The organism is Franconibacter sp. IITDAS19 (assembly GCF_023079515.1).
In the GTDB taxonomy this organism is placed as follows: domain Bacteria; phylum Pseudomonadota; class Gammaproteobacteria; order Enterobacterales; family Enterobacteriaceae; genus Franconibacter; species Franconibacter pulveris.
Window position 1 is genome coordinate 114,681 of record NZ_JALJCP010000005.1, and the last position, 57,671, is coordinate 172,351.

48 protein-coding genes, 1 tRNA gene, 2 other RNA genes and 1 riboswitch (2 of these 52 cut by a window edge) are annotated in these 57,671 nt (G+C 57.9%); of the genes, 25 read left to right on the top strand and 26 right to left on the bottom strand.

The window, feature by feature from the left end:
• Positions 1-951: the 5' end (the start) of an alpha-amylase gene (locus MT962_RS14970; RefSeq protein ID WP_247365974.1), read on the bottom strand. It extends 1,083 nt beyond the left edge of the window; only the first 951 of its 2,034 coding nucleotides appear in the window; the start codon lies at positions 949-951; its stop codon lies off the left edge, out of view.
• Positions 952-1,266: 315 nt separating this feature from the next.
• Between MT962_RS14970 and MT962_RS14975 the strand changes: the two genes are divergently transcribed.
• On the top strand, positions 1,267-2,091 hold the full coding sequence (locus tag MT962_RS14975) for a protein bax (protein WP_071997669.1): 825 nt from the start codon (positions 1,267-1,269) through the stop codon (positions 2,089-2,091).
• A gap of 45 nt (positions 2,092-2,136) precedes the next feature.
• Here the strand turns inward: MT962_RS14975 and xylR are convergent, their stop codons facing one another.
• The 4 genes from xylR to xylF all read right to left on the bottom strand — a co-directional run bounded on the left by xylR (position 2,137) and on the right by xylF (position 7,171).
• On the bottom strand, positions 2,137-3,315 hold the full coding sequence (gene xylR, locus MT962_RS14980; protein ID WP_024557800.1) for a D-xylose utilization transcriptional activator XylR: 1,179 nt from the start codon (positions 3,313-3,315) through the stop codon (positions 2,137-2,139).
• 98 nt (positions 3,316-3,413) lie between these two features.
• A complete protein-coding gene (gene xylH / locus MT962_RS14985; protein ID WP_247365977.1) occupies positions 3,414-4,595 on the bottom strand; it encodes a xylose ABC transporter permease XylH in 1,182 nt (393 codons plus the stop codon).
• Entirely contained in the window at positions 4,573-6,114 is a 1,542-nt protein-coding gene (locus tag MT962_RS14990) for a xylose ABC transporter ATP-binding protein (RefSeq protein WP_048888738.1), read from the bottom strand. Before MT962_RS14990 ends, xylH begins: the two co-directional genes overlap by 23 nt.
• Before the next feature lie 64 nt (positions 6,115-6,178).
• The gene (gene xylF / locus MT962_RS14995; protein WP_024557803.1) at positions 6,179-7,171 is read right to left on the bottom strand and encodes a D-xylose ABC transporter substrate-binding protein; all 993 of its coding nucleotides are present in this window, start codon (positions 7,169-7,171) and stop codon (positions 6,179-6,181) included.
• Between the two features lie 381 nt (positions 7,172-7,552).
• Between xylF and xylA the strand changes: the two genes are divergently transcribed.
• The 4 genes from xylA (at position 7,553) to MT962_RS15015 (ending at position 12,018) form a co-directional block, all read left to right on the top strand.
• Positions 7,553-8,875 carry a xylose isomerase gene (gene xylA, locus MT962_RS15000; RefSeq protein WP_024557804.1) on the top strand — a complete coding sequence of 441 codons (1,323 nt, stop codon included), beginning with the start codon at positions 7,553-7,555 and terminating at the stop codon, positions 8,873-8,875.
• Between the two features lie 46 nt (positions 8,876-8,921).
• The gene (gene xylB, locus MT962_RS15005; RefSeq protein ID WP_024560017.1) at positions 8,922-10,376 is read left to right on the top strand and encodes a xylulokinase; all 1,455 of its coding nucleotides are present in this window, start codon (positions 8,922-8,924) and stop codon (positions 10,374-10,376) included.
• Positions 10,377-10,561: 185 nt separating this feature from the next.
• Positions 10,562-11,104, top strand: a complete 543-nt coding sequence (locus MT962_RS15010; RefSeq protein ID WP_024557806.1) for an isochorismatase family protein — start codon at positions 10,562-10,564, stop codon at positions 11,102-11,104.
• Complete coding sequence (locus MT962_RS15015; protein WP_024557807.1) at positions 11,101-12,018, top strand: helix-turn-helix domain-containing protein; 918 nt, start codon at positions 11,101-11,103, stop codon at positions 12,016-12,018. The genes MT962_RS15010 and MT962_RS15015 overlap by 4 nt, the downstream gene beginning before the upstream one ends.
• Here the strand turns inward: MT962_RS15015 and MT962_RS15020 are convergent.
• On the bottom strand, positions 12,011-13,006 hold the full coding sequence (locus MT962_RS15020; protein WP_247365979.1) for an acyltransferase: 996 nt from the start codon (positions 13,004-13,006) through the stop codon (positions 12,011-12,013). The genes MT962_RS15015 and MT962_RS15020 overlap by 8 nt on opposite strands.
• Before the next feature lie 234 nt (positions 13,007-13,240).
• Here MT962_RS15020 and MT962_RS15025 point away from each other — a divergent pair, with 234 nt between their 5' ends.
• The 4 genes from MT962_RS15025 to MT962_RS15040 all read left to right on the top strand — a co-directional run bounded on the left by MT962_RS15025 (position 13,241) and on the right by MT962_RS15040 (position 17,353).
• A complete protein-coding gene (locus tag MT962_RS15025) occupies positions 13,241-13,495 on the top strand; it encodes a YsaB family lipoprotein (protein WP_229701863.1) in 255 nt (84 codons plus the stop codon).
• 118 nt (positions 13,496-13,613) lie between these two features.
• A complete protein-coding gene (gene glyQ, locus MT962_RS15030; protein ID WP_024554918.1) occupies positions 13,614-14,525 on the top strand; it encodes a glycine--tRNA ligase subunit alpha in 912 nt (303 codons plus the stop codon).
• A gap of 9 nt (positions 14,526-14,534) precedes the next feature.
• Positions 14,535-16,604, top strand: coding sequence for a glycine--tRNA ligase subunit beta (gene glyS / locus MT962_RS15035; RefSeq protein ID WP_188724086.1), 2,070 nt, complete (start codon positions 14,535-14,537; stop codon positions 16,602-16,604).
• A 47-nt stretch (positions 16,605-16,651) separates the two neighbouring features.
• Positions 16,652-17,353: a hypothetical protein gene (locus MT962_RS15040; RefSeq protein ID WP_024557811.1), complete on the top strand. Its 702-nt coding sequence runs from the start codon at positions 16,652-16,654 to the stop codon at positions 17,351-17,353.
• Between the two features lie 76 nt (positions 17,354-17,429).
• Here MT962_RS15040 and MT962_RS15045 read toward each other — a convergent pair whose 3' ends face one another.
• From MT962_RS15045 to MT962_RS15080, 8 genes are all read right to left on the bottom strand, one after another.
• Positions 17,430-17,720 carry an HTH-type transcriptional regulator gene (locus MT962_RS15045; protein ID WP_024560012.1) on the bottom strand — a complete coding sequence of 97 codons (291 nt, stop codon included), beginning with the start codon at positions 17,718-17,720 and terminating at the stop codon, positions 17,430-17,432.
• A 250-nt stretch (positions 17,721-17,970) separates the two neighbouring features.
• Positions 17,971-19,344, bottom strand: a complete 1,374-nt coding sequence (locus MT962_RS15050; protein ID WP_024560011.1) for an MFS transporter — start codon at positions 19,342-19,344, stop codon at positions 17,971-17,973.
• A gap of 333 nt (positions 19,345-19,677) precedes the next feature.
• Positions 19,678-23,241: an urea carboxylase gene (gene uca, locus MT962_RS15055; RefSeq protein WP_247365981.1), complete on the bottom strand. Its 3,564-nt coding sequence runs from the start codon at positions 23,239-23,241 to the stop codon at positions 19,678-19,680.
• Between the two features lie 75 nt (positions 23,242-23,316).
• Complete coding sequence (locus tag MT962_RS15060; protein WP_024560009.1) at positions 23,317-23,952, bottom strand: urea amidolyase associated protein UAAP2; 636 nt, start codon at positions 23,950-23,952, stop codon at positions 23,317-23,319.
• Between the two features lie 2 nt (positions 23,953-23,954).
• On the bottom strand, positions 23,955-24,665 hold the full coding sequence (locus tag MT962_RS15065) for an urea amidolyase associated protein UAAP1 (RefSeq protein WP_247365983.1): 711 nt from the start codon (positions 24,663-24,665) through the stop codon (positions 23,955-23,957).
• A gap of 14 nt (positions 24,666-24,679) precedes the next feature.
• Positions 24,680-25,495: an ABC transporter ATP-binding protein gene (locus MT962_RS15070; protein WP_024557817.1), complete on the bottom strand. Its 816-nt coding sequence runs from the start codon at positions 25,493-25,495 to the stop codon at positions 24,680-24,682.
• 10 nt (positions 25,496-25,505) lie between these two features.
• Complete coding sequence (locus tag MT962_RS15075; protein WP_024557818.1) at positions 25,506-26,318, bottom strand: ABC transporter permease subunit; 813 nt, start codon at positions 26,316-26,318, stop codon at positions 25,506-25,508.
• Between the two features lie 15 nt (positions 26,319-26,333).
• Positions 26,334-27,389, bottom strand: coding sequence for a putative urea ABC transporter substrate-binding protein (locus MT962_RS15080; protein WP_048888744.1), 1,056 nt, complete (start codon positions 27,387-27,389; stop codon positions 26,334-26,336).
• Positions 27,390-27,448: 59 nt separating this feature from the next.
• Positions 27,449-27,543, bottom strand: a riboswitch (guanidine-I (ykkC/yxkD leader).
• Between the two features lie 515 nt (positions 27,544-28,058).
• On the opposite strand from MT962_RS15080, the gene MT962_RS15090 reads away from it, so the two are divergent.
• Together MT962_RS15090 and MT962_RS15095 are read left to right on the top strand one after the other, a co-directional pair.
• A complete protein-coding gene (locus tag MT962_RS15090) occupies positions 28,059-28,178 on the top strand; it encodes a Hok/Gef family protein (RefSeq protein ID WP_247366045.1) in 120 nt (39 codons plus the stop codon).
• A gap of 255 nt (positions 28,179-28,433) precedes the next feature.
• Entirely contained in the window at positions 28,434-29,144 is a 711-nt protein-coding gene (locus MT962_RS15095) for a DUF3053 domain-containing protein (protein ID WP_024557821.1), read from the top strand.
• 28 nt (positions 29,145-29,172) lie between these two features.
• Here the strand turns inward: MT962_RS15095 and ghrB are convergent, their stop codons facing one another.
• The 5 genes from ghrB to MT962_RS15120 form a co-directional block, all read right to left on the bottom strand.
• The gene (gene ghrB, locus MT962_RS15100) at positions 29,173-30,147 is read right to left on the bottom strand and encodes a glyoxylate/hydroxypyruvate reductase GhrB (RefSeq protein WP_247365985.1); all 975 of its coding nucleotides are present in this window, start codon (positions 30,145-30,147) and stop codon (positions 29,173-29,175) included.
• Positions 30,148-30,214: 67 nt separating this feature from the next.
• On the bottom strand, positions 30,215-31,495 hold the full coding sequence (locus MT962_RS15105) for an MFS transporter (protein ID WP_024560927.1): 1,281 nt from the start codon (positions 31,493-31,495) through the stop codon (positions 30,215-30,217).
• 303 nt (positions 31,496-31,798) lie between these two features.
• Complete coding sequence (locus MT962_RS15110; RefSeq protein ID WP_024557824.1) at positions 31,799-32,737, bottom strand: sugar kinase; 939 nt, start codon at positions 32,735-32,737, stop codon at positions 31,799-31,801.
• Positions 32,738-32,742: 5 nt separating this feature from the next.
• Complete coding sequence (locus MT962_RS15115; protein WP_048888746.1) at positions 32,743-33,492, bottom strand: sugar phosphate isomerase/epimerase; 750 nt, start codon at positions 33,490-33,492, stop codon at positions 32,743-32,745.
• Between the two features lie 112 nt (positions 33,493-33,604).
• Positions 33,605-34,624 carry a LacI family DNA-binding transcriptional regulator gene (locus tag MT962_RS15120; protein WP_024557826.1) on the bottom strand — a complete coding sequence of 340 codons (1,020 nt, stop codon included), beginning with the start codon at positions 34,622-34,624 and terminating at the stop codon, positions 33,605-33,607.
• A gap of 218 nt (positions 34,625-34,842) precedes the next feature.
• Here MT962_RS15120 and zinT point away from each other — a divergent pair, with 218 nt between their 5' ends.
• A complete protein-coding gene (gene zinT / locus MT962_RS15125; RefSeq protein WP_024560931.1) occupies positions 34,843-35,481 on the top strand; it encodes a metal-binding protein ZinT in 639 nt (212 codons plus the stop codon).
• 66 nt (positions 35,482-35,547) lie between these two features.
• Here the strand turns inward: zinT and MT962_RS15130 are convergent, their stop codons facing one another.
• Complete coding sequence (locus MT962_RS15130) at positions 35,548-36,210, bottom strand: OmpA family lipoprotein (protein WP_024557828.1); 663 nt, start codon at positions 36,208-36,210, stop codon at positions 35,548-35,550.
• A 179-nt stretch (positions 36,211-36,389) separates the two neighbouring features.
• Between MT962_RS15130 and MT962_RS15135 the strand changes: the two genes are divergently transcribed.
• The gene (locus MT962_RS15135; RefSeq protein WP_247365986.1) at positions 36,390-38,723 is read left to right on the top strand and encodes a molybdopterin guanine dinucleotide-containing S/N-oxide reductase; all 2,334 of its coding nucleotides are present in this window, start codon (positions 36,390-36,392) and stop codon (positions 38,721-38,723) included.
• Here the strand turns inward: MT962_RS15135 and MT962_RS15140 are convergent.
• Positions 38,686-39,132, bottom strand: coding sequence for an N-acetyltransferase (locus MT962_RS15140; RefSeq protein ID WP_024560933.1), 447 nt, complete (start codon positions 39,130-39,132; stop codon positions 38,686-38,688). The genes MT962_RS15135 and MT962_RS15140 overlap by 38 nt on opposite strands.
• The gene (gene tag / locus MT962_RS15145; RefSeq protein ID WP_024557831.1) at positions 39,129-39,692 is read right to left on the bottom strand and encodes a DNA-3-methyladenine glycosylase I; all 564 of its coding nucleotides are present in this window, start codon (positions 39,690-39,692) and stop codon (positions 39,129-39,131) included. Before tag ends, MT962_RS15140 begins: the two co-directional genes overlap by 4 nt.
• Before the next feature lie 153 nt (positions 39,693-39,845).
• Here tag and MT962_RS15150 point away from each other — a divergent pair, with 153 nt between their 5' ends.
• The 12 genes from MT962_RS15150 to dppF all read left to right on the top strand — a co-directional run bounded on the left by MT962_RS15150 (position 39,846) and on the right by dppF (position 51,788).
• Complete coding sequence (locus tag MT962_RS15150) at positions 39,846-40,556, top strand: autotransporter domain-containing protein (RefSeq protein ID WP_048888749.1); 711 nt, start codon at positions 39,846-39,848, stop codon at positions 40,554-40,556.
• 496 nt (positions 40,557-41,052) lie between these two features.
• The gene (locus MT962_RS15155; RefSeq protein WP_048888750.1) at positions 41,053-42,255 is read left to right on the top strand and encodes an MFS transporter; all 1,203 of its coding nucleotides are present in this window, start codon (positions 41,053-41,055) and stop codon (positions 42,253-42,255) included.
• Positions 42,256-42,373: 118 nt separating this feature from the next.
• The gene (locus tag MT962_RS15160) at positions 42,374-42,802 is read left to right on the top strand and encodes an organic hydroperoxide resistance protein (RefSeq protein WP_024557834.1); all 429 of its coding nucleotides are present in this window, start codon (positions 42,374-42,376) and stop codon (positions 42,800-42,802) included.
• A gap of 221 nt (positions 42,803-43,023) precedes the next feature.
• A complete protein-coding gene (eptB, locus tag MT962_RS15165; protein ID WP_024557835.1) occupies positions 43,024-44,703 on the top strand; it encodes a kdo(2)-lipid A phosphoethanolamine 7''-transferase in 1,680 nt (559 codons plus the stop codon).
• 91 nt (positions 44,704-44,794) lie between these two features.
• Positions 44,795-44,871: transfer RNA gene (locus MT962_RS15170), tRNA-Pro, on the top strand.
• A gap of 34 nt (positions 44,872-44,905) precedes the next feature.
• Positions 44,906-45,037, top strand: a non-coding RNA gene (locus MT962_RS15175) — RtT sRNA.
• 32 nt (positions 45,038-45,069) lie between these two features.
• Positions 45,070-45,203: non-coding RNA, RtT sRNA (locus tag MT962_RS15180), on the top strand.
• Between the two features lie 836 nt (positions 45,204-46,039).
• On the top strand, positions 46,040-47,647 hold the full coding sequence (dppA, locus tag MT962_RS15185; protein WP_024557836.1) for a dipeptide ABC transporter periplasmic-binding protein DppA: 1,608 nt from the start codon (positions 46,040-46,042) through the stop codon (positions 47,645-47,647).
• Between the two features lie 205 nt (positions 47,648-47,852).
• Entirely contained in the window at positions 47,853-48,872 is a 1,020-nt protein-coding gene (gene dppB / locus MT962_RS15190; protein ID WP_024557837.1) for a dipeptide ABC transporter permease DppB, read from the top strand.
• Positions 48,873-48,881: 9 nt separating this feature from the next.
• Entirely contained in the window at positions 48,882-49,784 is a 903-nt protein-coding gene (gene dppC, locus MT962_RS15195; protein WP_024557838.1) for a dipeptide ABC transporter permease DppC, read from the top strand.
• Between the two features lie 11 nt (positions 49,785-49,795).
• A complete protein-coding gene (gene dppD / locus MT962_RS15200; protein WP_247365987.1) occupies positions 49,796-50,791 on the top strand; it encodes a dipeptide ABC transporter ATP-binding protein in 996 nt (331 codons plus the stop codon).
• Positions 50,778-51,788 carry a dipeptide ABC transporter ATP-binding subunit DppF gene (gene dppF / locus MT962_RS15205; protein ID WP_024557840.1) on the top strand — a complete coding sequence of 337 codons (1,011 nt, stop codon included), beginning with the start codon at positions 50,778-50,780 and terminating at the stop codon, positions 51,786-51,788. The genes dppD and dppF overlap by 14 nt, the downstream gene beginning before the upstream one ends.
• Before the next feature lie 68 nt (positions 51,789-51,856).
• Here the strand turns inward: dppF and pgaD are convergent, their stop codons facing one another.
• The 4 genes in view from pgaD to pgaA are tightly spaced (at most 9 nt apart) and all read right to left on the bottom strand, a layout consistent with a single transcriptional unit that may run on beyond the window.
• Positions 51,857-52,378, bottom strand: a complete 522-nt coding sequence (pgaD, locus tag MT962_RS15210; RefSeq protein WP_024557841.1) for a poly-beta-1,6-N-acetyl-D-glucosamine biosynthesis protein PgaD — start codon at positions 52,376-52,378, stop codon at positions 51,857-51,859.
• Between the two features lie 2 nt (positions 52,379-52,380).
• On the bottom strand, positions 52,381-53,709 hold the full coding sequence (gene pgaC, locus MT962_RS15215) for a poly-beta-1,6-N-acetyl-D-glucosamine synthase (protein ID WP_024560498.1): 1,329 nt from the start codon (positions 53,707-53,709) through the stop codon (positions 52,381-52,383).
• Positions 53,706-55,721 (bottom strand): poly-beta-1,6-N-acetyl-D-glucosamine N-deacetylase PgaB, encoded by a 2,016-nt coding sequence (pgaB, locus tag MT962_RS15220; RefSeq protein WP_024560497.1) that lies wholly within the window; start codon positions 55,719-55,721, stop codon positions 53,706-53,708. Before pgaB ends, pgaC begins: the two co-directional genes overlap by 4 nt.
• Positions 55,722-55,730: 9 nt before the next feature.
• Positions 55,731-57,671, bottom strand: the 3' portion of a protein-coding gene (gene pgaA / locus MT962_RS15225; RefSeq protein ID WP_024560496.1) for a poly-beta-1,6 N-acetyl-D-glucosamine export porin PgaA. It continues 531 nt past the right edge of the window; the window shows 1,941 of its 2,472 coding nt (coding positions 532-2,472); its start codon lies beyond the right edge, outside the window — the gene reads right to left on this strand; it ends in the stop codon at positions 55,731-55,733.

Sequence of the window (57,671 nt, forward strand, 5' to 3'; positions counted from 1 at the left end):
GCCAGTATGGTTCATCACAATATCGAACAGAACGCGGATGCCGCGCTTATGCGCTTCATCCACCAGCTTTCGCAGGTCTTCTTCGCTGCCCATGTTGGCGTCAAGTTTCGTCCAGTCCTGCACGTAATAGCCGTGGTAAGCGTAATGCGGGAAGTCGCCTTTGGTGCCGCCGCCCACCCAGCCGTGGATTTGCTCAAGCGGCGAGCTTATCCATAAGACATTTACGCCGAGCTGCTGCAGGTAATCAAGTTTGCCGGCAAGGCCCTGCAGGTCGCCGCCGTGGAAAGTGCCAATCTCCTCCAGCCCGTCTTTGTGACGACCGTAGCTGTTGTCATTCGCCGGATTGCCGTTGACGAAGCGGTCGGTCAGCACAAAGTAGACCGTGGCGTTTTGCCAGCTAAAAGAGGCTTTGCCAGCCGCTTGCGCGGGTTCGAGCAGCAGCAGGCCGTCGCTGTTAGCAGCGGGGGTCAGGGTGATGGCGCCATTCGTTACCGTGGCGGTCTGGCCGCTGTAAAAATCACGCACTTCGCTGCCTTCAGGGAAAACGCTGTTTACCTGCACCGTTAACGGCTTGCCGTCCCATTTCGGGCACTGGCGCGCAACTTCCTGCGTCGTGTCGTCCGCTTCCTGCTGCACGCTTAACATTAGCGTGGGCGTGCCGGAGCGGGTATCAATCTGCACGCGGTAATTGCCGTCGCGAAACAGGCGCCACTGCGGCGGCGCGCCATCGCAGGGTTTTAGCGAAAGCATCTGGTTGAGCCTGATGGCGTCTGCCGGCTGCCAGCACGCCTGGTCAAATGTCAGGGTGAGAGGAAGCGTACCTTTTGCGAGCGTGGCGTCGCTGACAAATATCCCGGCGGGCTGTTCGTGAAATTCAGGCAGTCCTGGCGCAGACCAGTTGGCCCAGACAAGGCCTGGCATAGCCAGCAGGGCGAGGAGCGAATGTTTCATTAAGCGGCGTCCTGTGCGGTTTTTCTCCATTTTCGCCTGGCTGCCATGAAAGTAACTCATCCTTTATTCGTAGTGAAAGGGGAGGACGATACGGGCTGAGTTTTGAGGTCATTCATTGGTATTATCACGTAAAAAATTGACGACTTTTATTTTTAATAATCAAAGAGATGTAAAAATCATACGTGACAGTTTTTAGGATTTGGACTATTTCTTTTGATGCTATCGACCGGTATTTTTGATACGATTTCAAATTCGTTTCTTAAATATTTGTGAAAAATAAGGTGTTGGAATGCTTATATCCGACCAGGAGAGCTGATGATATCGACTCGATTACACCGATTCGGGGCCGCGATATTCATGTTGATCACCCTTGGCTTATCGGGTGAGGTGCTGGCAAAAGAGCACACAACTAAGAAGACTCATACAGCCCACGTAACAGCAATAAAAGACGGTAAAAATCTGGCGAGCAGTAAAAAAGAGTATTCTCGCAATAGTGAAAGCGGTTCACTTCCTGACTTGCGAAAATACCCTTCCGGGACACCAAGGAAAAAGGCGTTTCTCCGGACAGTAATGCCCTATATTACCAGTCAAAACGCGGCAATTACGGCAGACCGTAACTGGCTTATTTCTAAGCAGTATGAGGGCCGTTGGTCGCCGAGTGAACGCGCGCGCCTGAAAGATATCACGAAGCGCTACAAGATTAGCTGGAGCGGCAATACTAAACGCATTCCGTGGAATACGCTGCTTGAGCGCGTGGATATTATTCCAACCAGCATGGTTGCGACCATGGCGGCGGCGGAAAGCGGCTGGGGCACCTCTAAGCTTGCGCGCAGTAACAATAATCTGTTCGGCATGAAGTGTGCGAAACGCCACTGTAATAATGAGCCGGGCAAGGTGAAAGGTTATTCGCACTTTACTTCGGTAAAAGAATCCGTGAATGCTTATGTGGTAAATCTGAATACGCACCCGGCTTACAACTCCTTCCGTAAATCACGCGCCCAGTTGCGCAAAGCGGATCAGGAAATTACCGCGAGCAATATGATTCATAAGCTCAAAGGCTATTCGACGAAAGGTAAGAGCTATAACAATTACCTGTTTGCCATGTACCAGGATAATGCCCGGTTGCTTTCAGCAAACTAAGCGGACAGATAAAACGCCTTCCAGCCGGAAGGCGTTTTTTATTGCTTAAATCAGCACTTCGCTATACCTGTCCCGATAATCTTTCGGGGTCGACTCGTAAGCCTTTTTAAACACCGAGTAAAAATATTGCAGCGAAGGGTAGCCGCACATTTGTGAGATTTCGTTAATAGTTAACGAGGTAGAAATAAGCAGGCTGCGCGCTTTATCCAGCTTTTCTGCATGAATAACCGCATGAATGGTTTCGCCCACCTCTTCTTTAAAGCGCTTTTCCAGATTAGAGCGGGAAATGCCTACGGCATCCAACACCTGTTCAACCTTGATGCCTTTGCAGGCGTGATTGCGAATGTAATGCATCGCCTGGATAACTGCCGGGTCATGCAGTGAACGGTAATCCGTGGAACGCCGTTCTACTACGCGTACGGGCGGCACCAGCACGCGCTGTAACGGCATCGACTCATTATCGAGCAGGCGATGCAGTAACTTAGCTGCCTGATACCCCATCTGTCGCGTGCCCTGCGCCACTGAAGAGAGCGCCACGCGCGACAAATAGCGCGTCAGCTCTTCGTTATCAATGCCGATAACGCACAGCTTTTCCGGCACGGGAATGTGCAAATGTTCGCAAACCTGTAGAAGGTGACGCGCCCGCGCGTCCGTCACGGCGATAATGCCGGTCTGGGGCGGCAGCGTTTGCAGCCAGTCCGCCAGCCGGTTTTGTGCGTGTTGCCAGTTTTCCGGCGCGGTCTCCAGCCCCTGATAGATGACGCCCCGGTATTTCTCCCGCGCCACCAGTTGGCTGAAAGCATGTTCGCGCTCCGCCGCCCAGCGTTTGCCGCTGGAAGCAGGCAGACCATAAAAGGCGAAGCGATTGACACCTTTTTCTTTAAGGTGCAGGAAGGCGCTCTCTACCAGCGCCTGGTTATCGGTAGCGATGTAATGTACCGCCGGATAGTGCTCAGGCAAATGATAAGATCCGCCGACGCCGACAATCGGCACGTCAACGTCGGCCAGCAGCGTCTCTATCTCCCGGTCATCAAAATCAGCGATGACGCCATCGCCTAACCACTCTTTGATATTGTCGATACGGGCGCGGAAATCCTCTTCAATAAAAATATCCCACTCCGATTGTGAAGCCTGTAAATATTCACCCACGCCTTCAACGACCTGCCGGTCATATGCTTTATTCGCGTTAAATAACAACGTAATGCGGTGACGCTTCTCAAACATAGTGTTGATTTCCAGGCCCATAACCTGTGTCTGAATACCATATTCCGGCGGCGAGCGGCGAACCCCGCACTGACATTGTGATCTGCCGCCGGGTTTGTTCAGGCGCGACGCTTGGTTGCCGAATCCATCCAGACAGCGAGCAGCAGAATGGCGCCTTTAACGATGTACTGCCAGAAGGTGGGCACATCCATCATGCTCATGCCGTTATCCAACGAAGCCATAATAAATGCACCCATCACCGCGCCGGCCACGCTGCCGATACCGCCTGCCAGGCTGGTGCCGCCAATCACGCAAGCGGCGATGGCATCCAGTTCCGCAATATTCCCGGCCGAAGGCGAGCCTGCGCCCAGGCGGGAGCTGAGAATTAACCCTGCGATAGCGACCATTAAGCCATTGATGGCAAAGACGGCAAGCTTGGTGCGCTCCACGTTAATACCGGAGAGGCGCGCCGCTTCCAGGTTGCCGCCAATAGCGTAAATGCGCCGGCCAAATGCGGTACGCGTCGCCATAAACAGGCCGCCCAGCAGCAGAAAGGCCAGGATTAGCACCGGGGTTGGCACGCCGCGATAATCATTCAGCAGCCAGATAGCGCCCAGTACAACGATAGCGGTAATAGCCTGGCGTCCCACTACGCCGCCTGAGGCGGGTGCGCTGAGACCCAGCGCCTGACGACGCATACGTCCCCGCCACTGCCAGATAATAAACGCGCCTAAACCCAGCGCGCCTACCGCGAAACCGACGCCATCCGGCAGGTAGCTTTGCCCGATTTGCGACATCGCTGCGCTGGTGGGCGAGACAGTAGTACCGTTAGTGATGCCTATCAGCACGCCGCGAAACGCCAGCATGCCGGCGAGCGTGACGATAAACGAAGGGACTTTGCGGTAGGCGACCCACCAGCCGTTCCAGGCGCCAAGCAGCAGCCCCAGCAACAGAGTGGCGACCACCGTCAGCGGCAGCGGCCAGCCCAGCCAGACGTCAAAAATCGCCGCCGCGCCGCCAAGCAGGCCCATCATCGAGCCCACAGAGAGGTCGATTTCGGCCGAGATAATCACAAATACCATCCCTACCGCCAGAATGCCGGTAATGGCGGTCTGGCGCAGCAGGTTCGAAACGTTACGGGCGCTCAGATAAGCGCCGTCGGTCATAAAGGTGAAAAAGAGCATGATGGCGACGATGGCGGCAATCATGACAAAAACTTGTAAATTCAGCGCGCGCAAATTGCCGAGCGGCGTCGCCAGCGGCGCGGCCAGTTTCATTTCAGACGGGTTGCTTTTCGACATGGCTGTCGCTCCTCAGTGCGGCTTCCATCACCTGCTCCTGGGTCAGGTTATGGTTGATAAGATTGGCTTTCAGGCGGCCTTCATGCATCACCAGTACGCGGTCGCTGAGGCCCAGCACTTCCGGCAGTTCGGAGGAGATAACGATGACCGCGATCCCCTGTTGCACCAGTTGGTTAATTAGTTTGTAGATCTCATATTTGGCTCCGATATCGATGCCGCGGGTGGGTTCATCCAGAATCAGCACCCGGGGGTTAAGCAGCAGGCAGCGTGCAAGAATCGCTTTTTGCTGGTTGCCGCCGCTTAAGCGGCCGATAGCGAGCATGGGCGAGGCCGTTTTCACCTTCAGCCGCTGTAGCGACTGTAAGATGCACTGCTGCTCGGCCGCGTCGTCCAGCGCGCTCAGCGCGCCGGAAAAGTTATCCAGCGCCGCCAGCGTAATGTTCTGTCCGACCGCCATTACCGGCACGATGCCGTCTCTCTTGCGATCTTCCGGCACCATGGCGATGCCGTGCGCGATGGCCTGTTTGCAGTTGGTTATCGTCACTGGTTTGCCATCGATAAAGATTTTGCCTTCATGACGGCCGGGCCAGACGCCGAACAGGCACTGCACCGCTTCTGTTCGTCCGGCGCCTACCAGGCCTGCGATGCCAAGAATTTCACCGCGGCGCAGTGAAAAAGAGACATTATTCACCCGCTTGATGTGCCGGTTAACCGGATGCCAGGCGGTCAGGTTTTCCACGCGCAGAATCTCTTCGCCTGCGGTGTGCGGCTCGTTAGGGTAGAGCGCTGTCAGCTCCCGGCCGACCATCATGGTGATGATATCCTCCTCGCGCATCTGTTCGGCTTCCCGGGTACCGATGTGCTGCCCGTCGCGGATAACGCAGATGGTGTCGGAGATCGCCTTTACCTCGTTCAGCTTGTGGGAGATATAAATACAGGCGATGCCGTGGTTTTGCAGATCGCGGATAATCTCCAGCAGCACGGCGGTTTCCTGTTCGGTGAGCGACGCGGTGGGCTCATCCAGAATCAACAACCGCACTTGCTTATTCAGCGCCTTGGCGATTTCAACCAGCTGCTGTTGGCCGAGACCTAAATCGCCGACCCGGGTATCGGGTGAGATAGCGAGGCTGACCTGGGCGAGCAGCTTCTGGCAGCGTAGCGTCATGGTGTCGTAATCCAGTACGCCGCGGTGTGTTATCTCGGCGCCAAGAAAAATGTTTTCCAGCACCGTCAGGTGCTTCACAAGAGCCAGCTCCTGATGAATTATCGCGATGCCTTTACGCTCGGTATCGCGAATGTGGTTCGCCTCCAGTTTTTCTCCGGCGAACCAAATTTCGCCCTCGTAGCTGCCGTGCGGGTAGATGCCGCAGAGCACTTTCATCAACGTTGATTTACCAGAGCCGTTTTCGCCGCACAGCGAAAGCACCTCACCCGGATTCAGCGAGAGCGTGACGTTATCCACCGCTTTCACCGCGCCGAATGCTTTAGTGATGTTTTTCATTTCGAGTAAGTAAGGCATAGCACCCTCGCCCGACGTTCAGACAGCAGCAAAGCGCCCATGGCGAACCATGAGCGCCGCCAGGTTAAAGCTCGCTTTTCTTATGAAAACCATCTTTGATGACGGTGGTTTCGATATTGCTTTTATCCACTTCGATAGGCGTTAACAGGCGCGCCGGCACCTCTTTCAGACCATTATTGAGCGTGGCGTCCGATTTCGGTTTTTGATCGTTGCCAAGCTCTACCGCTATTTCCGCCGCGGTATTAGCAAGTTGCGTAATAGGTTTATAAACCGTCATGGTCTGCGTGCCGGCGATAATACGCTTCACGCCCGCAAGGTCCGCATCCTGCCCGGAAATAGCCACTTTGCCCGCAAGTCCCTGCGCGCTCAGCGCCTGAATAGCGCCGCCCGCCGTGGCGTCGTTGGAGGCGACCACCGCGTCAATTTTGTTGTTGTTGGCCGTCAGCGCGTTTTCCATAATTTTCAGCGCGTTTTCCGGCAGCCAGCCATCGGCCCACTGATCGCCGACAATTTTAATTTTGCCTTCATCGATATAAGGCTTTAATACTTTCATTTGCCCGGCGCGGAATAACTTCGCGTTATTATCTACTGGCGAGCCGCCCATCAAGAAATAATTTCCCTGAGGCACTTTGTCGACCAGGCTTTTAGCTTGTAATTCACCGACTTTTTCATTGTCGAAGGAGATATAGAAATCGATATCGGCGTTATTAATCATGCGGTCGTAAGCGAGAACTTTAATTCCTTCGCGTTTCGCTTCCGCCACGACGTTGCTTAATACCTGACCGTTGTAGGGAATAATAACCAGCACATCCACGCCGCGGTTAATCATGTTTTCAATTTGCGACATTTGCGTCTCTTCGTTGCCGTTGGCCGACTGTACGAAAACTTTCGCGCCTAACGATTCCGCTTTGCTGACGAAGATGTCGCGATCCTTTTGCCAGCGCTCAAGGCGCAGGTCATCAATAGCCATGCCGATTTTAACTTCTTTAGCGATGCCGCTGAAGCTCGAAAGCATCAGCGAGGCGCACAGGGTAACGAGTAGGGTTTTCATTTTCATAGCGTTAATACCTGTAGTAGGGGTGAGAAAGGTCGTACAACCATTAAAGCTAAAGGCAAAGAGATACTTTCAGACGCTGGCAATTTTTAGCGCAGACTCGCCTGTTATCAATTACAGATTTTTATCTTCTGATTATGATTTTTTGTTTATTTTTGCTTTTATGACGGCGATCGAATTTCATTTTTCAATGCATAGCGCAATTTCAAAAAAGTGGAATAAGCCTCGAAGATGTTTATTTCATTTTGCACGCTATTTTGAGAGCCGCCGCACATTTGCGTATTCTCTTAATCGCAGTGTGAAATAACGTAATTGAGCAGAACGAAAGGTAATTCCAGGATAAAGCCATCCTCGCTGGAACGGTCCCTGATTACGGAGTCAATTATGCAAAATTATTTCGACCAACTTGAGCGCGTGCGTTACGAAGGTCCGACGACCACCAACCCGCTGGCGTTTCGCCATTACAATCCTGACGAGAAGGTGATGGGCAAGCGCATGGAGGAGCACCTGCGCTTCGCGGCCTGTTACTGGCACACCTTCTGCTGGAATGGCTCGGATATGTTCGGCGTGGGCGCCTTCGACCGCCCGTGGCAACAGCCGGGCGACGCGCTGGCGCTTGCGAAACGCAAAGCGGACGTGGCGTTTGAATTCTTTCACAAGCTGAACGTGCCCTATTACTGCTTCCATGATGTGGACGTCTCGCCGGAAGGCGCATCGCTGAAAGAATACCTGAACAATTTTGCGCAGATGGTCGACGTGCTGGCGGAAAAGCAGCAGCAAAGCGGCGTGAAGCTCCTGTGGGGCACGGCGAACTGCTTTACGAACCCGCGCTACGGCGCCGGGGCCGCCACCAACCCGGATCCGGAAGTCTTCTCCTGGGCGGCAACGCAGGTTGTAACGGCGATGAACGCCACGCATCAACTGGGTGGGGAAAACTATGTGCTGTGGGGCGGGCGCGAAGGGTATGAAACGCTGCTCAACACCGACCTGCGTCAGGAGCGCGAGCAGATTGGCCGCTTCATGCAGATGGTGGTCGAGCATAAACACAAAATCGGCTTTCGCGGCACGCTGTTAATAGAGCCGAAACCGCAGGAACCGACCAAGCACCAGTATGATTATGACGTCGCGACGGTTTACGGCTTCCTCAAGCAGTTTGGCCTTGAAAAAGAGATTAAGGTTAATATCGAGGCGAACCACGCCACGCTCGCGGGTCACGCCTTCCATCATGAAATCGCCACGGCTATCGCGCTCGGCATCTTCGGTTCGGTAGACGCCAACCGCGGCGACCCGCAGCTTGGCTGGGATACCGATCAGTTCCCCAACAGCGTGGAGGAAAACGCGCTGGTGATGTATGAAATCCTTAAAGCGGGCGGCTTTACAACCGGCGGGTTGAACTTCGACGCCAAAGTGCGCCGCCAGAGCACCGACAAATACGATCTCTTTTATGGCCATATCGGCGCGATGGACACTATGGCGCTTTCGCTGAAGATTGCGGCGCGGATGCTGGAAGAGGGCGAGCTGGATAAGCGCGTCGCTAAACGCTACGCGGGCTGGAATGGTGAGCTGGGCCAGCAAATTTTGAAAGGGCAGCTGACGCTCGCGGAGCTGGCGAAGTACGCTGAACAGCATAATTTCGCGCCGCGTCATCAGAGTGGCCACCAGGAGCTGCTGGAAAACCTGGTTAATCACTATCTGTTTGATAAATAAAAGCCAGCGCCGCCACAAGGCGGCGCTTTTTTAAGGAGTCGCCGCTATGTATGTCGGAATCGATCTCGGAACATCGGGGGTTAAAGCGATACTGCTGGACGAGCAAGGAACGCTGTTGGCCTCGCATACGGCACCGTTAAGCGTGTCGCGACCGCAACCGCTCTGGTCTGAGCAAGATCCACAGGCGTGGTGGCAGGCAACGGACGACGCCATGAAAGCGCTGGGCGCTAAGCAGAGCCTGCGCGGCGTCAAGGCGCTCGGTCTGACCGGGCAGATGCACGGCGCCACGCTGCTGGATAAGCAACAGCGCGTGTTGCGCCCGGCGATTTTATGGAATGACGGCCGCAGCGGCGAAGAGTGCGCGCTGCTGGAAGCGAACATTGAAACCTCCCGCGCGATCACCGGCAACCTGATGATGCCAGGCTTTACCGCGCCGAAGCTGCTGTGGGTGGAGCGTCATGAGCCGGAAATTTTCGCTCAGGTAGACAAGGTCTTGCTGCCAAAAGATTATCTTCGCCTGCGCATGACGGGCGACTTCGCCAGCGATATGTCCGATGCGGCGGGCACGATGTGGCTTGATGTGGCGAAGCGCGACTGGAGCGACGTCATGCTGGAGGCGTGCCGGCTCACGCGCGACAACATGCCCGCGCTGTTTGAAGGCAGCGAAATTACCGGCGTGCTGAAGGCGGATGTGGCTGAGGCGTGGGGCATGCCAGCCGTGCCTGTGGTGGCGGGCGGTGGCGACAACGCGGCGGGCGCCGTCGGCGTTGGCATGGTGGATTCCGGCCAGGCGATGCTGTCGCTCGGCACCTCCGGCGTCTATTTCGCGGTAAGCGACGGCTTTCGCGCAAAGCCGGAAAGCGCGGTGCACAGTTTCTGCCACGCGTTGCCCAACCGCTGGCATCTGATGTCGGTCATGTTAAGCGCCGCTTCCTGCCTCGACTGGGCTGCGAAACTAACCGGTTTTCACAGCGTGCCGGCGCTGCTTGAAGCGGCGCAAAACGCGCGCGGCGATGTAGGTGTTATCTGGTTTTTACCCTACCTTTCCGGTGAGCGCACGCCGCACAACAACCCACAGGCGAAAGGGGTCTTTTTCGGTTTGACGCATCAGCACGGCCCGGCGGAACTGGCGCGCGCCGTGCTCGAAGGAGTAGGTTATGCGCTGGCGGATGGCATGGACGCAGTGCATGCCTGCGGCATCGAGCCGCAAAGCGTAACGCTTATCGGCGGCGGCGCGCGCAGCGGTTACTGGCGGCAAATGCTGGCGGATATCAGCGGCAAAACGTTGGATTACCGCACCGGCGGCGACGTGGGGCCAGCCCTTGGCGCGGCGCGGCTGGCGCAAATCGCCCTTTCGCCCGGACAATCCCTGCACCAGCTTCTGCCGCAGCTGCCGCTGGAGCAGCAACACCAGCCCGATAACGAGCGCTATCAGCGCTATGCCGGGCGACGGGAAACTTTCCGCCAGATCTATCAGCAACTGCTGCCGCTGATGTCATAGCGAAGAGGCTGAAAGCGTATCGCGGAAGGCGAGAGATTAAAAATCCCCTTTTTTGTCGTATAAGCGCGCCAGAAGGCGCGCTTTTTCGTTGTCCTGAACCAGCCTGTTTCTGTCCTTTTCTGGTCTGCTCCCGGCGGCGAACCTCGCGCACAATGGCTACGAATCCCCTTTACCGGAGTCCGAAAATGACACGTAGCGCATTGCTTAATATCGATACCCAGTGTTCCTTCTTTCACCGCCATTACTGGCAGGAAACGGAGTTTCCGGCCTTTCAGCAGGCGCTAAACGAGCTTATTCGCGGCTGCGAAGCGCTTCAGGTGCCGGTAGTGGATATTTTTCACGTCGACGGTGACGATGTCTTTACGCTGGAGTCCGGCTTTGTTACGCCGATGCCCTTTTTAACCCATCGTCCGGCGGTCGCTTTTCATAAGCATGTGCATAACGCTTTTACCGACACCGGGCTGGATCGCTGGTTGCGCGGGCGCGATATTAATCATCTGATAATTGCTGGCATCCGTACCGAACAGTGCTGCGAAACCACTGCGCGAGTAGCTTCCGACCTTGGCTATAAGGTAACGTTTGTTAGCGAAGCCACGCTGACTTTCCCAATGACGTGGCAGGGCGTCACGCTGGACGCGCAAACCCTGCGCCATCGTACCGAAACGGTGCTGCAGGGCCGCTTCGCTTCCATTCTCACCGTAGCGCAAACGCTGGAGCAGCTTGCATGATGACAGATGTCTGGTTTGTGGTGTTACCGGGCGTACTCGCGCTGGATATGACCGGCCCGGCGGAGACGCTGCGGCTGGCGGGCGGGCGCTTTCGTCTGCACTATATTGGGCCGGACGAAGAGGTGGAAACCTCGATCGGGCTGAAAATAAGCGGCGTTGCGCCGCTGCCGGAGCACCTGCCCGCAGGCAGCCTGCTGGTGGTGCCGGGCGCGGAAGATTCAGCCCGCTGGTTCGCCACGCCGCAGGCGGAAACGGTACGCCGCTGGCTGACGCGCCAGCAGCCGCAGATCCACAGCCAGCAGCTTACGCTGGTCTGCATCTGCTCGGGCGCGTTGCTGGCCGCCCGCGCCGGGCTGATGCACGGCGTCGCCTGCACCACGCACCACGACGTGCTGGAGCGGCTCAAGGCTGCCGCGCCGGGCGCGCTGGTGCGGGAGAACCGCATTTTTGTCGAGGACCGAGGGATCTGGACCAGCGCCGGCATTACTTCCGGCATTGACCTTTCGCTGCACCTGATTAACCGGATCTGCGGGCCGCAGACGGCGCTGGAGGTGGCGCGAGAGATGGTGGTCTGGCTGCGCCGCTCCGGCGACGACCCGCAGCTTTCGCCCTGGCTGCGCTATCGCAACCATCTTCATCCGGCCATTCATCGCGCTCAGGATCTGCTGGCGGCCGCGCCGCAGCGAGCCTGGAGCCTGCCCGTATTAGCGGAAAAAGTACATGTCAGCCCGCGCCATCTTTCGCGGCTTTTTCAGCAGCACCTCGGCATTAGCGTGCGGGATTATCTGGAGCACCTGCGCCTTGCCGTGGCGGAACAGTGCCTGTTGCAAGGGCAAAGGACCGAGCAGGCGGCGCTGGCGGCCGGGTTCTCTTCGCCGCGCCAGTTTCATCGCGCCCGCGGTCGCGCTAGCTAACCAGCCGTCGGGTATCGATGCGCTGCAACAGCACGGAAAGCAGCAGTGAGCCGGCCAGCGTCGCGCCGAATATCCACGCGAGATCCAGCACCGGCCAGGCGGTGAATTCAATATCATGCGTGCGCAGAAAATGAATAAACAGCGCATGAAAGCCGTAAATGCCGAGCGAATGGCGGGAAATAAAGCCGAGTACAGGCAGCGGGCGTCCATCAAGCGTATTTTTCACCAGCACCAGCAGGCTGATAGCGGCGATAAACACCAGCGGGCCGCAGTAGATGTAAAAGATATCTGAGAAATTGCCCTGGATTTCCAGTTGCGTATGGGTGCCGGTTGAAATCATCACCACGCATAATACGAATAAAAACGCCGCCACCGCGCTGACCACGCCGTTTTTCGTCTCCAGCATGCCGATAGCCCGGCCAAGCAGGCCATAAAGCACGTAGTAAAAGGTATCGCCGCGAATATACAGGTTTATCGGCAGCCATTTCACATCGTGGATGACCTGCGGCACGGTATTCGGATTGGCGATGACCCCCAGCAACACCATCTGTCCCAGAATCGTTGTGGCGTTGACCCTTTTTACGCAGATAAGCGGTGAAAGCAGGTAGATGACTGCAATCGCGAAGAAAAACCACAGGTGATAAAAAACCGGCTTTTGAAACAGATAGATAAGCGAAAGCCGTGGGCTGATGGGCGTTAAGAGCGAAATATAGATAAACGCGACCGTGCTATAGAACAGCAGACAGAGCGCGATGCGCAGAAAGTGGCGCTGTCCGGCGCTGCGCTCGCCGAAAAAAAGATAGCCGGAAATCATAAAAAAGAGCGGCACGCTGACGCGCGAAGCGGAGTTCAGCACGTTCGCTAAATCCCAGCTCCAGGCGCTGACCTGGCCTGAATTGGTGATGTACCAGGTGGTGGTGTGAATCATCACTACCATCAGGCAGGCGATGCCGCGCAGGTTATCTATCCAGTTAATTTTTTGCTGCATGCCATCCTCTGTACCATCTTTATTCTCTGGTGGCGTCATCCGCCCGGAACAATCTGAGTTTAGCGCTGGCCGGTTGCCTGCGGTTGCGGGGTTTCGCACAATGCGGCCCCTTTCTGTGACGGACCACGGCATAAACGCGGAAAGGTCGATACTTTAACATGGAGATAACAAGTAATGGCGAAGCGGTTTCTCTGTATGGTGCTGGCGACCTCCGTTCTGACGACAGGCTGCATGATGCAGCAATCAGAGCCGCAGCATGCCCAGAACGCGCAAAAGACGCATTTAACCGCGGCGCGTTCGCTGGATATGGAGCAACTGTGCAAAGGGGAAGCCGCGCACCGTTACAACACCGGGCCGCAGCAGGTTAACGTCGTCGGGTTCGATACTTTTCAGGGAAGCTATGAATTACGCGGCTACACCGCTCGCGAAGAGGGATTTACCTGCTCTTTTGACGCTGACGGTCGCTTTTTACACCTTTCCATGCGCTAGCACCTCACTCTTCCTTCAACAGCCGGGTTTTGTACGCGGATCCGGGCTGTATATCTTGCGGTCAATGGGTATACTGACCGCTTCCCTATAAAACCACTCGTATCGCGTGCGAAATTATATGCAAAAGTTTGATACCAGGACCTTTCAGGGCCTGATTCTGACGCTTCAGGATTACTGGGCTCGCCAGGGCTGCACCATCGTTCAACCTTTGGACATGGAAGTCGGCGCCGGAACGTCTCACCCCATGACCTGCCTGCGGGCGCTCGGACCTGAGCCTATCGCGGCGGCTTATGTACAGCCTTCCCGCCGTCCCACCGACGGCCGTTACGGCGAAAACCCGAACCGCTTACAGCACTACTACCAGTTCCAGGTGATCATCAAGCCGTCGCCGGACAACATTCAGGAGCTTTATCTGGGCTCGCTGAAAGAGCTGGGCATGGACCCGACCATTCACGATATCCGCTTCGTTGAAGACAACTGGGAAAACCCGACGCTGGGTGCCTGGGGTCTCGGCTGGGAAGTGTGGCTCAATGGTATGGAAGTCACTCAGTTCACCTATTTCCAGCAGGTAGGCGGTCTGGAGTGCAAGCCGGTTACGGGTGAGATCACTTACGGTCTTGAGCGTCTGGCAATGTATATCCAGGGTGTCGACAGCGTTTACGATCTGGTGTGGAGCGACGGCCCGCTGGGTAAAACTACCTACGGCGACGTGTTCCATCAGAACGAAGTAGAGCAGTCCACCTACAACTTTGAATACGCGGATGTGGATTTCCTATTCACCTGCTTTGAGCAGTACGAGAAAGAAGCGCAGCAGCTGCTGGCGCTGGAAACGCCGCTGCCGCTGCCAGCCTACGAACGTATCCTGAAAGCCGCGCACAGCTTCAACCTGCTGGATGCCCGCAAAGCCATCTCGGTAACCGAGCGCCAGCGCTACATTCTGCGTATCCGTACGCTGACCAAAGCTGTGGCTGAGGCCTACTACGCTTCCCGTGAAGCGCTGGGCTTCCCGATGTGCAACAGGAATAAATAAGAGGCTGCCATGTCTGAAAAAACTTTTCTGGTGGAGATTGGCACTGAAGAGCTGCCGCCAAAAGCCCTGCGCAGCCTTGCGGAATCTTTTGCTGCGAACTTCACGGCTGAACTGGACGCTGCGGGCCTCGCCCATGGCGAGGTGAAATGGTACGCGGCGCCGCGCCGCCTGGCGGTGAAAGTGGCGAGCCTCGCCGCTTCTCAGCCCGACCGCGAAGTGGAAAAGCGCGGCCCGGCCGTGTCGGCGGCGTTTGACGCTGAAGGCAAGCCGAGCAAAGCGGCGGAAGGCTGGGCGCGAGGCTGCGGCATTACCGTCGACCAGGCGGAACGCCTGACCACCGACAAAGGCGAATGGCTGCTTTATCGCGCCCATGTGAAGGGTGAAAGCGTGCAGGCGCTGTTGCCGAATATGGTCAGCACCGCGCTTGCTAAGCTGCCGATTCCCAAACTGATGCGCTGGGGCGATTCCGACGTCCAGTTCGTGCGTCCGGTGCATACCGTCACCCTGCTGCTGGGCGACGAGGTCGTGCCCGCCACCGTGCTCGGCATCGATTCTGACCGCGTGATCCGCGGCCACCGCTTTATGGGCGAGCCGGAATTCACGTTGGAGAACGCCGATCAGTATCCGGAAATCCTGCTGGAGCGCGGCAAAGTGATCGCGGATTACGAAGCGCGTAAAGCGAAGATCAAAGCAGACGCCGAAGCGGCGGCCCGTCAGATTGGCGGCAACGCCGACTTAAGCGACAGCCTGCTGGAAGAAGTCGCCTCGCTGGTGGAATGGCCGGTGGTGCTGACGGCGAAATTCGAAGAGAAATTCCTCGCGGTGCCTGCCGAGGCGCTGGTCTACACCATGAAAGGCGACCAGAAATACTTCCCGGTTTACGGCAACGACGGCAAGCTGCTGCCGCACTTCATCTTTGTGGCGAACATTGAGTCTAAAGATCCGCAGCAGATTATCTCCGGTAACGAAAAAGTGGTGCGCCCGCGTCTGGCGGATGCGGAGTTCTTCTTCAATACCGACCGCAAAAAGCGTCTGGAAGACCATCTGCCGCGCCTGGAAACCGTGCTGTTCCAGCAGCAACTCGGCACCCTGCGCGATAAAACAGACCGCATTCAGGCGCTCGCTGGCTGGATTGCCGGGCAGACTGGCGCAGACGTTAACCACGCGACCCGCGCAGGCCTGCTCTCCAAATGCGACCTGATGACCAACATGGTGTTCGAGTTTACCGACACCCAGGGCGTGATGGGGATGCACTACGCGCGTCACGACGGCGAAGCCGAAGATGTGGCGGTTGCGCTGAACGAGCAGTACCAGCCGCGCTTTGCGGGCGATGACCTGCCTTCTAACCCGGTCGCCTGCGCGCTGGCGATTGCCGACAAAATGGATACCCTGGCGGGCATCTTCGGCATCGGCCAGCATCCGAAAGGGGATAAAGACCCGTTCGCGCTGCGCCGCGCCGCGCTTGGCGTGCTGCGTATTATCGTTGAGAAAAACCTGCCGCTCGATCTGCAAACGCTGACCGAAGAAGCGGTGCGCCTCTACGGCAGCAAGCTTACCAATGCTAACGTGGTGGATGACGTCATCGACTTCATGCTGGGCCGCTTCCGCGCCTGGTATCAGGAAGAAGGTCACAGCGTGGATACCATCCAGGCGGTGCTGGCGCGTCGTCCGACCAAACCGGCGGATTTCGACGCTCGCATGAAGGCGGTATCGCACTTCCGCACGCTGGAAGAGGCCGCTGCGCTGGCCGCCGCCAACAAGCGTGTGTCCAACATCCTTGCGAAGTCGACCGAACCGCTGAACGAGACGGTTCACGCTTCAGTGCTCAAAGAGCCGGCGGAGATTAAGCTTGCGGGTAACCTTGTTGTGCTGCGCGATAAGCTGCAACCCTATTTCGCCGAAGGGCGTTACCAGGATGCGCTGATTGAGCTTGCCGCCCTGCGCGAGCCGGTGGATGAGTTCTTCGACAAAGTGATGGTGAACGCGCAAGAGCACGAGGTGCGCATCAACCGCCTGACGCTGCTTGCAAAACTGCGCGAGCTATTCTTGCAGGTGGCGGATATCTCGCTGCTGCAATAAGCCTGATGAAACCCGCCGCAAGGCGGGTTTTTTATGTGAGGGATAACATGAAATTAGCCTTAACACTGGCGCTGGCAGGGATCATCAGCGCGCCACTGTACGCGGCGGACGATACAACGCGCTTTATCAACAAGCACTACCAGCCTCTCTCTGTTGGGGAGTGGCGCAAAGCCGATACGCCGGGTTTTGTGTATCGCCGCTGTCTTGATAAGCCCATCAGCGCGCAGCAGCGAATCCTCGTGATGTGCGGCGAAGGCGATAACGCTAACAGCGCTGGCGCCGACAGCGGCTATTTCGATATCTGGTATCTGACCGGGGATAAAGCGATAAGCCTGGCGGGCGAGCAGGGAGCCGGGCGTTACGGCCAGTCTGGCGACGTGCAGGCGGTGCGAATGGGCGACCAGTGGGGCGTTGTGACGAAAACCGGCTATTCGCTTCAGGGCTTCACCCAGGATTTTGAGCGTTACTACGTTCGGCTTGGCGAGCGAATCGCCAACGTGGCGACCGTAACGGTGTACTCCGATAACCTGGGCTTCTGCGATGTCACGGAAAAAGCGGGCTGCAAGCAGGATGAACTGAAGGTGAAGGTGGGATTTGGCGAAATGCATGCCGGACAACGTTTGCCGGACATGAAGCTTACGGCAAAAGGCAAACTTGCAGGCGAAGCGATGAATAAAAGCTGGTTGCTGCCTTTTGATGAAAAAACGCAGCGCTATCCTGTGCCGGAAGTGCTTAATATCGGCTACTAAAAACAGAAAACCCCGCTTCAGATGGCGGGGTTTATTTTTTTACTTTTTTTAAAACGTTCAAATCAAACAGACCGGATTATTCCATCAGCTGCTGACTTAGCTTCGGGTTGGCCTGAATCAGGCGCATCAGCTTAAGTTCAGTACTGGAAGGTTTTACGCGTTTTGATTCCCATTCCTGCACCATGGCGACGCTGACGCCCATTACACGGGCAAGTTCAGCCGTTTTCAGTCCCATGCTCTTACGCAGTTTTTCAAATTCTGAGAAGGCATTAGGTTTCTGCGCCGGGGTAACTTTTGGTGGTACGTCCTTAAATACAATCTGCTCAAGGCTGCTGAGCAGCTCAGCCATAGGCTCTTTATATTCCATTGAGAACTCCTCGTACATCACACAGCGGGATCGTGAACTTCTAAGAAGCTTCTTAAGGATAGTTCGGAAAATATAAAATGCGCCTGCGCCTGTTAATTAATTTTGCAATTGATGCTTTTTTATGCTTACTGAGTGCTTCAATAAGCATTTTAGATGATGTTAACTGCCTGAATAATCAGTTAACCCGTTGAGCTAAGTATAAATTTGTAAATCGTTATGCGGGCGGCGAATAACCGCCCGCCGCGTAGCGTTACGCCTTTTGCGCCGCTTTATCGAGCCGATTGTCAGCTACCCGCTCTTCTTTCGGGCGCCGCAGGCTGGCGTAATATTTCACCATCAGCGCCAGCGCGGAAAGCGCCGCCGGGATTGCCAGCAGCATAAAGATAGTGCGGAAAGCGAGTTCGGCCTGCATTAAAAATGCGCCGCTGAAAGCGCCCAGGATGCCGCCGAAGCGGCCCAGGCCAAGCATCCAGGCCACGCCCGTCGCCCGTCCCTGAGTCGGGTAAAAGCCCGCCGCCAGCGCCGGCATGGAAGACTGCGCGCCGTTCATGATGGTGCCGGCGATAAACACCATGACGCCCATCAGCGCCAGGCTGCTCGTCGAGAAGCCCACCAGGCAGACGAAAAGCCCGGTCAGCAGGTAACCCACCGCCACCACTTTGTTCGGGTTCAGCTTGTCCATCAGCGCGCCGATAATCAGCACGCCAATCCCGCCGCCAAGCGGGAAGAGAGCGGTAATGATAGACGCCTGGCTTAAGCTCGCGCCGGTTTCACGAATAAGCAGCGGCAGCCAGGAGGTCAGCAGATAGAAAATCAGCAGGCCCATAAAGTAGGTGAGGCAGAGCATCAGCGTGCCGACCAGATAGCGCGGCGAGAAGATAACCCCGAGCGCCGATTTCTCCTGCACCTGGCCGGGTTCATGCAGCACGAAATGGCTCTGTTCCGGCAAGGGCGCGATGCGCCGGAGAATGGCGGCGATGTGCGGCTGCGGTTTGTTATGCACCACCAGATAGCGCGCCGATTCCGGCAGCAGGAAAATCAGCACCACGGCGAGCATCAGCGGCATCACGCCGCCCAGCACCAGCACGCTCTGCCAGCCGTAATGGGGGATAAGCCAGGCGGAGATAAAACCGCCCATCGATGAGCCTATCGGGAAGCCGACAAACATCAGGTTAACCAGCAGCGCGCGTTTGCGCTCCGGCGCATATTCCGACATCAGCGTGGCAGCGTTCGGCATCGCCGCGCCAAGCCCCAGGCCGGTTAAAAAGCGCAGCAGCGCCAGCTGGTTAAGCGAACTGGCGAAGGCGGTGAGCAGGCTAAAGCCGCCGAACACCAGAATGGAGAGCACCAGCACCTTCTTGCGTCCGATGCGGTCCGCCATCGGCCCGGCGGTAAGCGCGCCGAAAGCGAGCCCGACCAGGGCTGCGCTCATCACCGGGCCGAGCGCCGATTTCTCCACGCCCCACTCCTGCACAAGGTCGGAGGCGATAAAGCCGATAATGGCGGTGTCGAAACCATCCAGCGCCACGGTAATAAAGCAGAGTACGAGGATCATCCACTGGTAACGGGAAAAAGGATGCTCGTTGATAAACGTCTGAATATCAGTAGTCGTTTTGTTTGTCATAGGGCACGTCCTGCTGGGGCGGGCGCAGGCAACAGAGGTAAGGGTGTCGGGCGCCGCCGGAGTTGACCTGTTATGTTCGATTATCGAACAGTCATTCGTTAATCGTTCATTTAATCAAACCATTGCGCTGGCGTTCCGGCAATCATGCGCGCCGCGTAAGCGTGCGATAATCGTACGATCCGGCGCCTGAGTGACGATATTAAGCGGCCATTATATTGATAAATAAAAGATTAAAGCAGAAGCGAGGCGGTAAAACCGGAAGGCGGATTTGTGATGGACTTAACGAACTATTAACATTTTACGCCAGGCCTCCCTGCCCGGCGTAAAAGCGCGTCAGGCGGCGCGCTCTATCAGCATCAGCAACTGACCGGCCTGAACCTGATGCCCCTGCTGACGCTGGAGCGCATGCACCGTGCCGTCCACCGGCGCGGTGACCGGGATTTCCATCTTCATCGATTCCAGGATGCCGATAATCTGCCCCTCGCGCACCTGCTCGCCCGGCTGCACCAGCCACTGCCAGACGCTGCCCGCCACCTGGCTCTCCACGCCATGACAGCTTTCCGGGATAGCCTCATCGCCGAGCGGCTGCTCGTCCAGCGTACTGTCGAAAGTGAACTGCCCCTCAGCGCGCCAGCGCGCCAGCTCCTCATCAAACGCCTGCTGGCGGCGCTGCTGGAAGGCGTCGATGGTCTGCGCCTCGTCCTGCAACATTTGCTGATAAGCGCTCAGGCTGAACTCGCCCTCTTCAACGCGCAACGGGTAATCGCCCCATGGGAAGCGCTCGCGAATGTCGAGCAGCTCCTCATGGCTGACCGGGTAGAAGCGGATCTGGTCAAAGAAGCGCAGCAGCCACGGCTGGGTGAAGGCTGCGGTCTGGCGGTCGCGGTTCCACATCTGCATCGTGCGGCCGATAAACTGGTAGCCGCCAGGCCCTTCCATGCCATATACGCACAGATAAGCGCCGCCGATGCCCACCGAGTTTTCCGCAGTCCAGGTGCGCGCCGGGTTGTACTTGGTGGTGACCAGCCGGTGGCGCGGGTCGAGCGGCGTCGCCACTGGCGCGCCGAGATAAACATCCCCCAGTCCCATTACCAGGTATGAAGCCTCAAACACGATCGCTTTCACCTGCTCAACGCTCTCCAGGCCGTTAATACGGCGGATAAATTCGATGTTGCTCGGGCACCATGGCGCGCCCGGGCGCACCGACTGGGTATAACGGGTAATGGCTTCGCGGCAGGCCTCGTCATCCCAGGAGAGCGGCAGCCAGACGGTGCGCGAAGGGACGCGAGCGTCATGCAAATCGCCAAGCGACAGATCCGCCTCGATCACCGCGTTTAACAGGATCGAACGCGGACAGATCGTCGGGTCGAAATGAATTTGTAGCGAGCGGATCCCGGGCGTCATCTCCAGACGGCCCGGCTGTGGTTCGCTTTCAAGCCGTTGCATCAGCGCATGTACGCGAAAACGCAGCGCGATATCCAGCGTCAGCTCGCCATATTCCACCAGCAGGAAGTTATCGCCCGCTGCGCGCACGGTCATGGCGGGCATGCCGTCACGCGCCGCGTCTTGCCAGAGAATGGGCGAGGGAAGTGAGGCAACGGCGACAGCCGGGGCGATTTCATCGGTGCTGTCGGCTTCTTCAAGCGTGACCGGCACAAACGTCAGCGTATCGCCCGCTTTCAGCTGGCCGAGCTTCCAGAGATCTTTTTGAATCACCGTCGCCGGACAGACAAAACCGCCCAGCGAAGGGCCGTCCGGGCCGAGAATCACGGGCATGTCGCCGGTGAAATCGACGGTGCCGAAGGCGTAGGCGTTATCGTGAATATTGGAAGGGTGCATGCCCGCCTCGCCGCCATCGGGGCGCGCCCACTGCGGTTTCGGGCCAATCAGGCGAATGCCGGTGCGGCTGGAGTTGTAGTGCACCTGCCAGCGCGCGGCGAAAAAGGCTTCAATATCCTCTTCGGTAAAAAAGGCGGGCGCGCCGTGCGGGCCGTAAATTACCCGCAGCTGCCAGTGGTTCGTTATCGCCGGGTAAGCCGTCGCAGGCAGCGAGGCCTGCGGACGCAGTGCCGGCGCCCCAAGGTGCAGCATATCGCCGGTGCGCAGCGCGCGCCCAACGTGACCGCCAAATTTACCGAGAGTGAACGTGCTGCGGCTGCCCAGATAACGTGGGCAATCCAGCCCGCCGGCCAACAGCAGGTAGCTGCGACAGCCCGCGCCGCTAATCGCGCCGAGCTTCAGCGTCTCGCCTGCGGCGATGTCTACGACCTGGCCCATCGGCAACGGCGTTTTCTCACGCATCGCTTCAATGGGCGCGCCGGTTAACACGACCGAACACGCCTGGTTGAAGCGCAGCGTCGGTCCGCGCAGGGTGATTTCAAGACCGGCGGCATCCGGCGCGTTGCCGAGCAGCGCGTTGCCCAGGCGAAACGCCAGGCTGTCGAAGGGGCCGGAAGGCGGCACGCCGACGTGCCAGTAGCCGGTGCGGCCCGGCAAATCCTGAATGGTGGTCATTGTGCCGCCGCCCAGCACGTCGAGCGTGGCGGGCCGCCAGCTAACCTGGCCTAACGTGGCGGTGATCACCTCGCCTTGCCGCACCTCCGGCAGCGTCAGCAGGTGACGCAGCCAGACAAGGTTGTTCTCAATGCCGTAAAGACGGCTCTCATTAAGCGTTGTTTGCAGCGCCGCCAGCGCCGCCGGGCGATCGGCGGCATGAACAATCACTTTCGCCAGCATCGGGTCGTAGAAAGGCGAAATCTCGCAGCCGCTGGAGAGCCAGTGGTCGATACGCAGCTGCGCGCCCTCCACCGCGGTTGGGAACGCCACTTCGCTTAACGTTCCCGCTACCGGCTGGAAGTTTTTCGCCGGATCTTCAGCGTAGACGCGCACCTGGATGGCGTGGCCCTGCGGCGTGGTGCGAAGCGTTTCCAGCGGCGGCAGCGTCTGCGCGCCCAGCTCCACCATCCAGCGCACGATATCGACGCCATAAACCATCTCGGTGACGCCGTGCTCCACCTGTAAGCGGGTGTTCACTTCAAGGAACCAGAACTGCTGCGCCTGGTCGTCATAAACGTACTCAACCGTGCCCGCGCTGCGGTAGTTGACCGCCTGGCACAGGCGCACCGCCGTCGCCTGCAAGGCCTGACGCGTGGCGTCGGAAAGGCGGGGCGCGGGCGTCTCTTCAATCACTTTCTGGTTGCGACGCTGGGCGGAACAGTCGCGCTCGCCGAGTGCAATGACGTTGCCTTCGCCGTCGCCAAAAACCTGTACCTCTATGTGTCGCGCCCGGGCGATAAATTTCTCTAAGAAGACGCCATCGTCGGCGAAATTGTTGCCTGCGAGACGTTTTACGCGCTCAAAGGCATCCAGCAGCGCCTGCTCGTCGTCACAGCGCTGCATGCCGATGCCGCCGCCGCCCGCCGTGCTTTTCAGCATCACCGGATAGCCGATTTCCTGCGCGGCGGCAGTGGCCTGCGCCACATCGCGCAGCAGGCCGCTGCCGGGCAGCAGCGGCACGTTATTCTGCTCCGCCAGCTCACGGGCGCGGTGCTTAAGGCCGAAGGCCGCCATCTGCTCTGTGGTGGGGCCCAGGAATATCACGCCTTCGGCGGCGCAGCGTTCAACAAAGCGGGCGTTTTCGCTGAGAAAACCATACCCGGGGTGAATCGCCTGCGCGCCGCTTTCGCGCACGATGGCGAACAGTTTGTCCTGATTGAGATAAGTTTCCCGCACGTTGCCTTCTCCCAGCGGGAAAGCAGCGTCGGCGAGACGCACATGTTCGGCATGTTTATCGGCGTCGGCATACACCGCGATGGCGGTAATGCCCATTTTTTTCAGGGTACGGATGATGCGCACCGCGATGGCGCCGCGGTTGGCGATAAGAATTCGGCTTAACATAACCGGCTCTCCGGCGGGCAGGTCGTCCTGCGTTAACGTTGCGCTCTGTTGCGGGTCGTCCCGCAGCGCCGGGTATTACCAGATGGCCACTTCAACCGGAGTCGGGTTGTAGCCGTTGCAAGGGTTATTGAGCTGCGGGCAGTTGGAGATAAGCACCAGAACGTTCATTTTCGCCACCATTTCCACATATTTTCCCGGTGCGGAGATGCCGTCGGCGAACGTCAGACCGCCTTCGCCGGTAACCGGCACGTTCATGAAGAAGTTGACGTTATGGGTGATGTCGCGACGCGTCAGGTTAAATTCCGGGTGCGCCGCCACCGCCAGCATCCACGAGTCGCGGCAGGCGTGCATATGGCGTTTTTCCAGGTCATAGCGCACGGTATTGCTTTCACAGGAGCAGGCGCCGCCGAGCGTGTCGTGGCGACCGCAGGTATCCGCGACAATCTCCAGCATCGGTCGGTCTTCATTTGAGCGCAGCACCGTGCCGGTAGAAAGAAAGACGTTGCGCTGACCGCGCAGGGTGTCGGTCATGCTGTAGCGTTCGGCGGTGTCGTCGGCGTTAAAGAAGAGGGTATCCGCCGCCTGGTTGCCTTCGAGATCGGTGATACGCAGCGTCTGGCCTTCGCCAAGGCGGTAAAGCCAGTAATCTCCGGCGTTAACGGTGGCGCGGTACAGGGCATCCGTGGTCTGGCGTGGGCTTTCGGTCAGCATCGTCACACTCCTTCGCTCAGGTAGTAGAGGTGGTTATTGCGCAGGCCGCGCTGGTTCTCGGCGCGCGCGAGGCAGATTTCCGGCAGCGGCTGACGCTTACCGTCGAGGGTTATCGCCAGCGGCGCGGTGGGGTAGCGGCTGGCTTCGCTTAGCGGGTGAGGGCAGGTATGAAGTACCACCAGCGTATCCATGGCGAAGCGCAGCGTAACGCTCGCGCCAGGCTTGCCCTGCTCAATCAGCCGCAGCTCGCCTTCGTCGCTGGCGGCGACTTTCGCGAAAAAGTTAATGTTTGCCGCAATATCGCGCTTACCTAGGCCATATTTCGCCAGTTCAGTCAGGAAACTGTCATAGCCGTTCTGATGGCGCGCGTTACGCGCCTGCTGGTAGTTGAGCGCGCCGAACTGTTTTTCTATCAGCGACGCATTGCTGACGCCGCAGACGGTGTCGTGCCAGCCGAACGTGTCCTTTTCGATGCCGCAAAAAATACGGCCCATATCCGAGTAGAGGCAGTGGCCTTCCGTCAGCCGGAAAGTGTGCTGGCACTTCAGCGTATCCGGCGCGTTATAGCGCTCAAGCAGGTTTTCCGGGTTATAGAAGAGGACGGCGGCGTTCGCGCCGCCCTCTGCGTCGGTGAGCGTCAGCGCCGTGCCCCGGCGCATCACCAGCGACCAGTGGCTGCCGGCGGGCAGGCGGGTTTCATAAACGGTTTCCATTGCGTCTCCTTGAGTTAGCCTTCGCTGATTAAGGCCAGCGGGCGTTGCGTGGGGTCAGAACCGGGAAAGGGGCGCACCACGCCGTTAATCGGCCTGACTTTCCCGGCGGGCGGGCGATCCAGCGGAATGTCATAGGTGATGCAGGCGCCGTACGCGTCAGGGGCCTGCGGGTCGTGGCGTACTTTATCGAACACCCACAGCCGTGAGCCGAGCGAAAAGCCCTCTTTCAGGTCGTGGGTTATCATGAAAATCGTCAGGCGGTGGCGCTGCCAGAGATCGCTTATCAACTGGTGCATTTCGCCGCGAATGCCGGGGTCGAGCGCGCCGAAAGGCTCGTCCAGCAGCAGGATGCGCGGCTGTTTTACCAGCGCCTGCGCCAGCGCCAGACGCTGCTGCATGCCGCCGGAGAGCTGGTGCGGGTATTTATCCTGCGCCGCCAATAGCCCAACCTGGTCGAGCATAGCGCGGGCGCGTTCGCGAATGGCGTGGCGCTTGCGTCCCCACACCCGACCGAACCAGCGCGCTTCGCTAAACTCATCCGCCAGCATCACGTTGCCAAGCACGGTCAGGTGCGGAAAGACGGAGTAGCGCTGGAAGACGATGCCGCGCTGGGCGTCCGGCTCCTGGGCGAGCGGTTCGCCGTCGAGCAGCAGTTGCCCTTTGCTCTGCGCTTCGGTGCCGAGCAGCATCTTGAGAAAGGTGGTTTTGCCGCAGCCGGACGCGCCGACGATAGAGACAAATTCGCCCTCTTCCACCTGCACGTTCAGCCGCTCCAGCACCACCTGATTGCCGTAATGCTTTTCAAGGTTTTTCAGTTCCAGCAGTGGCATAACGGCCTCCTTATTTGGCGTAGTACCAGGGGAAACAGCGGCGGCTGAGCATGCGCAGCAGCCAGTCGAGCAGGAAGGCGAGCAGCGTTATCCAGGCGACATACGGCAGAATGACGTCCATCGCCATGTAGCGGCGCATCAGGAAGATGCGATAGCCCAGCCCCTCGGTGGCGGCGATGGCTTCGGCGGCGATAAGAAACAGCCAGGCGGCGCCGAGCGACAGGCGCAGCGCGTCCAGCAGGCGCGGTAGCAGCTGCGGCAAAATCACCCGCACCAGAATTTGGCCGCTGTGGCCGCCGAGCGTTTGCGCTTTCACCAGCTGTTCATGCGGAATGGCCATTACCTGCATCTGCAGGTCGCGGATAAGAAAGGGGGTGATGCCGATAATAATCAGCATCACTTTCGACAGCTCGCCAAGCCCGAAGCAGATAAACAGAATCGGCAGGATAGCCAGCGGGGGAACCAGCGCCACCAGGGTCACCAGCGGCGAGAGCACGGCGCGTACCGAGGGCAGCGCGCCGCAAAAGAGGCCCAACAGCAGCGCAGTGACCGCGCTCAGCAGCGCGCCTGTAAGCAGACGCAGCAGGCTTGCGGCGGTATCGGTCCATAACAGATATTCGCCGGTGCGCGGGCTTGGCGTAAACGCCATGCGGTCAACGGCGGCGCGCATCGCGTCCAGGCCCGGCAGCAGCTTATCGGCGCTGTTGGCCGCCAGACGCGCGTCGGAGGCAATCAGATAAAACAGCGCCAGCGCCAGCAGCGGCAGGGCCCCCAGCAGTACGCGGCTCATCGGCTGCGGCTGGAAGTTAATCACTTTGCGCATCGCCCACCTCCGTTATCAGAGTTTGTTTTCTGCGGCGAGCCGGACAAACTCGTCGCTGAAGCGTAATTTCAGGTTGCCCGCGTCGCCCCAGTTGCCAGCAGGCGTCGCGATGCCCACCACATCGGCGGAAGGCGCGGCGTCGCCCAGCAGGCCGTGGGCGAAGGAGAACTCCGCCACTTTCTGCATGGTGGTTTTAAGCTGCGGATTGACGGTGAAGTCGAGCGCCGCTTGCGGCGTGGCGAAAAGGTGCGTGGCGGCGAGCTGGGCGTCAAAGCCCGCCAGATCGGTGCCTGCCGCCTCACCCATTTGCTTGCGGGCGGCTTTTGCGGCTTCACTGTCGCCCTGCATGGTTTTCAGCGTTTCAAACCAGGCGCCGGTCAGCGCTTTGCCAAGCTCCGGGTGCTGTTTCAGCGTGGCGGTGTTGACCACCAGCAGGTCGAGGATTTCGCCGGGGATCTGCGCTGAAGTGAAGAGCGTTTTGGCTCCCGTTTGCTTTTGCGCCTGCGCCAGCAGCGGGTTCCAGGTCACGATGGATTTCACATCCGGGGTGCCGAAAGCGGCCACCAGGTCAGCGTCCGCCGTGTTCACCACTTTCACGTCCCTTTCGCTAAGCCCGGCCGTTTCCAGCGCGCGGGCCAGCAGGTAGTGGGAAACGGAAAGCTCGACGAGATTGATGTTCTGGCCTTTGAGCGCGGCGACGGACGGGACGGTTTTCGACACGATGCCGTCGTTGCCGTTGGAGTAGTCGCCGATAATCAGCGCGGTGCTGTCGACGCCGCCTGCGGCCGGCAGGGTCAGGGCGTCCATGTTGGTCATGGTGCAGCCGTCGAAACCGCCAGCGGTGTACTGATTAACCGACTCGATATAGTCGTTTACCTGCACGAACTGGATGTCGATGTTGTATTTGTCGGCCCACTTTTTGATGATGCCGCTCTGTTGAGCGTAATCCCAGGGCATCCAGCCTGCGTAAATAGACCAGCAAAGTTTGAAGGCGGGTTTTGCCGCATCGGCACCCACGCTAAAGAGCGCAAGGGCGATAAGCAGTATTCCTTTCCGGCAGGCGTTGAGCATGGCGTTTCCTCTGAGGTTAACGGGGAACAAAGCAGGAGGAGGCGCACCTTCGTCGCTTATCCTCCCGGGCTTTTGTCCCGCCGTGTAACCGCCAGAGGGCGGTCGGCCACTCTCGGACCAGCGTCTTGCGACCGGAACCCTAGTGACCCATTGAATGTGTCTGGCGACGACGGCGAAACGCCCGTCACCCCTGCGGGTTTGATAAAGCAAGCCGCGTGCCAGGTAAGGGATGCGCTTTGCATTCAGCGCCTTAAAAGAACGCGTAGCAGAAGCGGCCTGCGCGTTTGTGCAACAACGGGGCAGTCGCACTCAGGGCTGCACTTCAATGGGGCAAGAAGGGCGGGGCGCGGTAATACAGCGCGGATAGTTTCAGATTAAGGCTGCGGAAAAGGACGCGCTGCATCTTCTGAAAGTTGGCTGGGGTTGGCTGGGTAAGGAACGCAGAGGCGTATAGTGGCGCTGGCGCTTGAGGCTTTTTGCCTCATGCGATCGGCACAAAAGCGGATGTGCGGTGAGGCAGAAAGAAGAAAGCCCCGAAGGTCAATTTTCATTAACCAACGAGGCCTACTCCGACGCCTAGACACCGTCAGAGTAGCCCCTTACCCGCCGCAAGGCAAGGAGAAGAAAGCGATGAAGCTGCCGCAAAACCCCCGGGTCTGGTACTTATTAATCGTCTGCAGCACGCTGTTAATAACGCTGTCCCTGACGAGAAATTCATTCTGTGAAATTCGCTATAAGGACGGGCCTCTGGAGGTTGTTGCGCTTATGGCCTACGAATCCGGTAAGTAAGCAACCTGAAGGCGGGGGAGTATTCCCGCCTTTCAGGCCTGAGGTGGACGGGCGTACCGCGAGCGCCTTTATAAGGGCTGTCAGCGCAGGCTGGCAGCCCCTTTTTTCTCACGGACGTGATGTTAATAAAAGGCGCGCAAGCCTGCATTGCGAAGCAATAAAGGGTATCCTGCGAGGCGCGCGTGGACTATTCTTGTCAGCGTTGAAAGCACGCTGGTGGCAGGGTGCGTAATTCGTGGTGAAAGGAGTAAAAAAATGGCGACAGGTAAGTCCTGCTCTCGCTGGTTTGCGCCGCTGGCGGCGTTACTGATGGTGGTTAGCCTGAGCGGGTGCTTTGATAAAGAGGGCGATCAACGCAAAGCGTTTATCGATTTTCTGCAAAACACGGTGATGCGTAGCGGCGAACAGCTGCCGACGTTGACGGCGGACCAGAAAAAGCAGTTCGGCCCGTTCGTTTCTGATTACGCCGTGCTTTACGGCTATTCCCAGCAGGTGAATCAGGCGATGGACGCCGGCATTCGCCCGGTGGTGGACAGCGTAAACAGCATCCGCGTGCCGCAGGATTACATGACCCAGCGTGAAGCGCTGCGCCAGGCTAACGGCTCGCTCGGTGTGCTGAGTCAGCAGTTGCAAAACGCTAAAATGCAGGCGGATAACTCGCGCTCGACGCTGAAGCTCGCAGACGATCTGAAGCCGGTCTTTGATAAAGCCTATGAGAAAGTGGTGACCGGCCCGGCGAACGCGCTGCAGCCGCTGATCCCGGCCGCTCAGGTGTTCACGCAACAGCTGGTGCAGGTTGGCGATTTCATCGCTCAGCAGGGCACGCAGGTGAGCTTTGTGTCGAACGGCATTCAGTTTCCTACCTCTCAGCAGGCAAGCCAGTACAATTCGCTGATTGGCCCGCTCGCTTCTCAGCATCAGGCCTTTATGCAAGCTTACAGCGCCGCGACTAACGCGATGCAGTAACAAAAAACGGCTCTTACGAGCCGTTTTTTTATTTCACCGCCTGTGGGTTCACGCAGTTCTTTTCTACGTTGCCGTTCAGCGCGTCAATCAGGTTATCCACCGCGCAGGCCGCCATGTTGTAACGCGTTTCGTGGGTTGCTGAGCCGATGTGCGGCAGCGCCACGACGTTTGGCATTGAAAGCAGCGGCGAATCCGCCGGCAGCGGCTCCTGCTCAAATACATCCAGACCCGCCGCGTGGATTTTCCCCGCCTTCAGCGCGTCAATCAGCGCCGGTTCATCCACTACCGGGCCGCGTCCGGCATTGATAAGAATGGCGGAAGGCTTCATCAGCGCGATTTTTTCGGCGTTGATAAGATGATGCGTTTCCTCTGTTAACGGCAGCACGATGCAGACGAAGTCCGATTCGCGCAGCAGCGTATCCAGGTCGCAAGGACGAGCGTTGAAACGCTCTTCCGCTTCCTGGTGCTGGCGGCGGGCGTTATACAGAATGGGCATGCCGAAGCCGAAGTGCGCGCGCTGCGCCAGCGCAAGGCCGATGCGGCCCATGCCGACAATGCCCAGCGTTTTATGGTGTACGTCAATGCCGAACCAGTCCGGACCGATGCTCTTCCTCCATTCCCCTTTTTTCACGCGCTCCGCGACTTCCAGCGCGCGGCGCGCGGTGGTCAGCACCAGCGTCATCAGGGTATCCGCCACCGTTTCGGTCAGCACGGTTGGCGTATGCATCAGCGCGATGTGGCGGGCGTTCAGCGCGTCAACGTCAAAGTTGTCATACCCAACGGAAACGGTGGAGGTGGCGCGAAGCTTAGGCATTTTCGCCAGCAGCGCTTCATCGACCTTTTCGCTCGAGCCCAGCAGCCCTTCAGCGTTGGCGAACGCCTCAGCGTGCTGTTCTACCGTTTCCGGGCTTAAGTTTTTAACCTGAGTTACGGTGAAGTGGCTTTCCAGGCGGGCGAGCAGGTCGTCGGGGAGGGATTTATAAAGAATGACGGACGGCTTCATGCAAATCTCCTGCGTTTAGCGAAGTTTCAAGCGTAGACGAAAGGGCGGCATCATGCCGCCCTGCGCGTTATGCGTGGCGAGCGCCGGCTGGCATCCGCTGGCTCACCGTGGGTTTAACGATAAGCGTGAGCCATACGGAGGCGAAAAGCGCCACACCCATAAAAATGTAGGAGGCGGCCGGGCTGCCCGTGGCGCCGTTGAGATAACCCACCACCCAGGAGCCGACAAACGACCCGAGCGCCCCCATGCTATTGATTAACGCCATCGCGCCGCCTGCGACATTTTTCGGCAGCATTTCCGGGATAATCGCGAAGAACGGGCCGTACGGGGCATACATCGCCGCACCGGCTATCACCAGCAGCGTATAGGACGCCCAGAAATGGTTCGCGCCCAGCGCCCATGAGCCGATAAACGCCAGCCCGCCAATCAACAGCAGCGGCCAGACGAACAGCTTGCGGTTCTGCATCTTATCAGACGCCCAGGAGACCACGATCATGGCGATGGTCGCGGCCAGATAAGGCACGGACGAAAGCCAGCCCACTTCCACCATGCCCATGTTTTCGCTGCCGCTGCGGATAATGGAAGGCAGCCACAGAACGAAGCCATAAACGCCGATGCTCCAGGCGAAGTATTGCGCGCACAGCAGAATAACGTTGCGTGAGCGGAACGCTTCACTGTAGTTGCGCACCGCTTTAATGCCTTGCTGTTCCTGGTCGAGCTGCGCCTGCAGCGCCGCTTTTTCCTCATCCGCCAGCCATTTCACCTGGGTCGGTTTATCTTTCACCAGCACCCACCAGCAAAAAGCCCAGATTACCGCCGGCACCCCTTCGATAATGAACATTTCACGCCAGCCGAAAGACTGGATCAGGTAGCCGGAGACCACCGACATCCACAATACCGTCACCGGGTTGCCGAGGATCAGGAAGGTGTTCGCGCGCGAACGCTCCGATTTGGTAAACCAGTTGCTGATGTAAATCAGCATGGCGGGCATCACTGCCGCCTCCACCACGCCGAGGATAAAGCGGATTGCCGCAAGCATCGGGATATTGCTCACCACGCCGGTGAGCGAGGCGCAGGCACCCCATAAAATCAGGCAGATAAAGATAAGCTTGCGCACGCTGCGGCGTTCGGCGTAGACCGCGCCGGGGATCTGGAAAAAGAAGTATCCCAGGAAGAAGAGCGCGCCCAGCAGGGAAGAAACCCCTTTGGTAATGCCCAGATCTTCGTTGATGCCCGCCGCGGAGGCGAAGCTGAAGTTAGCGCGGTCGAGGTAGGCCAGGCTGTACGTGATAAACACGATAGGCATGATGTACAGCCAGCGTTTTGATGCATTAGTCGGGCTTTTCATAAGCTTCCCTCTATGGTTGAGGTTAGGGCAACGCGTCGATGTAGGGGGCGACGGATGCTGTTAATACTGACTCGCTTTCAGGTGGGTGAGGACTGCTCTCCTCATCCCGGCCCTCACCCCAAAGGGGCGAGGGAGAAAACCACTTACTTTTGCGTTCTGCTCTTTTTCTCTTGCCGGAACGGTGGAGGAAAAATCGCTTAACTTTGTGTTCCGCTCTTTCCCGGCGCAGGGGAGGGCGCGCTTAACGATGACCTGCCCGCTTTTTCCCCTCTCCCTTTCAGGAAAAAGGGTGGGGTAAGGGTGTTACTCACCCAGTTGCTCACGGGTCGGCAATCCTTCGCTGTCGCCGGGCACCTGAATCGCCAGTGAGCCGATTTTATTGCCGCGGCAAACCGCCTGATGCAGGGTTTTGCCTTCCAGCAGCGCGCTGATTACGCCTACCGCAAAGCCGTCGCCTGCGCCGACGGTATCCACCACGTTATCCACCTTCACCGCTGCCACGGCGCCTTGCTCGCCGCTGGCGGTTTTGAACCACGCGCCATCGGCGCCCGTTTTCAGCACCACCGCGTTTACGCCGCGTTCGAGGTAAAAATCGGCGATGCCTTCCGGCGTGGTTTGCCCGGTCAGAATGACGCCTTCCTTCAGCCCCGGCAGCACCCAGTCCGCCTGGAAGGCGAGCTGGTTTAGTTTCTCTACCATCTCCGCTTCGCTTTTCCACAGCACCGGGCGCAGGTTCGGGTCGAAGGAGATAGTTTTGCCTTCGGCTTTCATCATGCGCACCGTGTGGTTAAGCAGCTCCAGCGAAGAGGTTGAAAGCGCTGCCGCCACGCCGCTGACGTGCAGGTGACGGGCGCTGTAAAACAGCGGCGCGTTAAAATCTTCTACGGAAAGGTGGCTGGCGGCGGAACCTTTACGGAAATATTCCACAGTGGGATCGGTTCCATCTTCAACCTTCGATTTCAACTGGAAACCGGTCGGATAGCGGTCGTCGATGGTGACGCCCTGGGTGCTAATTCCCTCTTTCGCCAACTGTTGCAGCACAAAGCGGCCAAAGGAGTCGTTGCCGACCCGGCTTACCCAGCTCACCTGCAGGCCGAGCCGGGCAAGGCCTGTCGCCACGTTCAGTTCCGCCCCGGCGACCCGCTTCATAAAGCGTTCAACGTCGGCCAGATCGCCGGTTTCGGTGGCGACGAACATTGCCATCGCTTCGCCAATGGTGATGACATCCAGCGTGTTCGGCATGGCCTTTACTCCTCGCGTAACAGATTGACGTAATGACGGGTGACGGCGGTGAGATCGCGCCCTTCCAGCGGGAACTCAATGCCGCGCGGCGCGTCGGCGGGCAGCTGATTCAGCAGCGCGCGCCAGCGCGGCTCTGCGTCATCCAGCGCAATGGCGCGGTAGTGATAGTGGTGTGGCACGGCGGCCTTCACGTGAATGTAGCTGACGGAAGGCGCCAGAAAGCGTGCGGCGTCTTCCGGCGAGTCGCCCACCCACAGCCAGTTCGCCATATCAAAGGTCAGTTTCACCGGCAGATTGAGCACCTTGCTGGCGGCCTGGAAGCGCTGCATCGGCTTAAGCTGGCCGCAATCGGTCTGGTCGTTTTCCACCACCAGCGCCACGTTGGAGAGGGCGAGCAGGGAAAAGAGCGGCTCCGCCTGGCGGTTATGACGAAAATGACCAAGCGACACCTTCAGCCAACGGGCGTTCAGCTCGTGCGCTTCCGTCAGCAGATCGGGAAGCTGAGGGTTAAGTTTGCCGTCGGTATCAAAAAGCGGCTCTGGTGCGGAGTAGCAGGCGAACAGCCCTTTCTCTTCAATGGTGCGCGCAAGGGCGGGGAGGTTGTCGCGTTCTTCAGGGCTTAACAGCTCGCGGCGAATTTCCACGCCGTCGGCCCCTGCTTCGGCGATAATCGGCAGGACTGCCTGCTGCCCGCCGAGGGATTTAACCCGGTCGTTACCGTAAGCGGCGGTAACAACAATAATTTCTCTCTCCATCGATTTCTCCGGAGTGGTTACATCTGTATAACATAGCTATTACGCTAGATGGAACCGGTTCCAAAGAGAAGGCCAGGATGTTGAATTTATGATCGCCATCACGAACAGTCGATCAGCGCGCCGTGGAGCCCCGGACAATCAGCTCGCCGGAAAAAACCTGCTCCCGCACCGTTTCTTCATGCCCTTCAATACGTTTTACCACCTGCTCAAGCGCGGCGTAGCCAATCTGCCAGGTGGGCTGTTTTAAGGTCGTGATGCCAACGCCCGCGAGCTCCGCCCATTCCAGTTCGTCGAAGCCAAGCAGGCCGATGTCTGCGCCCCAGTGCAGGCCGATGCGCTTAAGCGAGCGGGCTACCTGCAGCGTCAGCGCGCCGTTGGCTGAGATAACCGCTTTGCGCATGCCGCGATACTGCTGGTGAAACTGACGCAGGATATTGTCCAGGCGCTCCGTCTCATGCAGCGGCGTTTCTTCATTCTGCGCCACAATGCCGGGATAACGCGCGGCAGTGTGGCGAAACGCTTTCAACCGCTCCTGACGGGTGTTCACCGTACCGAGCGGCTCGCTCAGAAACAGCAGCGCTTCAAACCCCTGCTCGATTAAATGCTCCGTGGCGGTAGTGGCCGCCTGGTTGTTATCAAGCCCGACGACATCGCAGGCGAAATCGGGGATCTTGCGGTCAATCAGCACCATCGGCAGCGCCGACTGCTGCAGGCGGCTCAATCCCTCTTCACGCATTCCCACGGCGTTCACCACAATGCCTTCCACCTGATAGCTGCGCAGCAGGTCGAGGTAATGCAGCTCCTGATCAAGCTCGTTATTGGTGTTGCAGACCAGCGGCGTAAAGCCTTTTTCCCGGCACGCGGCTTCGATGCCGCTCAGCACGTTAACGGAATAGGGATTGGTGATGTCTGCGATGATAAGACCAATTAGCCGCGTGCGCCCACGCTTGAGGCCGCGCGCCATCTGGCTGGGGCGGTAATCCAGGGCGGCTATGGCGCGCTCAATGCGCTCAAGCAAGGCTTCGGAAAGCAGATGTTTTTCGCCGTTGAGGTAGCGCGAAACGCTGGTTTTGCCGGTATTCGCCGCTTTCGCCACGTCGCTGATGGTGGCGCGAGACGCTTTTATGGTCATGGAGCTTCCTTCTGAGTGCTGTAACGCCTGCCGGTCAGGTGGCTGTTTTTATTATTAGATTATTTAGGGGGCAGGCGTAAAGCGGACCGTTGCCGGGCGCGGCGCGTCATTCATCGCTTGCCGGTTGGTCATCGCGCTTGTGCGGCTTTGCAGAACTGTTAATTATTATGTTATAACGTATCAATTAATAACCATGCTTGCACAGGAGAGTGAGAGTAATGAATAAGTTAGCCTTGTTACTGGCAATAGGGCTTGTATTGCCTGGCGCGCAGGCGTTTGCCCATGCGCATCATCATGGCGCGCCGCTGACAGAAGCGGAGCAGAAAGCCAGCGAAGGTATTTTTGATGATAAAGCGGTTAAAGATCGCCCGCTAAGCGACTGGGATGGCGTGTGGCAATCGCTTAACCCTTATTTGTTAAACGGCGATCTGGACCCGGTTTTAGCCAGGAAGGCGAAAGCGGCCAATAAAAGCGTGGAGGAGTATCGGGCTTATTATAAAAAAGGTTACGCCACGGATGTGGAGATGATCGGCATTGAAAACAATGTGATGGAATTCCATACCGGTAAAGCCGTAAACGCCTGCCAGTACAGCTATAACGGTTTTAAAATTCTGACTTATGCTTCCGGTAAAAAGGGCGTGCGCTACCTTTTTGAATGTAAAGACGCCGCGTCAAAGGCGCCGAAATATGTTCAGTTCAGCGACCACACCATCGCCCCGCGCAAATCACAGCATTTCCATATTTTTATGGGTAATGCTTCACACGACGCGTTATTAAAAGAGATGGATAACTGGCCGACTTATTATCCCTACCAGTTAAGCAAAGCGCAGATTGTGGATGAGATGCTGCACCATTAACTTTTCTAAGCAAGTAAACCGGCTAAATACGCCTCACCGGAAAAGCGCGGTGAGGCGTGCTGCCTGTTACTGCAACGGGCTTAAGGTAATTTCTACGCGACGGTTCTGCGCTTTACCTTCTTCAGTGCTGTTGCTGGCGATAGGGTTCGCCGGGCCCATGCCGCTGGTGCGGATGCGGTTGGCCGCCACGCCCTGCGTGATAAGCGCGCTGGCGACGCTTTCTGCGCGCTGCTGCGACAGACGCATGTTGAGATCCTGGCCGCCGGTGCTGTCGGTGTAGCCCACCACGTTAACCGCGGTTTTCGGATACTCTTTGAGCACCATCGCCACGCCGGTCAGGGTGTTGGCGCCCGCGGGTTTCAGGTTCGCCTGATTGCTGTCAAAGGTCACATTGTTAGGCATGTTGAGGATAATGTTGTCGCCGCTGCGGGTGACGCTTACGCCGGTGCCCTGCATTTTGTCGCGCAGCTTAGCTTCCTGCACATCCATGTAATACCCTACGCCGCCGCCGAGCGCCGCGCCCGCCGCCGCGCCAATCAGCGCGCCTTTGCCGCGATCTTTCTTCGAAGAGGAGAGCGCGCCGACGCCTGCGCCTACCAGCGTGCCGAGGCCTGCGCCGATACCCGATTTCCCTGCTTCACGTTCGCCGGTGTAGGGGTTAGTCGTACAGCCGGAAACGGCCAGTGCGCCGCTGACCAGAGCGGCAATCATCATTACGCGTTTTTTCATCGCATATCCTTATTCAATTTATTTCTTGGCCGCATACAACGGCGGTGATTGATTATGCCGGGTGTTTATGTTGAAAATTTCAGGAACTCTTCCGATTTTGTAAGCAATAGTGAGTCGAGTGGCGATAAAGTAAACACAATCACGCCACGTTATCTGCAAATGCCAGTCAGGAGCCCGTTTTGGCGAACTCATCCTCTTTAAAACAAATTGTCACGGCCGCCCACTGGGGGCCGATGGTGGTGGAAACCGACGGTGAGACCGTCTTCTCCTCCACGGGCGCGCTTGAAACCCGCCACCCCAATTCCCTGCAAACGGCGGTGCCCGATCAGGTACACAGCAAAACCCGCGTGCGCTACCCGATGGCGCGTAAAGGATTTCTCGCCTCGCCAGACAAACCGCAGGGCGTGCGCGGGCAGGATGAATTTGTTCGCATAAGCTGGGACGAGGCGCTCGCGCTTATCCATCAACAGCATCAGCGTATTCGTACCAGTTACGGTCCGTCGGCGATTTTCGCAGGCTCCTACGGCTGGCGTTCTAACGGCGTGCTGCACAAGGCGGCGACGCTGCTGCAGCGCTATATGAGCCTTGCGGGCGGCTATACGGGGCATCTGGGCGACTATTCCACGGGCGCGGCGCAGGTGATAATGCCTTACGTGGTGGGCGGCAACGAGGTTTATCAACAGCAGACCAGCTGGCCGCTGGTGCTTGAGCACAGCGAGGTGGTCGTGCTGTGGAGCGCCAACCCGCTCAATACGCTGAAAATCGCCTGGAACGCCTCGGACGAGCAGGGCATCGGCTATTTCGAACAGCTGAAGAAGAGCGGCAAACGCATTTTCTGCATCGATCCGATGCGCTCGGAAACGGTGGAGTTTCTTGGCGACAGCGTGACGTGGATTGCCCCGCATATGGGCACCGACGTGGCGCTGATGCTCGGCATCGCCCACACGCTGGTGGAGAATGGCTGGCAGGATCGGGCGTTTCTGGAACGCTGTACCCATGGTTATGAGATTTTCGCCGATTACCTGACCGGCAAAAGCGACGGAACGGCGAAAACGGCGGAGTGGGCCGCGGAAATTTGCGGCGTTGAGGCTGCCGCCATTCGTGAGCTGGCGCAGCTTTTCCATGAAAACCGCACCATGCTGATGGCGGGCTGGGGCATGCAGCGCCAGCAGTACGGCGAGCAGAAACACTGGATGCTGGTGACGCTTGCCGCCATGCTCGGACAAATCGGCCTGCCGGGCGGCGGTTTTGGCCTCTCTTACCACTTCGCCAACGGCGGCAACCCGACGCGCCGCGCCGCGGTGCTCGCCTCTATGCAAGGCTCGCTGGCGGGCGGTGTGGATGCGGTGGACAAAATCCCGGTGGCGCGAATTGTCGAAGCGCTGGAAAACCCGGGCGGCGCTTACCATCACAACGGCGAACAGCGCACGTTTCCCGATATCCGCTTCATCTGGTGGGCGGGCGGCAGCAACTTTACCCATCATCAGGATACCAACCGACTGATTAACGCCTGGCAGAAGCCGGAGCTGGTGGTGATTTCCGAATGCTTCTGGACGGGCGCGGCGAAGCACGCCGACATCGTGCTGCCCATCACCACCTCGTTTGAGCGAAACGACATGACCATGACCGGCGACTACAGCAACCAGCATATTGTGCCGATGAAGCAGGTTGTGCCGCCGCAGTATGAAGCGCGTAATGATTTCGACGTTTTCGCCGCGCTCAGCGAACGGTGGGAAGAGGGCGGGCACGCGCGGTTTACCGAAGGCAAAACCGAGCTGGAATGGCTGGAGACGTTTTATAACATCGCCAGCGAGCGCGGCGCGCAGCAGCAGGTGACGCTGCCGCCCTTCAACGATTTCTGGCAGGCGAACAACATTATCGAAATGCCGGAGAACCCGCAAAACGCTGAATTCATCCGCTTCGCCGCGTTTCGCGACGACCCGGCGGCAAACCCGCTTAAAACGCCAAGCGGCAAAATCGAGATCTATTCCGAGCGTATCGCCCGCTACGGCTACGCCGACTGCCCGCCGCACCCAACCTGGCTTGCGCCGGACGAATGGCAGGGCAACGCGCGGGAAGGGCAACTGCAGCTGCTTTCCGCGCACCCGGCGCACCGCCTGCACAGCCAGCTTAACTACGCGAAACTGCGCGATCGCTACGCGGTGGCCGGGCGCGAGCCGCTGACGCTGCATCCGCAGGACGCTAACGCGCGCGGCATTGAAGATGGCGACCTGGTGCGCGTATGGAACGAACGCGGCCAGGTGCTGGCGGGCGCGGTAGTCACCGACGGCATTAAGCCCGGCGTGATTTGCCTGCATCAGGGCGCATGGCCGGATCTCGATAAAACGGCGGACGGCATTTGCAAAAACGGCGCGGTTAACGTGCTGACGCTGGATATTCCCTCTTCACGCCTTGCTAACGGCTGCGCCGGCAACACGACCCTTGTGTGGATGGAAAAATACCGGGGGCCTGCGCTTAGCGTAACGGCGTTTGATCCGCCCACCAGCGCATAATCCATGTCGGGTGGTGAGTCTCTTCCTGCCAGGCGCTCGCTTCAATGCGAAAGCCCTGTGCGTGATAGAACGTCACCGCCCGCTCGTTTTGCTGGTACACCTCAAGACTCAGGTTGTCGTAGCGCTGCTTAACATGGCTGAGCAGCGCGGCGCCGATACCTCTGCCAAGCTTGTCCGGCGCCACGAACAGCGCGCCGATAAACTGTTCGTCCAGCACGCTGATAAACCCCTCCGGTTCACCGTTACGCTCCGCAATCCAGGTTTGCGCCCGCGGCAGCCAGGCGTCGCGCACCATCGGCAGGCTTTCCAGCCAATACTCCGCCGGGATAAAAGGGTGCCCCATCGTCGTGCTGGCAAGCCATAGGGGCAGCAGCGTCGGAATATCGCGCTGGTTTCCCTCGCGGATCATCGCTGATAGTCCGGGTGGCAAAAGCAGCCGGTGAGGTGATCGTTCACCAGCCCGCACGCCTGCATGAAGGCATAACAGGTGGTGGCGCCGACAAACTTAAAGCCGCGTTTTTTTAACGCTTTTGAGAGCGCTTCAGAGGTGGCGGTGCTGGCGGGTACGTCAGCAAGGGTGGCGTAGTGGTTAATCTGCGGCTCGTTATTCACAAACGACCAGACGAATTTTGAAAATTTTTCTCCCTCGGCTTCCATTGCCATATACGCCTTCGCGTTATTGATGATGGCCTCAATTTTGCCGCGATGGCGAATGATGCCCGGCTCCAGTAAAAGTTTTTCCACCTCTTCGGGTTGTATCAACGCCACGGCTGAAGGATCAAAATCGTGAAAGCATCGACGGTAATGAACTCTTTTTTTCAGTACGGTGATCCACGAAAGGCCCGCCTGCTGTCCTTCCAGGCAAAGCATTTCAAAGAGTTTTTTACCGCTGGTTTGGGGTATGCCCCATTCTTTATCGTGATAATCAAGATAAAGGGGATCCTGGGTGACCCAACCGCAACGTTGCATAAATACGTCCTCTGTTTCTGGTGAAGTAAAGTCTTGCTTAACCCTGCTTGACGTAGCGGATAAAGAGACAATAGTTAACTCAGGGTTATACGCAAATCCGTTTATAAAGCGAACAACAATACGCCGGAACTGGCTCTCTCCTGGAGTCGCCTGATGATTATAACTTTACGCAGTGGGCGCCATGTTATTCAGCGCATGGCGTGGTTGTCGTGGTGTCTGGCTTTTTCACACACAGCGCAGGCCTGGCAACAAGAGTATATCGCTGAAGAGAGTTACACGCCTGGCTCGCAGCGTTATACCTGGGATAATGACAGGCGGCCTAGCTACAACGATATTCTTGCTGAACGTATTGAGTCTTCGCAGCGTCAGGGCGACGCGGCGGGGCTCGCTATACTCTCGTACCAGGAGAGCGCGGCGGAACCGGCGACGCTGGGCGTAGGGTGGAATATTACCCTGCCGGCGCATATCTCCACCGGTCCGGTGGCAAGCTGGCGCTGGGACGGCAGCAACCCGGCCAGCTACAACGACTATGGCGATAGCGCCATCGCGGCGGGCAGCAGCGATAAGCTCTGGCACGCCAGTGTCAGCACCTTCGGCTGGCGCGTCGATTCGCGGCTCGGCTACCTGCGGCCCTGGGCGCAAATCAGCTATAACCAGCAGTACGGCGAAAATATCTGGAAAGCGCAGTCCGGCATGCACATGACCACCTCCAGCAACCAGTACGGCAGTTGGATGGACGTGACGGTGGGCGCGGATATGCCCATTAACCGTCATATGGCGGCTTACGCTTCTCTTTCCCAGGCCGATGGCATGGCGGAAGGCGAGGTTTATTTATATAGCCTTGGGGTGAACGCGCGTTTTTAAACGCTTAACGCGCGCTGGTCTCATCCAGCGCCTTCGGGTGATAAGCAGCACATGTCGGGCATCCTTGTCCGCCCTATCACCTGTAAGTGGATATTGCTGAGGAAATCAGCGTTCGCTCCGAAGAGCGGCGTCAGCATGCCCTGCGGTCGTCGGGGCGTCACCATTCGCATAAAAGCGTGGAAAATGGTTCGCAAACTTTTTTCCGTGTTACGAAGAGCGCACGAAATGGCATCAACCTGACTTCATTTTTGTTACCTGTGTCACAACATCATTTTACCTTTTGTTTACTGAAATGATGCGGCTTATAAAGGAAGTGTGTACTCACATACAAAATTTCTTTCAAAGCGCGTCGCAAGATTCAAGGCCGTTCATTCCTTCTGACAGGCATTTCATTCCCCCCTGACTGCATTTCATGCCGTTTTCGATCCGCCATGAAATGCGCTTCGCTATTGTTTGAGGCAGTTAACTTCCTTAATTTTTCTGCGGGATTTCTGCCATGAACACATCACTTAACCACCGTACCCGCTGGCTAACGCTGGTTGGCACCATTGTGACCCAGTTCGCGCTGGGTTCCGTTTATACCTGGAGCCTGTTTAACAGCTCCCTGTCGCAGAAGCTGGATGCGCCTGTCAGCCAGGTGGCGTTCTCTTTCGGCCTGCTAAGCCTGGGGCTTGCGCTCTCTTCCTCCGTCGCCGGGAAACTGCAGGAGCGTTTCGGCGTGAAGCGGGTCACGATGGCCTCTGGCGTGCTGCTGGGGCTTGGTCTGTTTCTGACCGCGCACTCAAATAACCTGATGATGCTCTGGCTGAGCGCGGGCGTGTTGGTGGGGCTTGCGGACGGCGCCGGTTATCTGCTGACGCTCTCCAACTGCGTGAAATGGTTCCCGGAGCGCAAAGGGCTTATCTCTGCGTTTTCCATTGGATCTTACGGTCTGGGTAGCCTCGGTTTTAAATTTATCGACAGCCATCTGCTGGCGACCGTTGGCCTTGAGCACACCTTTATCATCTGGGGCGCGCTGGTGATGGTGATGATTGTGGCGGGCGCTACGCTGATGGTTGATGCGCCGAAACAGCCGGTGGTTAACGCAAGCGGCGTGAGCGAGAAAGATTTCACGCTGGCGGAATCGATGCGCAAACCGCAGTACTGGATGCTGGCGGTCATGTTCCTTACCGCCTGCATGAGCGGCCTGTATGTGATTGGCGTGGCGAAAGACATCGCTCAGGGGATGGTGCGTCTGGACGCGGCGACCGCCGCAAACGCCGTAACGGTGATTTCTATTGCTAACCTTTCGGGCCGTCTGGTGCTCGGCATCCTCTCCGATAAAATCTCCCGCATCCGCGTGATTACGCTCGGCCAGATTATCTCGCTGGTAGGGATGGCGGCGCTGCTTTTCGCTCCGCTCAATGAAATGACCTTCTTTGCCGCTATCGCCTGCGTGGCCTTTAACTTCGGCGGCACGATTACCGTTTACCCGTCGCTGGTGAGCGAATTCTTTGGCCTGAATAACCTCGCCAAAAACTACGGCGTGATTTATCTCGGCTTCGGTATCGGCAGCATTGTAGGCTCGGTGATCGCCTCGCTGTTTGGCGGTTTCTATGTCACCTTCTGCGTGATTTTTGCTCTGCTGATTGTCTCGCTGGCGCTCTCCACCACTATCCGCCAGCCGCAGCGTGAAGCGCTGAAACACGCCCACGCATAACCTTACCCTGACCTATGCCGCCGCGCCTGCGTGGCGGCTTTTTTATTTGTAACGGCTAACAAGACCCCGGCGCATTGCGTCTATCCTTTGATAACACTCACAACAGAAGGAGAAAGCCATGTCCTTAGAAAAAGTGGTCTACCGCGCCAAAGCGAAAGCGACCGGTGGCCGTGATGGTCGTGCAACCTCTGATGATGGCGTACTTGATGTGAAGCTTGGCGTGCCGAAAGAGATGGGCGGTATGGGCGGCCAGGTGACTAACCCGGAGCAGCTTTTTGCGGCGGGGTACTCCGCATGCTTCCTGGGTGCGCTAAAGCATGTCGCCGCGCAGGAGAAGAAAACCGTGCCGCAGGATGCCTTTATCGAAGGTCAGGTAGGCATCGGCCCCTTACCGACCGGTTTTGGTATTGAAGCGCAGCTGGATATTCATCTGCCGGGTATGGATCGGGGCGAAGCGGAAGCGCTGGTGCAAAAGGCGCATATCGTCTGTCCGTATTCCAACGCCACTCGCGGCAATATTGATGTGAAGCTTAACGTCATTACCTGATTTGCTCGCTTCTTGACCGTTTGTGACAGCCTGTTTCCGGCCCGGGTATTTTGTAAATATCCGGGTCTGCCCGCGTAATTTTTCTAACTTTTTCCCGCCGCTATGGTCTACTAGCGCACGTCTGAGATAAGAATCTGTCGATTCCTCTTGTTTTTTACGTATGAGTTTTCTCTTTGAACGAGGGAAAGCGTTATTGCACCTGTGTTGCCGGGGCGGCTTGCATGAGATATATCCTCTCAATGACGCAGCAGAAAGTCAGCTTTCTGCTCGCGCTCTATATTGGTCTTTTTTTCAACTGCGCGGTGTTTTACCGTCGCTTTGATGGATATGCGCAGGATTTCACTGCCTGGAAGGGAATTTCCGCCGTGGTCGAACTGTTTGCGACCGTTTTAGTCACCTTTTTCCTGCTACGCGTGCTTTCCTTATTTGGCCGGCGCGTATGGCGTATTCTCACAACGCTTATCGTGCTGTTTTCCGCCGCCGCCAGTTATTACATGACGTTCCTGAACGTGGTGATTGGCTATGGCATCATCGCCTCGGTAATGACCACGGATATCGACCTCTCAAAAGAGGTGGTGGGCTGGCAGTTCTTCGTCTGGATGATTGCCGTCAGCGCGCTGCCGATGGTGCTTATCTGGCGCAACCGCTGCAGCTTTACTCTGTTACGCCAGCTGCGCAGCCGTGAGCAGCGTTTGCGCAGCGCCATTGTGGTGGTGGTGGCTGGCGTGCTGGTCTGGGCGCCGATTCGCCTGCTCGACCTGCATCAAAAAAATGTGGAACGTACCTCCGGCGTGGATATGCCGAGCTACGGCGGCGTGGTGGCGAACTCCTACCTGCCCTCTAACTGGCTTTCAGCGCTGGGTTTGTACGCCTGGGCGCAGGTGGATGAATCAAGCGACAATAAATCACTGATGAACCCGGCGAAGAAATTTACGTACGACGCCCCAAAGGGCATTGATGATACGTACGTCGTGTTCATTATTGGTGAAACCACGCGCTGGGATCACATGGGCATGCTCGGTTACGACCGCGACACCACGCCGAAACTCGCGCAGGAGAAAAACCTGGCGGCGTTCCGCGGCGAGTCGTGCGATACGGCGACCAAGCTCTCCCTGCGCTGCATGTTTGTGCGCGAAGGCGGAGCGGAAGATAACCCGCAGCGTACCCTGAAAGAGCAGAACATTTTTGCGGTGCTTAAACAGCTCGGTTTTAGCTCCGATCTCTATGCCATGCAGAGTGAGATGTGGTTCTACAGCAACACCATGGCGGATAACATTTCGTACCGCGAGCAGATTGGCGCCGAGCCGCGTAATCGCGGCAAGCAGGTCGATGACATGCTGCTGGTGGAAGAGATGCAAAACTCGCTGAGTGAGCATCAGAAGGGCAAGCACATCGTTATTTTGCATACCAAAGGGTCGCACTATAACTATGTGCAGCGCTATCCGCGCAGCTTCGCTCGCTGGCAGCCGGAGTGCATGGGCGTAGACAGCAAGTGCAGCAAGCAGGAGCTGATTAACGCCTACGATAACTCGGTGCTCTATGTTGACAGCTTTATCTCGAAGGTGATTGATCAGGTGCGCGATAAGAAGGCCATCGTCTTTTACGCCGCCGACCATGGCGAATCGATCAACGAGAAAGAGCATCTGCACGGCACGCCGCGCAACATTGCGCCGCCGGAACAGTTCCGCGTGCCGATGATGGTCTGGATGTCGGATAGCTATCTGGCGGAGCCGGAGCACGCGCGCGCTTTCGCCCAGCTTAAAAAGCAGGCGCAGGATAAGACCGCGCACCGCCACGTTGAGCTTTACGACACCATTATGGGGTGCCTGGGTTACACCTCGCCGGACGGCGGAATCAACCAGAACAACAACTGGTGCCGCGCTCCCGCGACGCAGAAATAGCCAGCGGCGCTGGCTTTCCAGGCGATCGCGTGGCTTTTTTAAATAAGGTATTGACGCTGGGTTAGCACGGCAGTAATATGCGCCCCGCATTCGGTGATTGGCGCAGCCTGGTAGCGCACTTCGTTCGGGACGAAGGGGTCGGAGGTTCGAATCCTCTATCACCGACCAAATTCGAAAAGCCTGCTCAATGAGCAGGCTTTTTTGCATTTAACGCCTGTGAGGATGAGAACCTCCGGGGGTGGAGGTTCGACTCGAGCGCAGCGAGAGAACGTTGCTTAAGCAACGGCCCGCAGGGCGCGTCACGCAGTGACGTGTAATCCTCTATCACCGACCAAATTCGAAAAGCCTGCTCAATGAGCAGGCTTTTTTGCATTTAACGCCTGTGAGGATGAGAACCTCCGGGGGTGGAGGTTCGACTCGAGCGCAGCGAGAGAACGTTGCTTAAGCAACGGCCCGCAGGGCGCGTCACGCAGTGATGTGTAATCCTCTGGCACCGACCAAATTCGAAAAGCCTGCTCAACGAGCAGGCTTTTTTGTATTTAACGTTCGCGCTTTTATCTCAAGCGGCGAATAAAGCCGCCAATAAAACAGGCGGCGAGACTTAACCGCGAAAAAATCATTTCCATTCTCTTTTTTAATAAACGCTATTTGCCAGATTATTGGCGTTATTTAAACAGAGCGAAGAAAGCCTCATTTTAAATAGGCTATTTTTGTTTCTTTTATCTTTTAGTCCAACGCGCCAGCACGCAACGCATCCGTTCATAAAAAGCAGTTTTTAACCAAACGGCAGATGGCGATGAGGGACTCTATTTTTTGCGGCGCCCTGACGGTTTTGTGAGATATTCCATTGAAAATTGTTATGAAAAAGGGTGGATACTTTTCCCTCCGCTTATAGATCCTGCCAGCATTTTTAGCTGAAGCGCTTCATGTTTGCAGCATGAATCGTTCATTACTTCGCCAGCTCGCCACTAATTTTACAGAAATGGCGCAAACCATAACCGCTGGATGTTGCAAGTTATTAAGAGGATTATCCTGGCATCAGGGTAGTAGCATAAATTTCCCTGCTGGAAATAGCGGCTTGAACTTTTTTTAATCTTTGTTTGTTGTTTCTCACCCCGCTTGTAAATCCCGGTGACCTGTATTGACGTTTTCCTAATCTGTTGACAGATTGTAGGGCGTGAGGGGCCCTTTACGGACAAAATGCACTGCTTCCTGGTCAACCTTACGAAAGGAATCCCCATCCTCACAACGCCCAGCGGGCACCCCGATCGGACCGGGTAAAAAACAAAAAAAGGTCTGACGGATAACACAACACCCACCACATTGGAGCAGAAGAATGAGTATTTCCTTGAAAAAGTCAGGGATGCTGAAGTTTGGTCTGAGCCTGGTAGCCATGACCGTTGCAGCAAGCGTACAGGCAAAAACCCTGGTTTACTGTTCAGAAGGCTCGCCGGAAGGCTTTAACCCACAGCTCTTTACCTCTGGCACCACCTATGACGCAAGCTCAGTGCCAATTTATAACCGCCTGGTAGAATTCAAAACCGGCACCACCGAAATCATTCCGGGCCTGGCTGAGAAGTGGGACGTCAGCGAGGACGGCAAAACGTACACTTTCCACCTGCGCAAGGGCGTGAAGTGGCAGGACAATAAAGAATTCAAACCGACGCGCGATTTTAACGCCGACGACGTTGTCTTCTCTTTTGACCGTCAGAAAAACGATCAGAACCCGTACCATAAAGTTTCTGGCGGCAGCTACGAGTACTTTGAAGGCATGGGCCTGCCGGCGCTCATTTCCGAAGTGAAAAAAGTGGATGACTCTACTGTTCAGTTCGTGCTGACTCGTCCGGAAGCGCCGTTCCTGGCTGACCTCGCCATGGACTTCGCCTCGATTCTTTCCAAAGAATACGCCGACAACATGCTGAAAGCCGGCACGCCGGAGAAAGTTGACCTGAACCCGATCGGCACCGGTCCGTTCCAGCTGCTGCAATACCAGAAAGATTCGCGCATTCTCTACAAAGCGTTTGAAGGCTTCTGGGGCACTAAGCCGAAGATTGACCGTCTGGTCTTCTCTATCACGCCAGATGCTTCCGTGCGTTATGCCAAGCTGCAGAAGAATGAATGTCAGGTGATGCCGTACCCGAACCCGGCTGACATCGCCCGCATGAAGCAGGACAAAAACATCAACCTGATGGAGCAGGCGGGCCTGAACGTGGGCTATCTCTCCTTCAACACCGAGAAAAAGCCGTTTGACGACGTGAAAGTGCGTCAGGCGCTGACTTACGCGGTGAACAAAGAAGCCATCATCAAAGCGGTATACCAGGGTGCGGGCGTTGCCGCGAAAAACCTGATCCCGCCGACCATGTGGGGCTATAACGACGACGTTAAGGACTACACTTACGACGTTGAGAAAGCAAAAGCGCTGCTGAAAGAAGCGGGCCAGGATAAAGGCTTTACCGTTGAGCTGTGGGCGATGCCAGTACAGCGTCCGTACAACCCGAACGCGCGCCGTATGGCGGAGATGATCCAGTCTGACTGGGCGAAAATCGGCGTTCAGGCCAAAATCGTGACCTATGAGTGGGGTGAATACCTCAAGCGCGCGAAAGCGGGCGAACACCAGGCGGTGATGATGGGCTGGACCGGCGACAACGGGGATCCGGATAACTTCTTCGCCACGCTGTTTAGCTGCGACGCGGCGAAAGATGGTTCCAACTACTCCCGCTGGTGCTACAAGCCGTTTGAAGATCTGATTCAGCCGGCGCGCGCCACCGACGACCACAACAAGCGTATCGAGCTTTACAAACAAGCTCAGGTAGTGATGCATGACCAGGCGCCTGCGCTGATCGTCGCTCACTCCACCGTCTATGAGCCGGTGCGTAAAGAGGTTAAAGGCTACGTTGTGGACCCGCTGGGTAAACACCACTTCGAAAACGTATCTGTCGAATAATAAGCAAGTAAGATACCCGACTCCCTCTCCCTGACCGGGCGAGGGGCGGGGTGGGGAGCCGCAGCGAAGTCCGCCTCCTCACCCGTCCCTTTCCTGCCGGGGGAGGGGAAGGGTGTATTCCCTCCCGAACGGGAGCGTGAACACATTTGTGAGCAATACAGACGCACTGTCACCAGGCCGTGCGTCATTACAGAGAATCCGGGTTATGTTGCAGTTCATCCTCCGACGTCTGGGGCTTGTCATTCCGACGTTTATCGGTATTACCCTTCTCACTTTTGCCTTTGTCCATATGATCCCCGGCGACCCGGTGATGATCATGGCGGGCGAACGTGGCATTTCCCCCGAGCGTCATGCGCAGCTGCTGGCTGAACTGGGCCTGAACAAGCCGCTGTGGCAGCAGTACCTCAATTATATCTGGGGCGTATTGCACGGCGATTTAGGCCTCTCGCTGAAAAGCCGCCTGCCGGTGTGGGAAGAGTTCGTTCCGCGTTTCAAAGCGACGCTGGAACTTGGCGTTTGCGCCATGATTTTCGCCGTAGCGGTCGGTATCCCGGTTGGGGTTCTGGCGGCCGTGAAGCGCGGCTCTATTTTCGACCATACCGCCGTGGGTCTCTCGCTCACCGGTTACTCCATGCCTATCTTCTGGTGGGGCATGATGCTTATCATGCTGGTGTCGGTGCAGTGGAACCTGACGCCGGTTTCCGGGCGCGTCAGCGACATGGTGTTCCTCGACGACACGAACCCGCTTACCGGCTTTATGCTCATAGACACCGCTATCTGGGGCGAAGAAGGCAACTTCATTGATGCGCTGGCGCACATGATCCTGCCTGCCATTGTGCTGGGCACCATTCCGCTGGCGGTTATCGTGCGTATGACGCGCTCCTCCATGCTGGAAGTGCTGGGCGAGGATTACATCCGCACCGCGCGCGCCAAAGGGTTAACCCGCATGCGCGTGATTGTGGTGCATGCGCTGCGCAACGCCATGCTGCCGGTCGTCACGGTTATCGGTTTGCAGGTCGGCACGCTGCTGGCGGGCGCTATCCTCACCGAGACGATTTTCTCCTGGCCGGGTCTTGGCCGCTGGCTGATTGACGCGCTGCAGCGCCGCGATTATCCGGTGGTGCAGGGCGGGGTGCTGCTGGTGGCGACGATGATTATTCTCGTCAACCTGCTGGTCGATCTGCTGTACGGCGTGGTGAACCCGCGTATACGTCACAAGAAGTAAGGGGCCATCATGTCTCAAGTTACAGAAAACAAAGCCGTTGCGGCCCCGGTGCCGATGACGCCGATGCAGGAATTCTGGCACTACTTCAAGCGCAACAAAGGCGCGGTAGTAGGCCTGGTCTACGTCGTGGTGATGATCATCATCGCCGTGTTCGCCAACTTTCTGGCGCCGCATAACCCCGCCGACCAGTTCCGCGACGCGCTGCTCGCGCCGCCGGTGTGGCAGGACGGCGGCAGCTGGGCGCATATCCTCGGTACCGATGACGTCGGCCGCGATACGCTCTCGCGTCTGATGTACGGCGCGCGCCTGTCGCTGCTGGTAGGCTGCCTGGTGGTGGTGCTGTCGCTCATCATGGGCATTGTGCTCGGGCTTATCGCCGGTTACTTCGGCGGCGTGGTGGATGTCATCATCATGCGCGTGGTCGATATCATGCTGGCGCTGCCGAGCCTGCTGCTCGCGCTGGTGCTGGTGGCGATTTTCGGTCCGTCGATAGTCAACGCGTCGCTGGCGCTCACCTTTGTGGCGCTCCCCCACTATGTGCGCTTAACCCGCGCCGCAGTGCTGGTGGAAGTGAACCGCGACTATGTGACCGCCTCCCGCGTGGCGGGCGCAGGCGCCATGCGCCAGATGTTCGTCAACATTTTCCCCAACTGCCTTGCGCCGCTGATTGTTCAGGCGTCGCTCGGTTTCTCCAACGCCATTCTCGACATGGCCGCCCTTGGCTTCCTTGGCATGGGTGCGCAACCGCCGACGCCGGAGTGGGGCACCATGCTCTCCGACGTGTTGCAGTTTGCGCAGAGCGCCTGGTGGGTAGTGACCTTCCCGGGTCTCGCTATTCTGCTGACGGTGCTGGCATTTAACCTGATGGGCGACGGCTTGCGCGACGCGCTCGACCCCAAACTCAAGCAGTAAAGAGGCACGAGATGGCGTTATTGAATGTAGATAAATTATCGGTGCACTTCGGCGACGAAGGCGCGCCGTTCCGCGCCGTAGACCGCATAAGCTACAGCGTGAATCAGGGCGAAGTGGTGGGCATCGTCGGTGAATCCGGCTCAGGGAAGTCGGTCAGCTCGCTCGCTATTATGGGCCTGATTGATTACCCCGGCCGCGTGATGGCCGATAACCTGGAATTTAACGGCCAGGACTTAAAGCGCATCTCTGAAAAAGAGCGCCGCAACCTGGTGGGCGCCGAAGTGGCGATGATTTTCCAGGACCCGATGACCAGCCTGAACCCCTGCTACACCGTGGGCTACCAGATTATGGAAGCCATCAAGGTGCATCAGGGCGGCAACAAGAAAACCCGCCGCCAGCGGGCTATCGACCTGTTAAACCAGGTCGGCATCCCGGACCCGGCGTCGCGTCTGGACGTCTACCCGCACCAGCTCTCCGGCGGGATGAGCCAGCGCGTGATGATAGCGATGGCCATCGCCTGCCAGCCGAAGCTGCTGATTGCCGACGAACCGACCACCGCGCTGGATGTCACCATCCAGGCGCAAATCATCGAGCTGCTGCTGGAGCTTCAGCAAAAAGAGAACATGGCGCTGGTGCTTATCACCCATGACCTCGCGCTGGTGGCCGAAGCGGCGCACAAAATCATCGTGATGTACGCAGGCCAGGTGGTGGAGACGGGCGAGGCGAAAGATATTTTCCGCGCGCCGCGCCACCCTTACACCCAGGCGCTGCTGCGCGCGCTGCCGGAATTCGCGCAGGACAAAGCGCGGCTGGCCTCGCTGCCAGGCGTGGTGCCGGGCAAATATGACCGCCCGACGGGCTGTCTGCTGAACCCGCGTTGCCCGTACGCCACGGAACGCTGCCGCGTTGAAGAGCCGGGCCTGAACCTGGTGGACAACGGTCGCCAGTCGAAATGCCACTATCCACTCGATGATGCCGGGAGGCCGACAAATTATGAGCACGCATGAGGCCACCTTACAGCCGCAGCCGCTGCTGCAGGCTATCGATCTGAAAAAACACTATCCGGTGAAGAAAGGCTTCTTCGCCCCGGAGCGTCTGGTGAAGGCGCTGGACGGCGTGTCGTTCACCCTTGAGCGCGGCAAAACGCTGGCGGTAGTGGGCGAGTCGGGCTGCGGTAAATCGACGCTGGGCCGCCTGCTCACGATGATCGAAACGCCGACCGGCGGCGAGCTTTACTATCAGGGGCAGGATCTGCTCAAGCACGATCCGCAGGCGCAAAAGCTGCGCCGCCAGAAAATTCAGATTGTCTTCCAGAACCCGTATGGTTCGCTGAACCCGCGCAAAAAAGTGGGGCAGATTCTGGAAGAGCCGCTGCTTATCAACAGCGATATGAGCAAAGAGGCGCGCCGCGAGAAAGCGCTGGCGATGATGGCGAAAGTGGGGCTTAAAACCGAGCACTACGACCGCTATCCGCACATGTTCTCCGGCGGTCAGCGTCAGCGTATCGCCATCGCCCGTGGGCTGATGCTGGACCCGGACGTGGTGATTGCGGACGAACCGGTCTCGGCGCTGGACGTATCCGTACGCGCGCAGGTGCTGAACCTGATGATGGATTTGCAGCAGGACCTGGGACTTTCCTACGTCTTTATCTCTCACGACCTCTCGGTGGTGGAGCATATCGCCGATGAAGTGATGGTGATGTACTTAGGCCGCTGCGTAGAGAAAGGGACGAAAGACCAGATCTTCAATAACCCGCGTCATCCGTACACTCAGGCGCTGCTGTCCGCCACGCCGCGTCTGAATCCGGACGATCGTCGCGAGCGCATAAAGCTGACCGGCGAGCTGCCAAGCCCGCTCAACCCGCCGCCGGGTTGCGCCTTTAACGCTCGCTGCCGTCGCCGCTTTGGCACCTGCACCCAGATCCAGCCAGCGCTGAAGAGCTACGGCGGGCAACTGGTGGCCTGCTTTGCGGTAGACCAGGACGAGAACGCGGAAAAGCGCTAACGCCTGACCCATAAAAAAAGCCGACGCATGCGTCGGCTTTTTTTTATCTTCTGGCTTTATCTGCTGGATTAGTGCGGCCGGTTCTCTTCCACCAGCGAAGCCGGCACCGTTTCGCCGGCGGGCAGCAGAGGGAGCCTGCCTGGCTCGGTCGGCGCCGGCAGCAGGTTTTCGCCGATAGCGCGGTTGACCTCCACATGATCGATGCCGCCATGGTCATCGTGAAACACCGTCTGAACGCGTCCTTTGTTCATCTCCGTCACCAGTTTTGGCGTTATCTGGAAGCTCTCCGCGACCTCTTCATGCTCAAGGTCAGGGCGGCGTTTACGCCGCTCCACGCGAAAGCGAAACTGGTTGTATTTTGCCCAGATAAGCAGCGCGACGCCGTTAAGCAACGCCATCAGAACATAGATGGCGATAGTGCCAAGCGTGGCGTAAAACGGACGCGGTCCGGTTGTCGCCGGCAGCATTAACTCTTTCATCAGGTCAAAATAGATGAGGTAAGTAAACGCCGCCCAGGCGATGACTGTCAGCAGGACGTCGAATACGCGCGGCGCAAGGCGCTGCTCGGTGAAAATTAACGGCTGCATCATCACTAGATCCTCCCTATACCACGATCGGGGCTGACCCAACGCGCGCGGGCGCGCTGGCGTTTAAGCATCACTTTCGGGAAGGCGACCAGCGTGGTGAACAGGCTTAACATCCAGTACACCACCGGGAACCAGATAACCCAGAACAGTGAAGTGCCAATGTTCTTCTCATAGCGTCGCTCAATGAGCAGGCTCACCATAAATTGCAGCAAACAGACCACGGCCAGAATTAACCCGGTGAACTCTGGCGGGAACAACCGCTGGATGAGAAGCGAATCGGGCAGCGGGAAAATAAAGCCCAGCACGAAAAGCACGATGCTGGCGGCGTAGGCAAACGCCCACGTTGTCGAAAGACAAAACTCGGCAAACAGCGGCCACATGCGGCGGTATTCCCACGACCACAGGCGACGCATGTTGACCAGGAACACTTCCGCGCCGCCCTGCGCCCAGCGCAGACGCTGTTTCCACAACCCTTTCATGGTTTCCGGCATCAGGATCCAGCACAGCGCGCGCGGTTCAAAGAATATCGACCAGTGACGCAGCTGCAGCTTCCAGCTGATATCGATATCTTCGGTGATCATATCCGGGCTCCAGTAGCCCACTTCCGCCAGCGCGCGGCGGCGGAAGGCGACAATCACGCCGGAGACGGTAAAGACCTGGCCGTAGATACGCTGGGTGCGTTTGATAAGGCCGATAATCGAGGAGAACTCGCCCACCTGCACGCGGCCCACAAGCGTTGAACGGGTGCGAATGCGCGGGTTGCCCGTCACCGCGCCGACGCGCGGGTGTTGCAGCAGCGGCGCCACCATGTAAGCGGCGGTATCGCGGTCCAGCAACGCGTCGCCGTCGATGCAGACCAGATACTCGCTGCGGGCCGCCGCCGCGCCGGTTTTCAGCGCCACCGCTTTGCCCTGGTTTTCCGCAAGGTGAATCACGCGCAGCCGCGGATATTCTTCCGCCAGCTGGTTAAGCACGTCGGCGGTGTTGTCCTTCGAACCATCGTTAATGGCGATGACTTCCGTATTGGCGTAACGCTGCGCCAGCGCCGCCTCTACGGTCTCCCGCGCGTTCAGCCCTTCGTTGTAGCAAGGGATGAGAATGGAGATAAGCGGGTTGCCCGGCAGCTCCGGCGGCGGCGCGTCATCGCCCCATTTCCACTTGCGCTCCCGGTAGAACCAGAAGTAAAGACCGCCCGTAATCCACAATGCAGACATAAACAGCGGCCAGAAGAAGACGAAGTTCAGCATCACTTCACCAGTGAAGATAGCGGCGACCCCCAGCGGGATACTGAACACCAGGCACAGAATTAAAAAAGCTATGATGCGATCGGTCATTTTTGCGGGTACCAGTATGCGGAGAATGCCGGTCGAACGTCGGACATCTCAGGTTGATCGTTAATGAAATCATCGGGGTAGTAGCCAAAGTTGAAGGCACCGCTCATCTGGAGCTGTTGCATCCACTCTTTCAGCTGCTCGCCGCTGATTTCCGCGTGATTTTCCTGTTTGCGCCAGTCGCGCGCCTGCAACTCAAAAACGGTTCTGTTTAACGCGCCCGGATGTTCCGCCACCGCATGCACCAGCTTCTCGAGCCAGGCGTTGCTTTCGTTGAGCGGCACGCCTTCCATCAGCGGCATCGCCATCGGCGCCGTCCAGTCGTAGGTGGTAAGGAAGTCATTCAGGTTCTGCGCGAACCAGGATTCGCTTTTCGGATCCAGCACCGGCATGGCGTAGATATTGCGCGCCGTTCTGACTTGCGGGCCGCGAATCGTACGCACGGTCTCGGTTAACGACTTCGTAAAGTCGATAAGCTCCCGGCTCTTGTAACGCGTCCAGCGCTCAAACTCCTGCGGGTTGTTGCGAATGTCCGTAATCGTCCCTTTAAAGCCCGCCTTGTGGTACGCCGCCATGGCGTCCGGGCTGGCGTCTTCAAAGTCCGTCAGCAGCGCGTCGTCATGGAACAGCACGCCGTTGAAGTTGGAATAACGGGCCAGGTCTTCGTAGATTTCAGTGATGCGCTGGCGCGCCACCGGGTTCCACGGCGAAAGACGCTGGTACTGTTTCGGGTCCACTTTCGCGGTGCCGCTTTCCGGGTCCCAGACCTGCACGCGCGGCAGGGATTTATCCAGATCGAAGGCCAGCACCGGCATCCAGGCGTACACCTTCACGCCGCCGCGGGTTTGCAGCTGCCAGGCCAGGAAGTTAAAGAGGTCGGAACGCACCGGCAGCCAGCGGTTCTTGAAGTAGAGCTCTTTGACGGTGCCGTCGCCGGTCGGGTCCGCGTAAGCCTGCAGGAAGACGTGGCTTATCTTCATGTCAAAGACGCGCTGGATAAGCTTGTCGATGTTCTTCTGCTGCTGTTTCGGGTCCTTGTCGTAGACGTAGTCCAGGTCCACGTGCATCACCCGCATCTGAGTCGGTTCCTGCGCGTCGATAACCGCGTTGGCGAAGTTATTGATAGACGGGTTGCCCGACACCAGATAGCGCGGAATGCTGTCGAGGTTTTTGACGTTGCCAAGTCCCTCGTTAAGGGTGAACACCATCTGATAGCCATGCTTTTTGATTATCGACAGCGACACGCCGTTGGCCGCGCCATAAGGCCAGACCCAGGCGCGCGGCGCCTTGCCGGTCGTTTCCTTGAGTTTGGCGGTGATGGTGGCTACGTCTTTCTCAATACGCGCCCGGAACTCTTCGTCCGTCTCGTACTGGCCGGTCTTTTTGTTAAACATGCGGTTCGCGACCGCAGGCTGCGAGCTGCCCTGCGGGTTAGCCACGCCGCCATAGTGCGAAGCCCAGGTATGCGAACCGATCTCCACCAGCGGCGAACGGCTCACTTCGCGCACCATATCCCAGGTGGCGAACTTCTCGCGGGCGGTGGGCAGGCCGCCGAAATCGACCTTTTTGTTCTCCGGCGTGCTGACCCAGATGCCGACCGGCGCCCACAGGGCGGGCCAGTTATAGGCTTTCAGCAGCGGCCAGACGCGGGTATAGAAACTGCTGTAGCCGTCATCGAAGGTCAGCAGCACCGCTTTTGGCGGCAGGGGCGCGCCGCCGTTGCGGGCATCCAGGATCTGCTGCACGCTCACCGGCCGGTAGCCGTTGCGCTTAAGCCAGACCATCTGGTCATTGAGCGCGCTGGTACGCACTGACATGTAGCGCTGGTCCGCCCCGTCATCTTCGATATCGTGATAGGCAATCACGAGGAAGCTGTTGTGCGGCCAGGGTTGATTAGCTTCTGGCATAGGTCTTTCCGCAGGCGGCGTAAAGCGAGGGTTTTCCGCGTTGCCGCAAGCGGTCATCAGTAACCAACCAGCGAGCAACAGGCCCATACGCAGGAAATGTTTCAACATGAAAAGTCCTTAAAACCTGACGTTTAAATCAAAGGAGACGGAGATATTTCTTTCACGCTCGCCGTCGTAGGGACGTCTGTCCCAGGTGAGCATGAATCCGCCTTCCACCACGTTGTTCCACTGGACACGCTGTCCGTACCCAACAGTCGTAATCAGCCCGCTGCCCTGACCTTTTTGCATATAGCTGCCGACGCCTGCGTAAAGCTGCTGCGTCCAGGCGTTGTCATAGTGGTGATAGAGCAGGTGTTCGGCGGTAAGCCCCGGCACCAGCGAGAGATCCCGTTTCGGGTTGTAATAGTTCACGTTCTCTTTGTTGTTAAAGCTGCCGCTGATGCTGGGGGTAAAATCCAGCGTAAAGCGGGGGCGGGAAAAGAGACGTTCATGGCCGCTCAGGCTGTATTCAAACCGGTCGTTGCCGTCGGAGAACCAGGACGGCGCCACGCTTAGCTGATATTCACGTCTTTCGTTCTGATACCAGCGCACAAACGCATCGCCGCCGTTGGCCGTCACGCCGCTACGCAGCGCACGCAGCGGCGTATTGCGCGAGATTCGCTCAGCTGAGCCGCCCACGCGCCAGTTGTCGTTGAAGTCGTGCCAGCCGGCAAGGCGAGCGCCAATCTTCTGGCCGTCGTTAAAGTTACGCCCGGAGATCTCCGCTTCAGCCCAGTTGTCGCGTGAGCGCCACTCCACGCCGCCCAGCACGTCGCGGTTATAGCCTTTACCCTCTTCAAACTCGCCGGTGGCGAAGTTAAAACCGGCAAAGAGCCGCACGTTTTCGTTAATCGGCGGGCTATAGAGGGCGCTCTGGAAGGTAAAGTCGTGTTGACCGCTGATGGGGCTGTCAGAGTCGATGCCCTGGCTGCCCGCGATGCGCAGTTCCATTTTGTCATGCACGTCGCGCAGGCGCGCCAGACGCTGCGAGTCCTGGTCTTGCGGGCTGCGGGCCATGACGTCGTCAATCAGCAGGCGGGCCTGCTCCCACTCATAAAGATCCATTGCCACGTAAGCCTGTTGACGCTCCAGCTCGAGGTTATTCGGCTCCAGCACTTCAGCGATTTTCAGTTCCCGCTCCGCCCGACGGGGCAGACCGCGCGTTTCCAGCACGGAGGCATAACCGATGCGCAAACCCTGGTTGCCGGGGCCGGAACGGGCCAGACGTTCAGAAAGCTCTTCCGCCGCCGGCAGGTCGTTGGTCATCGCGCGATACTGCGCCTGTAATGTCTGACCGAGCAGCCAGTAGTCGTTCGGTTCCGGCGTCGGCGAGCCGTAATAACGGCGCAGATAAGGGGTGTTCTTAACCAGCTCGTCTATTTGCGCCTTCGCCGCTTCGTAATCGCCGTTTTCCATCCGGGTGAAGAAGAGCGCCTGGGTGTCGTCTTGCGAAAGCGACGTGACGCGGAAGGCTTTCGGGTTGTCGCTGCGAAAGACTTCGTTCATCAGCACTTCCGCTTTGTCGGGGCGCTGTCGGGTCAGGTAGGCGGAAGCGACCCAGCGTTTGGCGTAGGCGGGCACCGGCTGGCCGTCGGCGCTGAGCGCTTCATACTCGCTAATGGTTTCGTCAATCCTGCCGCGCGCCATCAGGGCGCCGAGGCGGTCAACGCGCGCGCGGCGATAGTCCGCCTGAGCGGCCGGATCGTTGCGCCAGGTATTGAGCAGACGGTCATAGCGAGACAGCGCTTTGTCAGCCAGCAGGTAGCGCTCTTGCTCAGTGCGGGTAGGCATAAAGGCGGTGCGCACCATTTCAGCTGCCGCGTCGGTCTGCAGACGGCGGCCCATTTCCGGGGAGACGGCGGCGCTTTCGGAAAGCTCCAGCGCAGGCGAAGAGACGCGGTTAGCCGAGAGCGTGCCGGTCAGGAACTGCGCGGTGCCCTTGTTCTGCGGGTTCTCTTCCTGCGCGCGCGAGGCGGCGAACAGCGCATCCCAGCTCTTGCCCTGCGCGCGGTACGCGTA

Excerpts from the sequence above, each read along its gene's own strand:
- MT962_RS15050 (WP_024560011.1), bottom strand. The coding sequence starts at position 19,344 with ATGACAAACAAAACGACTACTGATATTCAGACGTTTATCAACGAGCAT.
- MT962_RS15140 (WP_024560933.1), bottom strand. The coding sequence starts at position 39,132 with ATGATCCGCGAGGGAAACCAGCGCGATATTCCGACGCTGCTGCCCCTA.
- ghrB (WP_247365985.1), bottom strand. The coding sequence starts at position 30,147 with ATGAAGCCGTCCGTCATTCTTTATAAATCCCTCCCCGACGACCTGCTC.
- dppD (WP_247365987.1), top strand. The coding sequence starts at position 49,796 with ATGGCGTTATTGAATGTAGATAAATTATCGGTGCACTTCGGCGACGAA.
- MT962_RS15120 (WP_024557826.1), bottom strand. The coding sequence starts at position 34,624 with ATGACCATAAAAGCGTCTCGCGCCACCATCAGCGACGTGGCGAAAGCG.
- tag (WP_024557831.1), bottom strand. The coding sequence starts at position 39,692 with ATGCAACGTTGCGGTTGGGTCACCCAGGATCCCCTTTATCTTGATTAT.
- MT962_RS15155 (WP_048888750.1), top strand. The coding sequence starts at position 41,053 with ATGAACACATCACTTAACCACCGTACCCGCTGGCTAACGCTGGTTGGC.
- MT962_RS15025 (WP_229701863.1), top strand. The coding sequence starts at position 13,241 with ATGCAGCAATCAGAGCCGCAGCATGCCCAGAACGCGCAAAAGACGCAT.
- MT962_RS15095 (WP_024557821.1), top strand. The coding sequence starts at position 28,434 with ATGGCGACAGGTAAGTCCTGCTCTCGCTGGTTTGCGCCGCTGGCGGCG.
- MT962_RS15045 (WP_024560012.1), bottom strand. The coding sequence starts at position 17,720 with ATGGAATATAAAGAGCCTATGGCTGAGCTGCTCAGCAGCCTTGAGCAG.
- xylB (WP_024560017.1), top strand. The coding sequence starts at position 8,922 with ATGTATGTCGGAATCGATCTCGGAACATCGGGGGTTAAAGCGATACTG.
- xylH (WP_247365977.1), bottom strand. The coding sequence starts at position 4,595 with ATGTCGAAAAGCAACCCGTCTGAAATGAAACTGGCCGCGCCGCTGGCG.
- MT962_RS15160 (WP_024557834.1), top strand. The coding sequence starts at position 42,374 with ATGTCCTTAGAAAAAGTGGTCTACCGCGCCAAAGCGAAAGCGACCGGT.
- MT962_RS15040 (WP_024557811.1), top strand. The coding sequence starts at position 16,652 with ATGAAATTAGCCTTAACACTGGCGCTGGCAGGGATCATCAGCGCGCCA.
- pgaD (WP_024557841.1), bottom strand. The coding sequence starts at position 52,378 with ATGATGCAGCCGTTAATTTTCACCGAGCAGCGCCTTGCGCCGCGCGTA.
- MT962_RS15060 (WP_024560009.1), bottom strand. The coding sequence starts at position 23,952 with ATGCTGACCGAAAGCCCACGCCAGACCACGGATGCCCTGTACCGCGCC.
- MT962_RS15115 (WP_048888746.1), bottom strand. The coding sequence starts at position 33,492 with ATGGAGAGAGAAATTATTGTTGTTACCGCCGCTTACGGTAACGACCGG.
- eptB (WP_024557835.1), top strand. The coding sequence starts at position 43,024 with ATGAGATATATCCTCTCAATGACGCAGCAGAAAGTCAGCTTTCTGCTC.
- MT962_RS15065 (WP_247365983.1), bottom strand. The coding sequence starts at position 24,665 with ATGGAAACCGTTTATGAAACCCGCCTGCCCGCCGGCAGCCACTGGTCG.
- MT962_RS15070 (WP_024557817.1), bottom strand. The coding sequence starts at position 25,495 with ATGCCACTGCTGGAACTGAAAAACCTTGAAAAGCATTACGGCAATCAG.
- MT962_RS15110 (WP_024557824.1), bottom strand. The coding sequence starts at position 32,737 with ATGCCGAACACGCTGGATGTCATCACCATTGGCGAAGCGATGGCAATG.
- zinT (WP_024560931.1), top strand. The coding sequence starts at position 34,843 with ATGAATAAGTTAGCCTTGTTACTGGCAATAGGGCTTGTATTGCCTGGC.
- MT962_RS14990 (WP_048888738.1), bottom strand. The coding sequence starts at position 6,114 with ATGCCTTACTTACTCGAAATGAAAAACATCACTAAAGCATTCGGCGCG.
- MT962_RS15075 (WP_024557818.1), bottom strand. The coding sequence starts at position 26,318 with ATGCGCAAAGTGATTAACTTCCAGCCGCAGCCGATGAGCCGCGTACTG.
- dppB (WP_024557837.1), top strand. The coding sequence starts at position 47,853 with ATGTTGCAGTTCATCCTCCGACGTCTGGGGCTTGTCATTCCGACGTTT.
- MT962_RS15020 (WP_247365979.1), bottom strand. The coding sequence starts at position 13,006 with ATGCAGCAAAAAATTAACTGGATAGATAACCTGCGCGGCATCGCCTGC.
- glyS (WP_188724086.1), top strand. The coding sequence starts at position 14,535 with ATGTCTGAAAAAACTTTTCTGGTGGAGATTGGCACTGAAGAGCTGCCG.
- pgaB (WP_024560497.1), bottom strand. The coding sequence starts at position 55,721 with ATGTTGAAACATTTCCTGCGTATGGGCCTGTTGCTCGCTGGTTGGTTA.
- dppA (WP_024557836.1), top strand. The coding sequence starts at position 46,040 with ATGAGTATTTCCTTGAAAAAGTCAGGGATGCTGAAGTTTGGTCTGAGC.
- MT962_RS15015 (WP_024557807.1), top strand. The coding sequence starts at position 11,101 with ATGATGACAGATGTCTGGTTTGTGGTGTTACCGGGCGTACTCGCGCTG.
- uca (WP_247365981.1), bottom strand. The coding sequence starts at position 23,241 with ATGTTAAGCCGAATTCTTATCGCCAACCGCGGCGCCATCGCGGTGCGC.
- MT962_RS15150 (WP_048888749.1), top strand. The coding sequence starts at position 39,846 with ATGATTATAACTTTACGCAGTGGGCGCCATGTTATTCAGCGCATGGCG.
- MT962_RS15130 (WP_024557828.1), bottom strand. The coding sequence starts at position 36,210 with ATGAAAAAACGCGTAATGATGATTGCCGCTCTGGTCAGCGGCGCACTG.
- MT962_RS15080 (WP_048888744.1), bottom strand. The coding sequence starts at position 27,389 with ATGCTCAACGCCTGCCGGAAAGGAATACTGCTTATCGCCCTTGCGCTC.
- dppC (WP_024557838.1), top strand. The coding sequence starts at position 48,882 with ATGTCTCAAGTTACAGAAAACAAAGCCGTTGCGGCCCCGGTGCCGATG.
- xylF (WP_024557803.1), bottom strand. The coding sequence starts at position 7,171 with ATGAAAATGAAAACCCTACTCGTTACCCTGTGCGCCTCGCTGATGCTT.
- xylA (WP_024557804.1), top strand. The coding sequence starts at position 7,553 with ATGCAAAATTATTTCGACCAACTTGAGCGCGTGCGTTACGAAGGTCCG.
- MT962_RS15105 (WP_024560927.1), bottom strand. The coding sequence starts at position 31,495 with ATGAAAAGCCCGACTAATGCATCAAAACGCTGGCTGTACATCATGCCT.
- glyQ (WP_024554918.1), top strand. The coding sequence starts at position 13,614 with ATGCAAAAGTTTGATACCAGGACCTTTCAGGGCCTGATTCTGACGCTT.
- xylR (WP_024557800.1), bottom strand. The coding sequence starts at position 3,315 with ATGTTTGAGAAGCGTCACCGCATTACGTTGTTATTTAACGCGAATAAA.
- dppF (WP_024557840.1), top strand. The coding sequence starts at position 50,778 with ATGAGCACGCATGAGGCCACCTTACAGCCGCAGCCGCTGCTGCAGGCT.
- pgaC (WP_024560498.1), bottom strand. The coding sequence starts at position 53,709 with ATGACCGATCGCATCATAGCTTTTTTAATTCTGTGCCTGGTGTTCAGT.
- MT962_RS15010 (WP_024557806.1), top strand. The coding sequence starts at position 10,562 with ATGACACGTAGCGCATTGCTTAATATCGATACCCAGTGTTCCTTCTTT.
- MT962_RS14975 (WP_071997669.1), top strand. The coding sequence starts at position 1,267 with ATGATATCGACTCGATTACACCGATTCGGGGCCGCGATATTCATGTTG.